Source organism: Actinomycetospora soli (genome assembly GCF_021026295.1).
Lineage (GTDB): Bacteria > Actinomycetota > Actinomycetes > Mycobacteriales > Pseudonocardiaceae > Actinomycetospora > Actinomycetospora soli.
This window is the reverse complement of record NZ_JAJNDA010000020.1, coordinates 56,197-103,380: the sequence shown is the minus strand read 5'-3', so window position 1 is coordinate 103,380 and position 47,184 is coordinate 56,197. Positions and strand designations below refer to the sequence as shown.

Sequence of the window (47,184 nt, the reverse complement as noted above, 5' to 3'; positions counted from 1 at the left end):
TTCCTGCCACGGGGGGAGAGGGGTCAGCCCGTCGCGTGCGCGATCGCCGCGGCGGCGTCGGTCAGCGCGGCGACCCACTCGGTCAGGCGGTCGCGCCGGTAGCGCGCGGTGGGCAGCGCGATCGACAGGGCGGCGGCGCCCGGCCCCGGCACGGCGACGCCGATCGCGGTCAGCCCGGTCTCGGTGCGTCCGTCGTTGATCGCGAACCCCTGCCGGCGGAAGCGCCGCAGGTCGCGCAGCAGGGCGTCGACGTCGGCCACGGGGGAGTCCGGGCGCTCGTAGCGGGCCCGGACCTCGTCCTCGGGCCGCCCCGCGAGCACGGCCCGTCCGCCGGACGCCAGGTGCGCGGGCAGCACCCGGCCCTCCCGCTCGCCGACCCGCAGCACCTGCGCGCACTCGACCGACGCCACGAAGCGCACGTCGTCGCCGTCCACGACCATCACGTTCGTCGTCTCGCCCACCCGCTCGGTGAGCGCGCGCAGGTGCGGGAGCGCGACCCGGCGCAGGTCGGCCACCGGCTCGCTCGCGCGGGCGCCGCGCAGCACCGGCCCCGCCCGGTAGCGGCGGTCCGGGTCCTGCTCGGCGAACCCGCGGTAGACCAGCATCGTCAGCAGCCGGTGCGCGGTCGAGCGTGCGACGCCGAGCCGCTGCGCCGCCTCCGAGAGTCGCAGCGGACCCTCCTGCGCGAGGATCGCGGCGAGGTGCAGCGCGTGGTCGACCGACCGGATGCGGTACACCGGTTCGTTCTGCACTCCAGAACGGTAGCGGCCACCCCGCGGAACCGCCGTAGCGTCGGGGCGACCGACGACGACGGGGAGGCAGGCGTGGCCCAGTTCCATCTCGCCGGGTACCGGCCCGGCGACCCCTTCCTCGCCGCGCCCCATCCCACGGTGGCCGGGCGCCCCGCCGGTCTGCCCGGGACCTGCGACGTGCTGATCGTGGGCGCCGGCCCGGCCGGCCAGGTGCTCGCGGCGCAGCTCGCGGCCTTCCCGGAGCTGCACACCGTGGTGGTCGACCGCCGCGACGGGCCGCTCGCGGTCGGGCAGGCCGACGGCGTCGCGTGCCGCTCCATGGAGATGCTCGAGGCGTTCGGGCTCGCCGGGCGCGTGCGCGAGGAGGCCTACCAGGTCAACGAGGTCACCTTCTGGCGCCCCGACCCCGCGCACCCGGCGCGGATCACCCGCACCGGACGTATCCCGGACGTCGAGGACGGGCTCTCCGAGATGCCCCACGTGATCGTCAACCAGGCCCGGGTCCTGACCTTCCTGCGCGAGCACGCGGCCCGCTCGGCCGCGCGGGTGGAGCCGGAGTACGGCCTGCGCGTCGAGGACGTCCGGGTCGAGGGCGCGGGGGACCACCCCGTCGTCGTGACGACGACCGACGACGCCGGGCGCGGGCGGACGGTCCGGGCCCGCTACGTCGTGGGCTGCGACGGCGCCCGCAGCCGGGTCCGGGCCGCGATCGGCCGGGAGCTGCGCGGCGACTCCGCGAACCAGGCGTGGGGTGTCATGGACGTGCTCGTCGACACCGACTTCCCCGACATCCGCCTCAAGAGCGCGATCACCTCGTCGTCGGGGAGCCTGTTGGTCATCCCGCGCGAGGGCGGGTACCTGGTGCGGCTCTACGTGGAGCTCGACGGCGTCCCGGAGCGCGGCACGGTCACGCCGGAGACGCTGGCCGCGGCGGTGCGCCGCATCCTCGCGCCGTACACGCTCGAGGTCCGCGACGTGGGGTGGTGGTCGGTCTACGAGGTCGGACAGCGGCTCTGCGACCGCTTCGACGACGGTCCCCACGACGGATCGGGCCGGTCGCCACGGGTGTTCATCGCCGGGGACGCCTGCCACACCCACAGCGCGAAGGCCGGCCAGGGCATGAACGTGTCGATGGCCGACGGGTGGAACCTCGGCTGGAAGCTGGGCGCCGTGCTGCGCGGCACGGCCCGGCCGGAGTTGCTGCACACATACTCCGCGGAGCGCCGGGCCGTCGCGCAGGAGCTGATCGACTTCGACCGCGAGTTCGCAGCGTTGTTCAGCGACCACTCCGAACAGGCCGACCCGGCCGTGTTCCAGCGGTACTTCCGCGACCACGGCCGCTACACCGCGGGCTTCGGCGTCCGCTACGCCCCGTCGATGATCACCGCCGCCGACCCGGAGCAGGACCGGGCGACCGGGTTCGAGGTCGGCACCCGCTTCCACTCGGCGCCCGTGGTCCGGTGCGCCGACGCGCAGCCGATGCACCTCGGGCACGTCGCGCGGGCGGACGGCGCGTGGCGGCTGTACGTCTTCGCCGACCGGGACCGCTCCCGGTTCGACGCGCTGGCCGGCCGGCTCGCGCCGCTCGTGCGCCGGTTCACGCCCGTCGGCGCCGACCCGGACGCCGTCGTCGACGTGCGCGCGGTGCTCCGGGCGCACCACGACGGGTCCGTCGACGTCCCGCCGGTCCTGCGCCCGCGGAAGGGGCCGCTCGGGCTGGTCGACCACGAGAAGGTGTTCCGCCCCGACCCCACCGCGGACGTGTTCGAGCAGCGCGGGATCGACCCCGACGGCGCGCTGGTGCTCGTGCGGCCCGACCAGTACGTGGCACACGTCCTGGGACTCGACGATCATGACCGGCTCGGGGAGTTCCTCGCCGGAGCACTGCAGGAGGTCACGGCATGACCCTGTTCGAAGGACTCGACGACCTGCTTCCGGACGCCCGGGAGCTGTACACCGACCTGCACGCCCACCCCGAGCTGTCGATGCAGGAGCACCGCACGGCGGGCCTCGCGGCGGAGCGGCTCGCCGGGGCCGGGTTCGAGGTGCTCACGGGGATCGGGACGACGGGCGTGGTCGGGGTCCTGCGCAACGGCGACGGACCGACGGTCGCGCTGCGCGCCGACATGGACGCACTGCCGGTGCGCGAGGCCTCCGGGGTGCCCTGGGCGAGCACCGCGACCGCCACCGACGACGAGGGGCGCGAGACGCCGGTCGCGCACGCCTGCGGGCACGACATGCACGTCGCGTGGCTCGCCGCGGGCGCCGCGCAGCTCGCCGCCCGGCGGGACGCCTGGTCGGGCACCGTCGTCGCGGTGTTCCAGCCCGGGGAGGAGATCGGCGCGGGCGCGCAGGCGATGGTCGACGACGGGCTCGTCGACCGGGTCCCGACCCCCGACGTCGTGCTCGGCCAGCACGTCATGCCCGTGCCCGCCGGCGTCGTCAGCACGCGGCCGGGCACCGTCACGTCCGCGTCCGACGTCTGGCGCATCCGGCTGTTCGGTCGCGGCGCGCACGGGTCGATGCCGGAGGCGTCGATCGACCCGGTGGTGCTCGCCGCGTGGACCGTGCTGCGGCTGCAGACCGTCGTCTCCCGCGAGCTCGGGATGAACGAACCCGCCGTCCTGACCGTGGGCATGCTGCAGGCCGGTGCGAAGGAGAACGTCATACCCGACGAGGCCGTGATCGGCCTGAACCTGCGCTGCTACGACGAGGGCGTCCGCGCCCGCGCGCAGGCGGCGATCCGTCGGATCGTGGCCGCCGAGGCGGAGGCGTCCGGGGCGCCGCGGCCGCCGGAGATCACGCCGGTGGAGACCTACCGGCCCACCGAGAACGACGAGGCCGCGACCGGGCGGGTGCTCGACGCGTTCCGGTCCCGGTTCGGCGACGACGTGGTGCCGATGGGACCGACGTCGGCCAGCGAGGACTTCGGCGTCCTCGGTGCGGCCTGGGGCGCGCCGTCGGTGTTCTGGTTCGTCGGCGGCACCGACCCCGACGCGTACGCCGCGGCCGAGCGCGACGGCCGGCTGACCGAGCTGCCCACCAACCACAGCCCGGCGTTCGCGCCGGTGCTCGACCCGACCGTCCGCACCGGGGTGGAGGCGCTGCTGACGGCGGCGGGTGCCTGGCTGGCGCCGTGACCACGGCGCTGGTCCTCGATCTCCTCGGGACGTTCGCCTTCGCCCTGAACGGGGCGCTCACCGCGGTGCGCGCGGCGCAGCTCGACATCGTGGGCGTCGTCGTGCTCGGCATGATCACCGCGCTGGGCGGCGGCATCCTGCGCGACGTCCTGCTCGGGGCGCTGCCGCCCGCGACGTTCAGTGACTGGCGCTACCTCGTGGTGGCCGCGGCGGGCGGCCTGGTCGCGTTCGGGCTGGCCCGGCAGCTCGAACGCCTCGCGCTGCCGATCACGGTGTTCGACGCGCTCGGGCTGAGCCTGTTCGCCGTCACCGGGGCGGGGCGGGCGCTCGACCTGGGCGCCGGGGTCGGCCAGGCCGTCCTGCTCGGGACGATCACCGCGGTGGGTGGCGGCACGATCCGCGACGTCCTCGTGCGCCGGGTCCCGAGCGTGCTGTCCAGCGAGCTCTACGCCATCCCCGCCCTGGTCGGCGCCGCGGTCGTCGTCGTGCCGGCGCGCCTCGGCGCGGGCGGACCGGTCTGGGTGTTCGTCGGCGCCGGCGTGTGCCTGACGATCCGGCTGCTCGGCATCGGGTTCCGCCTCGACGCGCCCCGGCCGCCCGGTGGCTCCGCCCTGTGAGCACCATCCGTGGTGCCCACCACGGACAGTGCTCACAGGCGCAGCACCCCGCGGCGCTCCATCAGGAGCACGCCGAGCAGGTTGAGACCGCGCCCGTCGCTGACGCCCCAGAGCTGGTCGCCCCAGTCGTTGCCCTCCACGAGGTTCGCCTCGCCGGTCGCGAGGAGGAAGCGGCCGGCCTCCGAGTCGGCGGTGAACTTCGCGGCGAGCGCCCGGCGCATCACCGCGACCCGCCGGTCCCGCCAGTCGGGGACCATCGCGACCGCCCGCCCGAGCTCCTTCGCCTCCGCCGGGGTGGCGGCGTCCCGGATGCGGTCGTGGTCCTCCGGCGCGACGGCCTTCATGGCCTGGAAGTAGTGCTCGACGGTCGCGTACCGGTGGCCGTCGATCTCCCTCGGGTGCTCGGAGAAGTTCGAGAGCGTCCAGTACGGGCCGCGGAAGTCGTCGACGGCACCGAGCAGCACGATCGGGGAGTCGGTCATGCGACGCAGCCTCCCGCGTCAGCCCGCCCGCGGCGACCGGCGGAACCCCGCGGACCCGCCGGCGGAACCTCTCCGACGGACCGCTCGCGACCGGGTCCGGGAGTCGGTCCGAGGGCCTAGCCTCGACGGGTCGAGGGAGGCACGCATGCCGAGGACGCAGGAACGCACCCGGTCGACACGGGACCGCATGGTCGACAGCGCCGCGACGCTGCTCCGCGAGTACGGGACGGCGGCCACCACCATCGACGCCGTCCTGGCCCACAGCAGTGCCCCGCGGGGCTCGGTGTACCACCACTTCCCGGGCGGGCGCCGGGAGCTGCTGACCGCCGCGGTGACCCGCGCGGGCGACCTCGTCTCGGACCTGCTCGCCGGCTACACGGCCGCCGCGGACTCCCCGTCGGCGATCCTGCGCCGGTTCGCCTCGCTCTGGCGCACCCGGCTCGTCGCCACCGACCACCGGGCCGGCTGCCCCCTGGTGGCGGTCGCCGTCGACCACCCGGCCGACGAGCCCGAGCTCGTCGACCTCGTCCGGACGATCGTCGAGCGCTGGACGGGGGAGCTGCGCGGTGGCCTCGTCGCGCAGGGGATCCCGCCCGGGCGGGCGGCGACGCTCGCCGCACTGGTCCTGTCGTCGATCGAGGGGGCCGTCGTCCTGTGCCGGGTCGAGGGCAGCGCGGCCCCGCTCGACGCGGTCGTCGCGGAACTGGAGCCGCTCCTGGACTCGGCCGCCCGACAGACATTCCCCTGAGCCCGGTCGGGTACTGCCGCGTCGGGGCACGGACCGGCCGTGCCGTCACCGAGGGAGAACCCATGGCAGGCATCGCGGACAAGGTGGACAAGGCCTGGGAGGGCAAGGACATCAACGAGATCGCCGACGCCCCGGTCGAGGCGCTGCAGGGCGTCTCCGAGGCCGACGCGCAGCACCTCAAGGACGCCTTCAACATCAAGACCGTGCGGGACCTGGGCACCAACAAGTACTTCCTGTGGGCCCAGGGGATCGCCAAGCTCGCGGAGTGAGTCCCGCGTGACCTCTTCCCGACGGCGGGTCGGTGGACCCGCCGTCGGGACCCTCAGTCCTCGAGCGGTGTGAGCGCCGGGAGGTTGACCACGATCGCCTCCTGCGTGGTCCGGGAGATCACGACGACCGCCGGGTGGTCCGGGTCGGGGTTCTCCTCGCGGTGCGGCACCCACGGCGGCACGTAGACGTAGTCGCCCGGCCCGGTCTGCAGCACGACCTCCCCCTCGCCGTCGTGGAACACGAACCGCGGGCGGCCCGAGACGACGTAGATCGAGGTCTCCGACTCGCCGTGGTGGTGGTCGGACGAGGAAGTGGCCGGCGCGACGTGCGTCTCGCCGGTCCACAGGGCCGACGACCCGACCGACTTCCCGCTGACCGCCTCCAGGCGCCGCATCCCGCCGGACTGCGCGGTGTCGCCGGTCAGGTCGGTCGACCGCACGAGGTGGACCCGGGTGTGGGCGGGGCGGTCGGGCAGGTCGGGGTGGAAGGGCCGGGACGGTTCGGACACGGGGTGGCTCCCTGCGCGGTGACGGGCGGGACGGCGTGAAGCTACCCGGCCGCGGGGCCGGGTGTGGATCATCGGACATCCGGCGGTGCGAACCCGGTCCGGCGGGCACTCTGGGGCCGTCGACGAGGACGGGAGGTCGCGGGGTGGCCGCGGGCAACAAGGACGACGCCGGGACGCTGCGGACCGCGGCGCGCCTGCTGGAGGAGCTGCGGGCCCGAACCCCGGGCGGGGAGTGGGAGGTCGGCGGGCTCCTCGCGACGCGGCCGGAGATCGTCGCGCGGCACTCGGACGGCAGCAGCGAGCACGTCGCGGAGACCCGCGCCCGGTCGTCGGCGTGGATCGCCGGGCTGGCCCCCTCGCTCGCGGCGCCCCTGGTGACGTGGTTGCGCACGACGGCGGACGCGGTCGAGGCGGGCCGGGCGTCCGCCGAGGTGACCGGGGCGGCGACCGCGTTCGCCGCGGCCGTCACCGACCGGCTGGACGGGCGGGCGTAGCCGCGCGACCCGTCGTCGGGAAAGGGTGGTTGTCGACGCGACCGGTGCGCGGCGCTCTCGTACCGTTCCGCGGGTGGCCCGAGGACCCGCCGACCTGTGGAACTCGCTCGTCGGACCCCCGATGCGGGCGTGGGAACGCATCCCGATCCGGGTGCAGGGGCGGATCACCGTGGCGCTGCCGCTGGTGGCCGTGGTGATCTCCGCGGCCCTGGCGCTCAACGGCAACCTGACCCGGGCCGCGATCGAGACCGACATCCAGCGCAAGTTCGAGATGACGGCGGCGCTCGGGAACCTGTCCTCCCTCATGGTGAACGCCGAGACGGGGATGCGCGGGTTCCTGCTGACCGGGCAACCGGAGTTCCTCGAGCCCTTCGGGCAGGCGACGCAGCAGCTGCCCGGCGCCCTCGCCGGGCTGAGCGCGCTCACCGACGACGAGCCGGGGGAGCGGCCGCGCGAGGAGATGTCCGGCCGGCTGCGGGAGCTCGAGACGCTCACGGGGCAGCAGATGGCCGACCTGTCGTTCCAGCAGCAGTTCGTCGCGCGCGGGGGCAGCCCGAACGATCCGGAGATCCGGCGGCACCTGGAGTACGGCAAGGGACTGATGGACCGCATCCGCGCCGAGGTGGGGGACTTCCAGGCCCAGGAACGCGCGCTGCTGGACGACCGGATCGACGAGATCAACGCGATCCGCGTGCGGGACTACGTCTCGGTGGCCCTCGCGCTCGTCGCCGCCCTGGCCACCCGGTTCCTCGCCTGGTTCCTCTTCCGGCGCGGCATCCTGCGCCGCGTCGACCGCCTGACGACGTGCCTGCGGGACCGCCGGGAGGGCACGCCGTCAGCGCTGGTCGCGCCGACCAAGCGGGACCAGATGGGCCAGCTCGAGCGGGAGGTCCACGAGGTGCTCCGCACCTGAGCCGGACGTGGGGGCCGCCCGCTCAGCCGGGGAGCACCTGGCGCAGGGCGTTGTCCACGACCTCGGTGAGCGCCGGGTGGATCCAGTACGGGCGCCCGGAGAGGGCGGCGGCGTCGATGTCGAACGTCATCGCGAGGGCGAGCGGCGCGATCAGCGTCGGCGCCTCCGGCCCCAGGACGTGTGCGCCGAGGATCCGGCCGGTGCCCCGCTCGACGAGCACCTTGCAGAAGCCGGTCTCGTCCTCCATGGCCCAGCCGTAGGCGACGTCGGAGAACGCGACCCGGCCGACCTCGTAGTCCAGGCCCTCGTCGCGGCACTGCGCCTCGGTCCGGCCGACGGTGCCGATCTGCGGGCTGGTGAACACGGCGGCGGGGACGAGGGAGTGGTCGACCTCGCGCAGGTCGTCGGGGTGGCGCAGGTTGTGCGTGACCACCTCGGCCTCGCGGTTCGCGACGTGCTTGAGCTGCACCGGGGAGCTGACGTCCCCCAGCGCCCAGACGCCCTCCACCGACGTCCGCCCGGCCGCGTCGACCGCCACCCGCCCGTCGTCGTGCGTCTCGATGCCCGCGGCGTCGAGGTCGAGCGAGTCCCCGTTCGGCGTGCGGCCGACGGCGACGAGGAGGGTGTCGGCCTCGATCGTCGTGTCGTCGTCGAGCCGGAGCCGCAGGGCGCCCGGTCCGCCCTCGACGGCGGTGACCTCGCGGCCCAGGTGCAGCTCGTAGCGCTCGCGGGCGATCGCGGTGAACGCCTCCGAGACGGACTCGTCCTGCGGCCCGAGGAGCTCGTCGGCCAGGTCGATCATGACGATCTCGGCGCCGGCGGTGTGGAAGACGTGCGCGAGCTCCGCCGCGATGTAGCCGCCGCCGAGCACGGCGAGCCGCCGGGGCAGGACGTCGACGCGCATGATCGTGTCGGAGGTGTGGAACGGCAGGCCGGACCGCTCCACCGGCGGCGGCACCACCGGACGCGCGCCCGCCGCGATGACGATCCGTCCGGCCTCGATCTCCGCGGACCCGCCGTCGTGCAGGGCGACGGCGAGCGTGCGCGGGCCGGTGAAGCGGGCCTCGCCGGCGTAGACCGTGACGAAGTCGCTGTCCTCGCGGCCCTTCCGGCTTTCGGCGGCGATCGGGTCGAGCCGGCCGAACACGCGGTCGCGCAGCCCCGGCCAGGCGATGCCGTCGAGCTGGGCGCCGACGTCGTACACCGCGGCGTCGCGCACCGTGTCGGCGACCTCGGCGCTGTAGGCGAACATCTTCGTCGGGATGCAGCCCCGGTTCAGACAGGTCCCGCCGAACTCGGTGGCCTCGACGATCGCGACGTCGAGGTCCGCGAACGCGTCGGAGAGGACCATGTTGCCCGAGCCGGAGCCGATCACCACGAGGTCGTGTCGCGGCACCGGCCCACCGTAAGTCCGGTTCGGTCCCCGGCGCGCGTCAGGGGACGAGGACCGGCTTGACCACCTCGCCCGCCAGTGCGGCCCGCTCGGCCTCGTTGATCTCGCTCAGCGGGTAGGTGCGGTCGAACGGGAACCGCCCGTCGCGCCACAGGGCGATGAGGCGGGGCAGGAAGGTCTGCGGCACGGCGTCGCCCTCGAGGATGCCCATGACGTTGCGGCCCACCGACAGGTCCATCGGCTCGAGCGAGATGGGTCCCTGCTGCACGCCGACCAGGCCGAGCGTGCCCGTCGGGCGCAGCGCCCGCAGCACCGCGGTGGCGACCGGCGGGAGGCCGGTGGTGTCGAGCCCGTACTGCGCGCCGCCGGTGGCCGCGAGCAGCGCGCCGGTGAGGTCCTCGGTGCGGCCGTCGACGGTGGCGGTGGCGCCGAGCTCGGTCGCCAGCTCGAGGCGGGCGGGGTTGATGTCGACCGCGACGATCGTGGCCGCCCCGGCGACCCGCGCGGCCATGACCGCGGAGAGCCCGACCGCGCCGACCCCCGAGACGATCACCGTGCTGCCGGAGCGCACCCGCAGGGCCTCGAGGACGGACGCGGCGCCGGTCTGCACGCCGCAGCCGAGCGGGCCGAGCAGCTCGATCGGCAGGTCGGCGGCGACCTTGACCGTGTTCCGCTCGGCCACGAGCGCGTGGCTCGCGAACGACGACTGGCCGAACCAGCGGGCGGCGACCGGCCCACCGACGGCGTCGCGGACGTCGTGCCCGGGCTCCACGAGGCCGGTGCCGAACAGGTTGCGCTCGAAGAACGTGGCGCAGTACGAGGGGTGTCCGTCGACGCAGTTGTCGCAGGCCCGGCAGGAGTCGAAGGAGAGCACGACGTGGTCGCCCACCGCGAGCGAGGTGCCCGGGCCGACCGCCTCGACGACGCCCGAACCCTCGTGACCGGCGATCACCGGCAGGGGGATCGGCAGGGCGTCGGTGCGGGGGAGCTCGTCGGTGTGACAGATCCCCGCGCCCGCGATCCGCACCCGCACCTCGCCGTGGCCCGGCTCGCGCTGGTCGACGGTCTCGAGGGCGAACGCGCCGGCACGGTCGCGCAGCACGGCGGCGGTGATCTGCATGAGGGCTCCCATCGGGGTCGGGGAGCGCCAGTCGATCACGCCGCGCCGTGCGCCGGAAGGCCTCAGGACTCGGCGGCCGAGCGTCGGGGGATGTCCGGGGCGGCCGCGCCCGCCACGGCCGGCATGTGCCGCGCGAAGGTGACCACGGCGTCCGCGAGGTCGTGCAGCCGCCCGCGCACCCCGTCGTCGGCCAGCTCGCCGTCGGCGAAGTGCGTGTTGTTGGCGTACACGGCGCCGGGGACGGCCCAGGCCCGGAAGAAGCCGACGAGCGGCTTGAGCTCGTGCTCGAGCGCCAGGAAGTGGTGGTCGGTCCCGCCGGTCGCGACGAGCCCCACCGGTTTGCCCGCGAGCGCGTCGTTGGGCAGCACGTCGAACAGGTTCTTGAGCCGCCCGGTGTAGCCCCCGCGGTACATCGGGGTGCCGACGAGCAGCGCGTCCGCGGCGACGACCCGGTCGATCGCGTCCCGGGTCGCGCCGGTGTAGTCCGCCGGGTCCCGCCCGTCGCCGAACACCAGCTCCTGCTCGCGCAGGTCGAGCAGGTCGGTGCGGACGTCGTCGTGCTCGCCGGCCCGGGCGAGCGCGACCGAGAGCGCGAGCACCGTCTTCGACGGCGAGGACGGGCTCCCCGAGATCGCGAGCAGTTCCACCTGGTCTCCTTCCGGACGGTCCCTGGTCCCGGGACTCCCCGGTGATCCACCGGGCCACTCATCCGACGGCCGCGAGCCCCCGGTCCTGCGCGGCGCGGGCGAAGGCGTCGACGGTCGCGCGCACGCTCGGACGTTCTACCGCGTGGGGGAGGTGCGCGAGCACGATCGTGCGCGGCAGGGGCCGCCGCAGGGGCACGACGTCGATCCCCGACGGCGGCAGGAACGCGCGGCCCAGGTCGCTGGCGAGGGTGACCCCGAGCCCCGCGGCCACCATGGCGAGCGCGGTCGCGAGGCCGTCCACCCGGTGCCGGACCTGCGGCTCGAAGCCGGCCCGACGGCACGCGGTGCGCACGGCCCGGCCGTAGTAGCTCTCGGCGCCCGAGATGATCCAGGTCTCCTCGGCGAGCTCCGCGAGGTCGACCCCCGGCCGGTACCGGGTGCCGGCCGGGGCCGCGAGGTGGATCCGGTCCTGGCCGAGCGGGACCATCGTGAGCCCGGGCGCCCACGGCTCGGGGGCGTCGGGGTAGTCGAGGATCAGGGCGAGGTCGAGGTGTCCGTGCCGGACGTCGAGCACGGCCTGGTCGGGGTCGGCCTCGAGGCTCTCCAGCGTGATCCCGGGGTGCTCCGCGGCGAGGTCGGCGATCACGGCGGGCAGCAGCGCGGCGGCCGCGGCGGGGAACATCCCCACCGAGAGCCGCGCCGACAGGTGCTGGCGTGCCGCCTCCACCGCCGCGACCGCCCGGTGCTCCGCGGCCAGCAGGACCTCCGCCTGCTCGACGAGGACGCGGCCGACCTCGGTGAGCCGCACGCCCCGCCCGACCCGCTCGATCACGGGCGCGCCGACGTCCACCCCCAGCGCCTCGACCTGCTGGGACACCGCCGAGGGCGAGTAGTGCAGGGTCGCCGCGGCAGCGTTGACCCCGCCGCGCCGGGCGACCTCCCGCAGCGTCCGCAGCCGGCGCAGGGACAGTTCCATGCAGCCCATCCCAACAGTTCCGTGCGCGGTTGTCCGCTGGTGCCGAACGGTCCGTGCGGGTAGAGCTGGTGATCATGACGGTGCGCGTGCCCCGCGGTCAGGTCCTCGTCCCCGGTGGGAGCTTCGCCATGGGTGACCACCACGGCGACGGCGACCCCGCCGACGGGGAGCGGCCGGTGCACCGCGTCACCGTGTCGCCGTTCCTGATCGACGCCACCACCGTCACCAACGCGGCGTTCGCCCGCTTCGTCAAGGAGACCGGCCACGTCACCGACGCCGAGCGCTGGGGCTCGTCGGCGGTCTTCCACCTGGCCTTCACCGGCGACCGGTCCGACGTCCTCGCGAGCGTCGACGGCGCCCCCTGGTGGCTCGCGGTCCGCGACGCGTGCTGGCGCCGGCCGGAGGGCCCGGGCTCCACGGTCGGCGACCGGGCGAACCATCCCGTCGTCCACGTCTCCTGGCAGGACGCCGAGGCCTACTGCGCCTGGGCGGGCCGGCGCCTGCCGACCGAGGCCGAGTGGGAGTACGCCGCGCGCGGCGGGCTCGAGGGGGCCCGCTTCCCCTGGGGCGACGACCGGGGGGACGGGTCCGGCCGCCGCTGGAACCTCAACATCTGGCAGGGCCGGTTCCCCACCGCGAACACCCGGGAGGACGGCTTCCTGACGACCGCCCCGGTCAAGACCTACCGCCCGAACGGCCACGGGCTCTGGCAGACCGTCGGCAACGTCTGGGAGTGGTGCGCCGACCGGTTCGCGGCCGACTGGTACGCCCGCTCCCCGCAGCACGACCCGACCGGACCGGCGGAGGGTGCGGCGCGGGTGATGCGCGGGGGCTCGTACCTCTGTCATGACTCCTACTGCAACCGGTACCGCGTCGCCGCGCGCACCTCGAACACCCCGGAGTCGAGCTCCGGGAACCTGGGTTTCCGGTGCGCGGGCGACGTCGTCGGTGACCTCAGTGGGACGCCATGACCCGCCGGTGCAGGGCCTCGGGCTCCGGGTCGGCCACGGTCGGCGCGAGGTCGACGCGGACCGTGCGCACGGTGCCGGTGAAGGCGTTGTCCCCGGCCGCGTAGTCCTCGGTGACCGGCGTGCCGAGGTCGACGCCGACGTCGAAGGTCTCGTCGAAGGAGAAGTAGTACGGGACGGTCGCGGGCACCCGCACCGACCCGACCTCGTGGGCGTCGACCGACAGCGTGACCGTGCCGCCCCGGCCGACGCCCCCGCCGTCGTAGGCGAAGTCCACCCGCAGCTCGTGCCGGCCCGGTGGCAGCGCGTGCGGCGCCCGCACGGTGTGCCGACGCCAGCCGAACCAGTTGTAGACGTAGCAGGCGCGTCCCCCGGAGACGTAGAGCGACCAGCCGCCGAAGCGCCCGCCCTGCGCGACGACGACCCCCTCCGCGCCCCCGGCCGGGATCTCGACGTCCGCGACGACGGCGTGGGACCGGTTCTTCACGTTGGGGACGGTCTCCTCGATGAGGCGGCGGACGGGCCCGCGGAAGGTCACCGAGGTCCGGTCGCCGACGAGGTCGAACCGGCCCGCGAGCTGCGGGTTCTCCCGTTCGGTGACGCGGTCGTCGAGCGGGAGCACCTGGTTCTGCACGGCCTCGACGAAGAACATCTCCTGCAGCCGCGCCAGGGTGGCGGGGTGCTCGGCGGCCACGTCGTGGGCCTGGCTCGGGTCGGTGGTCGTGTCGTAGAGCTCCCAGACGTCGTCGTGGAAGCTGCGCGGCCCCGACGGCACCATCTCCCAGGGCGTGCCGTGGCGGGTCACCGCGGTCCAGCCCTCGTGGTAGATGCCGCGGTTGCCGCACATCTCGAAGTACTGCGTCCGACGACGGTCGGGGGCGTCCGGCGCGGCGAAGGAGTACCGCATGCCGGTGCCGTCGATCGGCTGCTGGACGACGCCGTCGACGCTGGTCGGAGGGGTGATGCCCGCGCACTCGAGGATCGTCGGGAGCACGTCGACCACGTGGTGGAACTGGTGGCGCAGGCCGCCCGCGTCGGTGATGCCGCGGGGCCAGTGCACGACCAGGCCGTCGCGGGTGCCCCCGAAGTGCGAGGCCACCTGCTTGGTCCACTGGTACGGGGTGTTCATCGCGAGCGCCCAGCCGACCGGGGCGATCGGGTAGCTCTGCGGCCCCCCGATCTCGTCCAGGTGCGTGATCATCTCCGCGGGGTCGTCGACGAGCCCGTGGCCGAGCCGGTGCTCGACGTGCGTCCCCTCGATCCCGCCCTCGCCCGAGGCGCCGTTGTCGCCGAGCAGGTAGAGGAACAGCGTGTCGTCCAGCTCGCCGAGCGCCTCGAGTTCGTCGACGAAGCGGCCGAGCTGGGCGTCGGCGTGCTCGGTGAAGCCCGCGAACGTCTCCATGAAGCGGGCCCCGACCGTGCGGCGGGTGTCGTCGAGGTCGTCCCAGTGCGGCACGGAGTCCGGCCACGGCGCGAGCTCGGTGTGCTCCGGGACGACGCCGAGCTCCTTCTGCCGGGCGAGCGTGGTCTCGCGGAGCCGGTCCCACCCGTCGTCGAACTCGCCGCGGTACCGGTCGCGCCACTCCGGGGCGACGTGCAGCGGGGCGTGCGAGGCGCCGAAGGCGAGGTAGGTGAGGAAGGGACGGTCGGGCGTCAGCGCCCGCTGCGTGCGCACCCAGTCGACGGCGTGGTCGACGAGGTCCTCCGAGAGGTGGTAGCCGTCCTCGGGGCGGCGGTCGGGCTCGACCGGCGTGGTCCCGTCGAAGAGCAGCGGGTACCAGTGGTTCATCTCGCAGGCCATGAAGCCGTAGAAGTGGTCGAACCCCTCGCCGGTCGGCCACCGCTCGAACGGCCCGACCGGGCTGATCTCCGACGGCGGGGTCTGGTGCCACTTGCCGAAGGCCGCGGTGCTGTAGCCGTGGCCCTGCAGCGTGCGGGCGAGCGTCGCCGCGCTGCGCGGGCGGACGCCGGTGTAGCCGGGGGCGGACGTGGCCATCTCGGTCGTCGCGCCCATCCCGACGGCGTGGTGGTTGCGGCCGGTCATCAGCGCCTGGCGGGTGGGGGAGCACAGCGCGGTGACGTGGAAGCGCGTGTAGCGCAGACCGCCGTCGGCGAGGCGCTGTGCGGTGGGCATCCGGCACGGCCCGCCGAAGGCGCTGGAGCTGCCGAAGCCGAGGTCGTCGAGGACGACGAGGACGACGTTGGGGGCGTCGCGCGGCGGGGTCGTCGGACGGACCGGGTCGAACCCGCCGTCGTGCTCGTCGATCCCGAGGGCGGTGACCACCGGCCTCGCGGGCTCCGGCTCCGGCAGCTCCCGACGACCGCTCACGACACGACTCCTCGCTCCGGGCACGCGGGGGCTCCACGTGCGGCTGGTGGGACGCCGCGCGAGGTGGGGGAGCGACACTGCTCCGCCGCGCGGCGAGGCCCAGCCTCGTCGCGGACGACCGTTCGCGTCCAGCGGACGCTCGCGCACGATGTCGTTCAGCAGTGCTGTACGGTGCCCGGCTCAGGACGCGCGCGTGATCTCCCGGACGTCGCGGTCGGGGACGTGGACCGGGTTCTCCCAGGTGGAGTCGTCGACCGGCCCGTGGGGCGCCGCGTCGGTCACCACCGCCCAGCCGCCGTCGGCGGGGAGGACGGCCCGCACCGTCGCGGGGTCGGAGACGTCCCGCGTGGGCGCCGACCGGGTCGCCGGGGCCCGCCGGGGTGGGCGGCGGTCGGTGCGGGCGGCGAGCCGGCCCGTCAGCGGGCGCCCGACGGTCGCCGTCCACTCCTCGGCGCCGCGGGTGAACCGCAGCGACCGGACGCGGTCGGCCGGGGCGGGCGGGGTGGTCCCGACGAGGGCCGCCGCCTCGGCGTAGCGCTGCTCGTCCGACCCGGGTTCCGTCACGACGGGCGCCCCACGAGCACCTGACGGCGCGGCCACGGCCCCGGACAGGGCGGCTCGTCGTCCCGGATCTCCGCCGCGCGGGCGACCAGCCAGGGGGGTTCGAGGACCTCGCACGGCGACCACGGCGTCGCGCCCCAGACGAGCCCGCAGCGCTGGGTGGTGGTGGCGACCAGCCGGTCACGGGAGGCGGGCAGGACGTCGGTCTCGGCGGCCGTCGTCAGGGCGTCGACGTCGACCGGCAGCGTCCGCGCGCCGTCGCGGGCCGTGGTGCCCACGAAGAAGTGCACGTGCGGACGGAGGCCGTTGGTGCGCGGGACGCGCTCCTCGACGATGTGCGTGACCCGCAGCCGCGCCGTGTCGGGCACGTCCGCGCCGGCGACCGCCGCGATCCGGGACTGCAGCCCGCGGGCGGTCTCCCGCGCCTCGTCGACGTAGACCGCCCGCAGCACGGCGACGTCGGCCGCGTGCCCGGTCGACTCCAGCATCGTCATGTAGACGGCGAGCGAGAGCGGCATCGACATCGTCAGGTCGACCGCGTCGTCCGGCGGGAAGCCCGTCACCTGGTCGAAGAGCGGCATCGGGTGCGGCGTCACCACTGCGACCACCCCCACCGTGTCGTCGTCGACGGTACGGCGGGTGCCCGGCCCGTGCCCGACGATCGCGGTCCGGACGGTCGGTCAGCGCCGCGTCCGACGAGGGGTCGCCGACCGCGGGGGCGCGGCGCGCATGTGGTCGCGCACCGGCGTCAGCAGGTCGGTGAGGGTGCGCGCGTCGTCCTGCGAGAGCCGGTCGAGGAACATCCGCCCGACGACCGCCTCGTGGCCGGGCATGACCGCGTCCACCAGCGCGCGCCCGGCGTCGGTGATGGCGATCGTGACGCCCCGCTCGTCGTCGGGGGAGGGGGACCGGGCGACGAGCCCGGCCTTCTCGAGCAGGCCCGCCTGGTAGGTCAGCCCGCTGCGGCTGAAGACGATCGCGTCGGCGAGGTCGGTCATCCGGTGGCTGCCGCCGGGGGCGAGCTGCAGCCGCCGCAGGATCTGGAACCGCACGAACGTCAGGCCGCCGTCGGCCTGCAGCTGCTGCTCGATCGCGTGCCGCAGCAGGCCGGACACCTCGACGAGGGCGAAGTACGCGCCGAGCTGCACCGGATCGACGTCGTGGGCGGGGTCGGACACCCGCCGAGTCTCCCCTTGCTTCGAGTTCGAAGCAAACCTAGTCTCTCGTGTCGTGCTTCGACTTCGAAGCACACCGGCACGGCGAGGAGCGAGGCGCGCGATGAAGGCAGTGCGGTTCCACGAGTACGGCGGCCCCGAGGTGCTGCGCTACGAGGACGTGGAGCAGCCGGAGCCCGAGCCCGGTCAGGTCCGGGTGCGGGTGGCGGCCACGTCGTTCAACCCGGTGGACGGCGGCATCCGCGGCGGCTATCTGCAGGGCCCGTTCCCGGTGACGCTGCCGCACGTGCCGGGGATCGACGTCGCCGGCACGGTGGACGCACTCGGCGCGGACGTCGACGCGTGGCAGGTGGGCGACGAGATCGTCGGCTTCCTGCCGATGGTCGAGGACGGGGCGTCCGCGGAGTACGTCCTCGCCCCGGCCGGGGTGCTCACCGCGGCGCCCCGCGCCGTCGCGCTGGCCGACGCCGCCGCGCTGCCGGAGGTCGGTCTGACCGCGCGGCAGGCCGTGGTCGAGGACGCCGGCGTCCGCGCCGGTCAGCGGGTCCTGGTGAACGGTGCGGGCGGTGCCGTCGGGGGCTACGCGGTGCAGCTCGCCCGGCGGGCCGGGGCGGTCGTCGTGGCCACCGGGAGCCCGCGCAGTGCCGACCGACTCCGCACGCTGGGCGCCGACGAGGTCGTCGACCACACGGCGGGCGACGTGGCGGACGCGGTGACCGAGCCGGTCGACGTCCTGATCAACCTGGCCCGACTCACGCCGGAGCGGTTCACCGCCCTCGTGGGCCGGGTGCGCGACGGGGGCGTCGTGGTGAACACGGTGCCCGCATCGCCGGCCCCCGTCGACGCGGCCCGGGACGTCCGGGTCGTGGAGCTGTTCGTGCGCAACGACGCCGCGGCGCTCGCCGAGCTGGTCGCCCTGGTCGACCGCGGCGAGCTGCGCGTCGACGTCGACCGGCGGGTGGCGCTGCCCGAGCTCGCGACGGTCCACGCCGAGGCCGACGCGGGCACGCTGCGGGGGAAGGTCGTGGTGGTCCCGGCCTGAGCGGGAGGACGGCACACGACCTCGTTCGCTGTACAGGTCTTCGCTTCGTGAGTAGCGTTTTCGTCCTCTGCCGCTCCCGGGCGGTCGGTCCCGGGGCGGAGGACGACGAGGCTTGACCCCCCAGGTCCCGACGTCGAGCGGTGCCCGGTCCCGGGCTCCGACGAGCCGGAGACGGGGGACCCCTTGTCCGAACGTGGCGACCTGTCGTGGCTGCAGGACGTGCTGGCCGCGACCGCGGAGGAACTGGTCCGGCGCCGGAGCGGCACGACGCCGGACGGATCCGAGGCGGAGCAGACCCTGCACCGTCTCACCGGCGCCGCGGCCCAGCACGTACCCGGCGCCTCCTACGCCGGTCTCACCGTGCGGACCCCCGAGGGCGGGTTGAGCTCGCGGGCCCCGAGCGACCGGGCGATCGTCGACCTGGACCGTGCCCAGGCGGAGCTGGGGGAGGGGCCCTGCGTGGATGCGCTGGGGGCGGGGTCGGGGTCGGTCACCGTCGTCGACGACTTCGCGGCCGAGGACCGCTGGCCACGCTTCGCGCGCCTGGCCCAGGAGGCCGGGATCGGCGCCCTCATCTCGTTCGCCCTGGCGCCGCAGGACGCCGAGCCGGGCGCGCTGAACCTCTACGCCCGGACCGGCACCGCCTTCGACGCCACCGCACGCACCGTGGCCGCCGCCTTCGCGACGCAGGCGTCGGTGGCGATGTACGGCGCGCGTCGCGTGGAGCAGCTGACCCACGCGATCACCACCCGCGACGTGATCGGGCAGGCCAAGGGCATCCTCATGGAGCGTTTCTCGCTCGACGAGCACCAGGCCTTCGACCTGCTCGTGCGGTCGAGCCAGGACACCAACATCAAGCTGCTCGACGTGTCGCGCTGGCTCACCGACGAGGTCGCCCGGCGCGCCGGCCGTCACGAGGAGGTCGGGGGCGAGGCCCGGCCCCCGACCGCGAGCGATTCGTTCGCCGGGTAACGTCTTCGTTCCACGGTCGATCGAACGGCCGACCGTCGGGGTCGGTCCCGCTCGGGACGACGACCACCGGCGACGTACCCGGCGACGCCGGGCGCCTCTGCCGGCGCCCGCCGCGTCGGGCGAGGAGGGAGCGGTGGTGCGCGTGCGCAGCATCCCGCTCGGCCTCGACGACGCCCTGCGGCTGGCCGCGCTGTACCTGCGCCACCCCGCACCGTCCACCTACGACGGCCTCGACGCCCTGCTCAGCGTCTGTACCGGCACCGTCCCCGGCGCGACGGCCGCCGCGATCTCCACCGCCGGGCACGGCCGGGTGCACTCCACGCACGCGACCGACGGGGCCGTGCGCGACGTCGACGCCTGGCACAACCGCCTCGGGCAGGGGCCGCTGCTCGACCAGGCGCGCGTGGGGTCGCCGGACCTGGCGGTGCTCCTCGTCGACGACCTCGCCTTCGAGATCGACGACGGCGCCGTGCGCGTGCGCGTGACACCGCCGTTCCGGGCCCTGCACTCGACGACCCTGCGCTGCCGGGACGGCCGGCGGACCGCGCTGGACCTGTACGCCGCCGAGCCCGACGTCCTGGGCCTCGACACCACGGTGCTGGCCGACATGTTCGCGCGGCGCGCCACCTCGCTGCTCTACGGCTCGGGCGAGTCGCCCGACGTGCGCCTGCGCCTCGCGCTGCGGCTCCTGGAACGGGCGCTGGACCTGACCCGCCCCGAGGCCGAGCTGCTGCTGCGGCCGCACCTGCGCCGTCGGGGGGCCGACCCCGTGCTCGTCGCGGAGGACCTGGTCGATCACCTCGTCCGACCGCGGGAACACCCGTGACCGGACTCGCGTGTCGCGCGTGTGACGAACCGGTCACCCGGTGCACGGCGCCCGAACGGCAGGCGTCCCGACGACGTCCGACAGGGTAGGAAAGATCCGTGGTGGTGAACGACGGCGCAGCGGCGGTCCGCGAGGCCCTCGACGCGCTGCAGGGACTGGGCGCGCTCCGTGACGCCCGACCCGGCGGCTTCGACCGCTTCTTCTGGTCGGCCGACGTCCTCGACGACCTCGCCCGCCTGGCCGACCGCCTGGGGCGCGCCGTCGAGGAGGTGTCGGGCGAGGAGGGCCCGGAGGTGCGGCGGGCCGCCGAGGCCCTCGGGACCTTGATCGTCGCGCACCGCAACTCGCTGCTGCGCCACGGGCTCGGCCGGATGGACGTCGCCACCCCGCGGACCGGCGCCGCCGTGAACTGACCCGCCCGGGTCAGCGCCGCCCGCGCTCCTCGAGCAGCCAGGCGGCGACGTCGCGGAGCTTGAGGTTGGCGTGCTGCGAGGCCTCGACCAGCATCCGGAAGGCCCGCTGGTCGTCCACGCCGTGGCGCTCCATGAGGATGCCCTTGGCCTGCCCGATCTCGTCCCGGCTGTCGAGGGCGATGCCCAGGCCCTCCGCGCGGGACGCGCCGTAGAGGGCGATGGCCGCCTGCAGCGCGAACACCTCCGCGATGACCCGACCGGCCGGGTCGAAGGCGTCCGCCCGGAGGGCGTAGAGGTTGAGCGCACCCACCGGGGCGTCCGGCGGGCCCATCGTGTGCGACAGCATCGACCGCACCCCGTGGGCCCGGGCCCGCGGCGTCCACCGCGACCAGCGGGTCTCCCGCGCCAGGTCGATGACCTCGATGTGGCTCGGCTCCTCGCGGTGCCCGGCGTCCACGCAGGGGCCCTCCCCGAGCTCGGCCTGCGCGGCGTCGAGCTCGGCCACCCACCACGACGACGGGGCGCGGCTGCGCACCGCCTGGTCGGTCTGCGTGATCCCGGCACCGTCGGCGCCCGGGACGTGGGCGACGGCGACCTGCACGATCCGGGTCAGGACGTCCTCGGTGTCGCCGAGCCCGCGGTCGGCGGACGGGCCCTCGAGGACGGCCTCGGCGGCGTGTCGCAGCGCGTCGGTGAGCGCCTCCGCCGGCAACGGTTCCACGGTCTCCTCCCGGGGCTCGAAGGCGTGGGTCCGCCCCGGGCGTGGAGCCCCGGACGAGCCGCGGCCGACCGTAGGAGGACTGTCCACCGAACGCCAATCCGGCCCGACCCGACGTCGCTCCGTGGACAGCTGCGACGCGTCCGGGGGTGGACGGCGTCGCGCGTCCCGTCGTTCGCGATGATCTTTCGTCAATGCTTTGACGAGATCTCCGCCCGACTCGTCAGCGGCGGTTGGACCACGGCTCGGCCGTGCCCGCCGCGAGCCGCCGCAGGGCGGCGTCGAGGGCCGCGCGGTCGTCGTCGGGCAGGAGACCCACCCATCGCGCCGCGCGGTCACCGTGGCGGCGGAGGGTCCGGTCCAGGGCCTCCCGGCCGGCGGGGGTGAGGGAGAGGACCACGCCGCGACGGTCGGACGGGTCCGGGGAGCGTTCGAGCAGGTCCGCGCCGGCGAGCGTGGTGGCGAGGCTGGACACGGCGGCCCGGCTCATCCCCGTGCGCTCCGCGGCGCGATGGGTCTCGAGCGGCCCGTCGACCCGCAGGACGACCGCCAGCTGGAAGCCCGACCAGCTCCACCCGTCCGGCCGGTGCACCGTCGACTCCAGGTCGTAGGCGACCGCGTCGGCCGCCCGGTAGAGCAGCAGGACGGTGCGCACGGCGTCGGCGTCGGCACCGCCGCCCGGTGTCCGTTCCCCGACGACCCGTGCCACCGCGTCCGCGACGTCCTCCCGCGCCGGGTCGGGGTGGGTCACCGCTCCCGGCGGGGCCGCGCTCGTCGGGCGCTCGCGCAGCGAGTCGAGGTAGTCGTCGACCATGCGCCGCTGACGGGCCGGGTCGCCCATCCCGTGCGCGAGCTGCGACACCGCCTGCACGCCGTTGAGCAGGGTGAGGAGGTGGTCGACCACCACGTCGTCGTCCACGCCCGCCGCCAGCTCGCCGTCGGTCCGGGCCTCGGCGAGGTGGCGGCGGATGCGCCCACCCCAGTGCTCCATCAGGCGGGCGAAGGTTTCGGCCAGCTCCGCGTCGTTGAGCGCCCGGCTCCAGAAGGGGAGGACGACCCGGGCCTCGAGCCGGGTCGTCTCGGTCAGCGGCATGACCTCCTCGCAGAGGATCCGCATCGCGGCGATCCCGCGGACGTCGGCCTGCCGCTCGTCGATCCGGCCGTCGGTGGCGGAGACGACGTGGTCGAAGGCGGCCTTGACGATCTCGTTCTTGCCGGGGAAGTAGCGGGCGAGGGCACCGTTGGCGACGCCGAGGGCCGCGGCGATCTCCCGCATCGTGGTGCCCTCGAGGCCGCGGTCGGCGATGAGCCGCCACGTCGCCCCGACGATCTCCGCCCGACGTCGGGCGTGGTCGACCACCTTGGGCATCAGCGACCTCTCCGTCCGTCCACGACCCGAGCCTAGGGCGTGCCGCCGTTACCAAAACGTCACACGCGACCCTCCTCGACTGTGGTTTCGTCTACGACTGTTGACGATAGGAGGGTGATGACCGCCACTACCGAATTCCGCCTCGACGCCGGGGTGGACCATCCGCTCGAGCGCCTCACCGCCGGCGAGATCGCCCGCGCCCGGGCGGTCCTCGTCGCGGCGGGCGCCCTCACCGACACCGTCCGCGTCGTCTACCTCGGGCTGGAGGAGCCGGACAAGCACCGGCTCGCCGCGGACGGGCCGCGCCCGCCCCGGGAGGTCCGCGCGCTGCTGCACGACGTCGCGCACCCCGGCGGCCTGGACGTGCGCGTCGACCTCGACGCGGGCGAGGTCGTCCGCAGCACCCGCCTCGACCCCGCGGCCGACGGCCAGCTGCCGGTCCTCGACGAGGAGTTCGGGCTCGTCGAGGAGATCCTCTCCACCGACCCCGGCTGGCTCGCCGCGCTCGAGGCGCGCGGGCTCGACGTCGCGACGGTGCGGGTCGCGCCGCTGTCCGCCGGGTCGTACGCGGAGTACCCGGAGGAGTCCGGCCGGCGGGTGCTGCGCGGGCTGGCGTTCGTGCAGGAGAGTCCGACCGGGCACGCCTGGGCGCACCCGGTCGACGGGCTCGTCGGCTACGTGGACGTCGTCGACCGCACGGTCACCCGCATCGTCGACCTCGGGCCGGTGCCGATCCCCACCGAGTCCGGCGACTTCGACGACCCGGCCGTGGTCGGGCCGCACCGCACCACGCAGCGTCCGATCGAGATCACGCAGCCCGAGGGCCCCAGCTTCTCCCTCGAGGGCAACCTCCTGCGCTGGGAGAACTGGTCGCTGCGCATCGGCTTCGACATGCGCGAGGGCCTCGTCCTGCACCAGATCGGCTTCGACGACCGCGACCGGGGCCGGTACCGCCCGATCGTCCACCGCGCCTCGATCTCCGAGATGGTCGTGCCCTACGCCGACCCGTCCCCGGTGCGCTCCTGGCAGAACTACTTCGACACCGGCGAGTACCTCATCGGCCGTTACGCCAACGCCCTCGAGCTCGGCTGCGACTGCGTCGGCGACATCACCTACCTCGACGCGGTCATCGCCGACGAGTTCGGCCACCCCCGGACGCTGCGCAACGCGATCTGCCTGCACGAGGAGGACGCGGGCATCCTCTGGAAGCACACCGACCTCTGGGCCGGCTCCTCCGAGACCCGCCGCCAGCGCCGCATGGTCATCTCGTTCTTCACGACGATCGGCAACTACGACTACGGCTTCTACTGGTACCTCTACCTCGACGGCACCCTCGAGTGCGAGGTCAAGGCCACCGGGGTCGTCTTCACCTCCGCCTTCCCCGACGACGGGTACGCGTACGCCACCCAGCTCGCGCCCGGACTCGGCGCGCCCTACCACCAGCACCTGTTCTCCGCGCGGCTCGACATGACCGTCGACGGCGTGCACAACACCGTCACCGAGGTGGAGACCGCCCGCGTCCCGATCGGCCCGGAGAACCCGCGCGGCAACGCCTTCACCCACCGCGTCACGCCGCTGACCAGCGAGGCCACCGCGCAGCGGCTCGCGGACAACCGCGTCGGTCGGGTCTGGCACGTCACCAACCCCGGGTCGCGCAACCGCCTCGGCAACCCGGTCGCCTACGCGCTGATGCCCGAGGGGCTGCCCGAGCTGCTGGCCGACGAGGAGTCCTCGATCCACCGCCGCGCCACCTTCGCGACGAAGCACCTGTGGGTCACCGCCTTCGACCCCGACGAGCGCTACGCGGCCGGCGACTTCGTCAACCAGCACGTCGGCGGGGCCGGGCTCCCGGCGTACACCGCCGACGACCGCAGCGTGGACGACACCGACCTCGTCGTCTGGCACACCTTCGGCCTGACCCACTTCCCGCGCCCGGAGGACTGGCCGATCATGCCGGTCGACCACACCGGCTTCCGCCTGCGTCCGGTCGGCTTCTTCGACCGGAACCCCACCCTCGACGTCCCGCCCTCGCGCAGCGCGCACTGCTCGGCGTCGGCGGCCACCGCCCGCGAGACCCTGCCCGGAGCCGACCGTGACTGAGACCGCCCCGCCGTCGTCCCCGACCACCACCGGCGCCCCGCGCACCGGCCTGCGGGGGCACATCGGCGTCCCCGGCATCGTGTTCATGGTGGTGGCCGCGGCCGCCCCGCTGACCGCGATCGCCGGCGCCCTGCCGGTCATGCTCGCCACCAGCAACGGCCCCGGCGTGCCGCTCGCGTTCGTCGTCGTCGCCGTGGTGCTCCTCGTGTTCAGCGTCGGCTACGCCGCGATGAGCCACCACGTCGTCGACGCCGGGGCCTTCTACGCCTACGTGACGCAGGGACTCGGGACACGGCCCGGCGTCGGGGCGGGTGCCCTGGCGCTGCTGACCTACACCGCGATCCAGGCCGCCGTGTACGGGCTCGCTGCCAGCACGCTGAGCGGCCTCGTCGCCGCGTGGGGTGGGCCCGACCTGCCCTGGTGGGTCTGGGCGGCGGTCCTGGCCGCCGTCGTCGGGACCCTCGGGTTCCGCAGCATCGACGTCGGCGCGAAGGTCCTCGGCACGCTGATCGTGCTCGAGGTCGCCGCGGTCGTCGCGCTGATCGTCGGGGTGGTCGCCCGCGGCGGTCCCGAGGGCTGGTCGGCCGGTTCGTTCGCCCCGTCGACGTTCTTCTCCGGGGCGCCCGGCATCGCGGTGATGTTCGCGGTGGCGTCGTTCGTCGGCTTCGAGGCCACCGCGATCTACGGCGAGGAGGCCCGCGAGCCGCGGCGGTCCGTGCCGCGCGCGACCTACATCGCGGTCGCCCTGATCGGCCTGTTCTACGCGGTGGCGAGCTGGGCCGTGGTCGTCGCGTACGGCCCGTCGCAGGTCGCGGCGGCGGCCGGGAACGACACGTCGGGCCTGGTCTTCCGGGCGGCGGCCACCTACCTCGACCCCGCCGTCGCCGACGTCATGCAGGTCCTGCTGCTGACCAGCCTGTTCGCGGCGCTGCTGGCGTTCCACAACGCCATCGCCCGGTACCTGTACTCGCTCGGCCGCCAGGGTGTCCTGCCGCGCGGGCTCGCCCGGACCCACCCGCGCCACGGGTCGCCCTTCATCGGATCGCTGACCCAGACCGCGGCCGCCGTGGTGCTGCTCGCCGTGTTCGCGCTGGTCGGGGCCGACCCGATCGCCGTGCTGTTCACGTGGATGTCGGGCGTCGCCACGGTGAGCGTGCTGCTGCTCATGGTGCTCACCGCCGTCGCGATCATCGCCTTCTTCGCCCGTCGGCAGGTCGACACACAGACGTGGAACACGCGCGTCGCGCCCGTGCTCGGCCTGCTGGGGCTGCTCGGCATCCTCGCCCTCGTCGTCGCGAACTTCACGACGCTGATCAGCGGGTCCGCGGTCCTCGCCGCGGTGCTGCTCGCCGTCGTCGTCGTCACCTTCCTCGCCGGGCTGCTCCTCGCCGTGGTGCGCCCGCCCGCCCACCCGGAGGACCGATCGTGACCCGCACCGTCCACCGGCACGCCCGCATCCACACCCTGGACCCGGCGCACCCCGGCGCCACCACGCTCGTCGTCGAGAACGGCCGGATCGTCGCGCTCGGGGGCGAGGAGCTCGTGCGCGAGGGCGACCGGGTCGTCGACCACGGCGGCGCCGCGCTGCTGCCCGGGTTCGCCGACGTGCACACCCACCACCTGCTCGCCGGCCGGGCGGACCTCTTCGAGCTCGTCCTCGACGGCGGGGCCGACCTCGACGGACTGCTCGCCGCCGTGCGGGCCTGGTGCGCGGAGCTGGAGCCCGACGCGTGGGTCGTCGGGGGCGGGTGGGGGAGCACCCTCATCCCGGAGCTGTCCCGTGCGGGTGTGCTGGCCGCCCTCGACGAGGCGGCGGGCGGGCGCCCGGTGCTGCTGCGCGACGACAGCTGCCACAACCGCTGGGTGTCGTCGGCCGCCCTGGCCCTCGCGGGGATCGACGCGGACACCCCGGACCCCGCCGACGGCCGGATCGTGCGCGACGCGGGCGTCCCGACCGGGCTGCTGATCGAGTCGGCGCTGATCCCGGTGGAGCGGGCGTTCGCGGCGTCATCGGGGGCCGGTCTCGAGCGGGACGCGGCGGCGAGCCGCCGCGGGATCGAGGTGCTGCACTCGTTCGGCATCACCGCGTTCCAGGACGCCGCGGCGTCCGAGCCGATGCTCGGCGCCCTGCGCCGGCTCGACGACGAGGGCCGGCTGCACGCGTGGGTGGTGACCTCGCTGCAGGTCAACGACAAGATCTTCGGCACGCACCCGCTCGGGCAGGACCTCATCGACGTGCGCGAGCGGTACCGCTCGCCCCACCACCGCCCGGACTTCGTCAAGATCTTCCTCGACGGGGTGCCGACCTCGAGGACCGCGGCGTTCCTCGAGCCCTACCTGCCCGACGCCGAGTTCGGGTCCGGCTGGCGGGGCACCACGACGATGACCGCCGAGGAACTCACCGGGTGGCTGCTGCGGGTCGCCGAGCGGGGGATGTCGGCGAAGGTGCACTGCACCGGCGACGGGTCGACGCGGATGCTGCTCGACGCGGTCGAGGCGGTCCGCGCGGCCGGTCACTCCTCGGCGCGCTTCCACCTCGCCCACGGCCAGTACGTCTCGGACTCCGACCTGCCCCGCCTGGCCGCGCTCGGGGTCGTCGCGGACATCTCGCCGCCCCTGTGGTTCCCGAGCCTGATCATCGACGCCATCTGTGCGTGCGTCCCGCGTGACCGGGCGGAGCGCATCCACCCGAACCGGGCGCTGCTCGACAGCGGTGCGCTGCTCGCAGGCGGGTCCGACTGGCCGGTGATGCCCTCGCCCAACCCGTGGTTCGGCATCCAGGGTCTCGTGTCGCGCGAGGACCCGACCGGGTCGTGCCCGGGCCGGCTGTGGCCCGAGCAGGCCGTGTCGGTGCGCGAGGCGATCCACGCGTACACGCTCGGCAGTGCCCGCGCGATGGGCCTGGACGACGTGGCCGGGTCGCTCTCGGTGGGCAAGTCCGCCGACTTCGTCGTGCTCGACCGGGACCCGTTCACCTGTGCCGTCGACGACCTCTCCGGGACGACGGCGCTCGAGACGTGGTTCGCGGGGGAGTGCGTCTACCGGCGGGAGTCGGTGCTGCAGGGGGCGTGAGGGGCGACTGGCCCAAGATCCTGTCGTGCGGAGCGAAGTGGTCGCGTGGCGATCACTTCGCTCCGCGCGTTCGGATCTCGGCTCTGGATCGGTGGTCGCGGCTGGACGGGGTGCCGGTACGGGCTGCGTGCAGGCTCGTCGCGAGCAAGATCTCGTTCTGCAGAGCGATGTGGTCGCTGAGCGATCACTTCGCTCCGCGCGTTCGGATCTTGGCCGGAAATCGGCCGGAACCGCATCCCACTCGCGACACTCCAAGCGGATGTGAGCACCCATGAGCAGGAACTCGCCCTCAACATCCTGATCAGCAAGCAGGATGGTGTCGTCCACCTCGACCAGGCCCGGGACCACGGCATGAGCCACGAGGCGGTCCGCCGGCGGGTCGCCGCGAAGCAGTGGTTCCCGATCGCCCCGCGCGTCTACCAGGTCGCGTCCTACCAACCCACCCCGCAAGCCATCATCCGGGCGGCCGTGATGTCGCTCGGCCCGGACGCCGTGCTGGTGGGCGAGGGCGCCGCCTGGTGGTGGGGTCTGCTGGAAACACGTCCGCGCCGGATGACGGTCGCCGTCGGGCGGACCAGCCGGCGTCGTCGTCGCAAGGAGGTCGATCTCGCCTACCGCGACGTTCCGGCGAGGGACCGGACCACGCACAAGCGGCTCCCGGTCACCACCCCGGTCGCGTCGGTCCTGGATGCGGCTGTGAGTCTCGGACTCGTCGAGGGCGCGAAGCTCGTCGACACCGCCCTGCAGCGCCGGAAGGTCACCGTGGCCGCGCTCCGCGCCGCGCGCACCCGCCGATCCGGACGACCGGGTGCCGAGCTGCTCGCCGCGCTGATCGCGCTGGCCGAGGGCGGCGCGGTCTCGGAGGCCGAACGACGAACGCACGCCCGACTCCGCGACGCCGCCATCGTCGGGTGGGTGGCCAACCTGCCGATCGACCTGCCGGGGTTCGGGCGGGCGGTCCTGGACGTCGCGTTCCCCGGGCTCAAGGTGGTCGTCGAGATCGACGGCTGGGCCTGTCACCGCGACCTCAAGGCGTTCCTCCGCGACGCCGACCGGCAGAACGCCCTCGCCGCGGCCGGCTGGATCGTGGTCCGGACGAACTGGCACGAGATCACCGGCAGCCCGGAGACGTTCCTGGCGAACCTCCGCCGGGTGCTTGCCGCTCGTGGGTGAGCAGCAAGATCTCGACGAGCCGCGCGATGTGATCGCTCAGCGAGCACGTCGCTCCGCAGAACAGGATCTTGCCGTCGGTCGGGTGCCCGCCGAGACCCGGCGAGGCGTCGAAGCCACGGCGAGAACCCCCGCACGGGTCCGAGCAGCAAGATCCCGACGAGCTGCGCGATGTGATCGCTCAGCGAGCACATCGCTCCGCAGAACAGGATCTTGCCGCCGGTCGGGTGCACGCCGAGACCCGGCGAGGCGTCGAAGCCACGGCGAGATCCCCGGCACGGGTCCGAGCAGCAAGATCTCGGCGAGCCGCGCGATGTGATCGCTCAGCGACCACATCGCTCCGCAGGACAGGATCTTGCCGCCGGTCGGGTGCACGCCGAGACCCCGGCGAGGCGTCGAAGCCACGGCGAGAACCCCGCGCGATGGTCCGAGCAGCAAGATCCCGACGAGCCGCGCGATGTGATCGCTCGGCGAGCACATCGCTCCGCGGAACAGGATCTTGCGCGGGAAGGCGGCCTGGCGCGGGTCACCCTCAGGACAGCTCGATCACCAGACGATCCGAGCGCGCCCGGGAGACGCAGAGCGCGATCCGTTCACCGCGCTCCGAGGCCGGGATGCAGCTGTCACGGTGGTCGGCCTCGCCGGCGAGCAGCCCCGACACGCACGAGCCGCACACGCCCTCGGTGCACGAGGTGAACACCTCGACGTCGTTCTCCTCCAGCACCGACAGGATCGTCCGGTCGGCCGGGATCTCGAACTCCTCCCCGGTGTCCAGCTCGACGGTGAAGGACCGGTCGGCGGAGGAGTCGACCGCCGCCGCCACGAACGCCTCGACGTGCACGTGCCCGGCCCCGACCACCGGCGCGGCCGCAGCACGGACCGCGTCCATGAACCCCTGCGGCCCGCACGTGTACACGTGGCTCGACGCGGAGAGCTCCGCCACGGCCGCCGACAACGCGCCGGCCCGTTCGGCCCGCGGTGTCCCCAGGTGCAGGTGCACCCGCGCGGCGAACGGGACGCGGTGCTCGAGCAGTTCGACGAACGCCGCCTCGGCCCGGGACCGCGCGACGTAGTGCAGCGCGAAGTCCGCGCCGCGGCGGTGCAGCTCGTAGGCCATCGACAGCAACGGCGTGATGCCGATCCCGCCCGCGACGAGCAGGTGCCGATCGGCGTCGTCGGCGACCGACAGCAGGTTGCGCGGCGCGCCGATCGTCAACGACGACCCGACCGCCACCTCGTGCAGCGCCGCCGACCCGCCCCGCGACGAGGCCTCGCGCTTCACCGCGATCGTCAGCGAGTCCGCCTCCTCGGGCGGGTTGCACAGCGAGTACTGGCGCAGCACGCCGGTCGGGCCCACGACGTCGATGTGCGCCCCGGCCCGGTACGGACCGAGCGGCCCGCCGTCCTCGCGGATCAACCGCAGGCTGCGGACGACGTCGGACTCCCGCACGACCTCGACCACCCGCACTCGGGTCTCTGTCATGGCGGTCATCGCAGGTACAGGCCCCCGTTCGTGTCCCAGCAGGCCCCGGTGCACGTCGCGGCGGCGGGGGAGGCGAGCAGCGCCACCATCTGCGCGACGAAGTCCGGGTCACCGAGGCGGCCGACGGGAATCTGCTCCAGGTACGACTCCAGGCGGTCCCCGACGATCGACCGCACCATCTCGCTGTCCTGCGGCCCGGGCGACACGGCGTTCACCGTCACGCCGCGACCGGCGAGCTCCCGCGCGAACACCTTCGTCGTCGACAGGATCGCGCCCTTCGACGCCGCGTAGTGCCCACCGGTGGCGGTCCCGCCGTTCTGCCCGGCGAGCGAGGCCATGTTCACGATCCGGCCGTAGCCCTGCGCCGCGAGGTGCGCGCCGAACACCTGGCAGGTCGCGAAGGTGCCGCCCAGGTTCACGCGCATCACCTCGTCCAGCGCCTCGGGGCTGATGTCCATCAGCGGCACGGCCTGCGTGCGCGCGGCGTTGTTCACCAGCACGTGCACCGCGCCGAACCGGTCCAGCACCCCGGCGAGCAGCCCCTCGATCGCGGCCCGCTCCGCCACGTCCGCGGCGAACCCCACGGCCGTTCCCGACGACGGGTCGAGCTCCTTCGCGAGGGCCGCGGCGGCTCCGCCGTCGAGGTCGGCGACCGCGACGCGGTACCCGTCGCCGTGCAACCGCCGCACGATCGACGCGCCCAGTCCGCGCGCGCCGCCGGTCACCACCGCGACCTGGGACCCGCTCACAGCAGGAACCCCGCGGCCGGCACGGCGGCCTCGCTGTCGACGAGCCGGATCACCTTCCGCACGATCCGATCGCCATCGGCCCCCAGACGCACGACGTGCTCGACGTCCGCCGCCCAGAGGTCGTGGTGGTCGCGCTTGTAGGCGACGAGGATCTGCGCCGAGCGCACCGTCACCTCGTCGTCGGACACGGCCAGCGGCACGAACCGCGACACCGTGCGCACCGTCCGAGCAGCGTCGACGGCCGCGATCGCGTAGCCCTCGGTGAGCCGGTTGATGCGCATCCGCCGCATCCGGGTGTCGTCGTAGACCATGTTCAGCACCGACGCGAAGTCGTCGGTCTCCCGGTCGATCGGGATGACGTAGAGCGCGTCGTCGGCGTACAGCTCGTCCCAGGCGCGGTACTCGCGCCGGTCGAGCAGGTCGGCCTCACGCCAGATCAGGTCGATCGCGCGGGCGACCCGCGCGTCGGTGGTGGGGACGAGAGACAGCGCCTCAGTCATCGCCCATCATCTCCTTCCACTGCGCGTAGGCCGCGCGCATGCCGGTCTCGTCGGTGACGTGCGAGGTGGGCCAGCCCTCGGCGGACGGCTTCTCCCGGGCGAGCCCGCGGTTGACCATGATCGGCATCCCGGGGGCGGCCTGGGCGCCGCGCTGGACGCGGTCCCAGCCCTCGGCGTCGTCGGGCGTGCCGAAGCCGAACGGGCCCTGGAAGTGCTCGTGGACCCGCATGCGCTCGCGGTTGACCACGTCGAGCGCGGCCGGCCCGTCGGGGCCGATCGCGATGTGCTCGATCTCGGTGCGGTCGACGGCGATCGGGCGCAGGACCCGGAAGAACGCCGCGGACATCGACACGTTGGGGAACAGGTTCAGGTTGAACCCGGTGCCGTGCATCGCGCGGACGACCCGGCGCACGGCGGCGTCGTCGAGCTCGGTGGAGAGCTCCGCGACGACGTGGTCGAAGCGCGCCTGCAGCGGTTCGGTGCCGTCGTCGGCGGCGAGGTCGGAGTGCTCGGGGACCATCTGCATGACGCTGTGGCCGTGCCCGAGGTCGTGGGTGACCGCCGTCGGGTCGGTCATGAACGACATCATGTCCGCGGTCTCGGCGTCGACCGAGGCCATCCAGGACCGGTGGACGATCGGGAAGTGGTAGCCGTCGGTCGTGTTCTCGAGCTGTATCTTCCAGTTGCCGCGGAACGTGAAGCGGTGCCGCCCGAGTACCTTGATCGGGAACCCGCCGCCCTGCGCCATGAAGCGGTCGATCCACCCGCGCACGTCGCCGAGGAAGTCCTCGAGGGGCTCGGCGGCCTCGTCGAACGTCGCGAACACCATCCCGCCGTAGGACTCGGTGCGCAGCCGGCCGAGCGAGATGTCCTTGCGCTCGAGCACGCCCTCGTAGCCGTCCGGGTAGGGCACCCCGCGCAGCGCGCCGTCGAGGCCGTAGGACCAGGCGTGGTACGGGCACGTGAAGCCGTTGGCCTTGCCGAACGGCTTCTCACAGACGCTGGCGCCACGGTGGCGGCAGCGGTTGAGCAGGGTGCGCAGCACGCCCTTGCGGTCGCGGGTGACGATCACCGGCTGGCGGCCGACGTAGGTGGACTTGAAGGTGCCCGGCCCAGGCAGCTCGCTCTCGTGCGCGACCCACACCCAGGTGCGCTCGAAGATGCGCGTCATCTCGAGCTCGAACAGCTCGGGGTCGGTGTAGAGCCGTCCCGCGACGCGGTCGGCCGCGACCAGGTCCGCGGGGGTCTCGTCGATGGTCATGATCGCTCCCGGGTCAGACGTCGTCGCGGACGGTCAGGGCGCGCCCGATGCGGGCCTCGATGCGCACGAAGCGCCAGAACTTCACGTCGCCGGAGCCGACCGGGGTGGTCCGGACGAGGTTGCAGGCGGCCTTGACGGTCTCCTGCGAGTCGGCGTCGGCGAGGACGTAGAAGGTCCAGGGCCAGCCCTCGGACGGCCCGACCATGTGGGCGTCGTCGTCGATGTCGGCGATGTAGGTGAGGCCGGGGAGCGCCTTCAGCCCGTCGACGAAGGCCATCGTGGCCTTCCAGACGTCGCCGGCGGTGATCCCGTCGGTGGGCAGGTCGAAGAAGTTCTGGTTGATGCCGAGGCAGAACAGGACGCGCAGGGGGGCGGTGCTCACGGAGGACTCCTGGTGGGTCAGCGGAAGCCGGGCGTGGTGGGGGGCAGACCCATGAGGACGGCGCCGGCGGCGTCGTAGATCTGCGGGCCGAGGAAGGCGTGCTGCTTCGGGACGAGGGCGTCGCCCGCGAGGTCGGCCAGCGGGTGGCCCGTGTAGATGGGGGCGGTCCCGGAGATCTCGATGAGGTCGGAGACGACGTCCGAGGCGGTCTTCGCGAGGTGCGCGGCGGACAGGCGGAGTTCGGCGTTCTGCTCGTCGGTGGCCTCGTCGCCGCGCAGGACGTGCTCCCAGACCTGCTCGGAGAGCTCGTAGAACCAGGCGCGCGCCGAGCGCAGCGACGCCTCGGCCTTCGCGACGTCCGTCCGGTAGTAGGGCCGGTCCGCGAGCTTCGGCGCCCCGGTGATGCCGGCGTAGCCGCCGCCGACGTGGCGGGCGTGGTCCAGCGCGGCCCGCGCGACCCCGGCGCCGACGACGGCGAGCACCTGGGCGGCGTAGGCGATCGTCGGGTAGCGGTAGAGCGGCTCGTCGATGGTCGGTGCACCGCCGCGGACGAAGGTCCACTCGCGGGGCACCTCGACGCCGCGCACCACGAGGTCGAACGACCCGGTGCCCCGCATCCCGACGACGTCCCAGTCCTGGACGATCTCGACCTGCTCGGGGCGCAGCACCGCCGAGCGGGGCTTGCCGCCGGTCGACGCGTCCCCGGGCAGCCCGACGCCGAGCAGGTCGGCGCCCAGGCAGCCGCTGGCGAAGCGCCACCGGCCGTCGACGAGGAAGCCGCGCTCGGTCGGCTCGGCCGGCTGCGGTGGGAAGAGCCCGCCCGCGAACGCGACGTCGGGCCCGTCGGTGAAGATCTCGGCCTGCGTGTCCACGGGCAGCGCGGCGAGGTAGATCTGCGCGGAGCCGAAGCTCGCGACCCACCCGGTCGACCCGTCGACCGCGGAGATCCGCTCGATCTTCTCCAGGAACCGGGCGGGCGGGAGCGGTTCGCCGCCGAACTTCGACGGCGTCGCGGCGCGGTAGAGGCCGAGCTCCTTGAGCCGGGCCACGAAATCGCGCGGGACGTAGCGCTGCGCACGGAACTCGTCGCGGCGCGTCGACAGTTCGGCGAGAACGGCCGAGAACTGCGGGTCGTCGTCCATCACGGTGCCTCCTCGCGGTGATGGGACCGACGGTAGGGAGGAGGCGGGCGAGATCGGAATGGGAAGTGCACCCGCGCGACGTAGGGGAATCCTTCACGGGTCGATCTCCCGACGAGGCCCCTACGCTGACGCGGTGACGGCCGACCCGAGCGCCCCCGAACTGGTCACGACGGACTTCGTGGCGATGATGAACGCCAGCCGGACCTGCGTGCTGGTGCACGACGCGGCGACCAAGAACATCCTCTGGGCGAACCCGGCCGCGTGCGACCTGCTCGAGTGGTCGGTCACCGAGCTGCGCCCGCTCAAGGCCCACCACATGTCGAGCTCGGCGGCCCAGTACGACCGCGTGATCGGACGGGCCTGGCTGCAGGAGGCGGTGGAGCGCGGTAGCAACCGGATCGAGTGGCACTACCGCTCGCGCACGGGCCGGGTCATCCCCACCGACGCCGTGGCGACCCGCGTCGAGCTCGCGCAGGGCCCCGTCGTCATGGTCCAGTTCCGGGACATCGAGCGGGAACAGGAGGTCGAGCAGCTCCTGCGACGCACCACCTCCTACGTGGACGCACTGTCGCGGCACACCTCGACGATCGCGCTCATGCTCGACCCCGACGGCACGGTGCGGTTCGCGACCGACACCGCGATCGCGGTGCTCCGCGCCGATCCCGACGAGGCCCTGGGCCGTCTCACGCGCTTCGGCACCCTGCGCTCCGAGGGGCGGCGCACGAGCTGGAGCGAACTCGCCCGCCGGGCCGCGCCGGTGGCGCCCGTGCAGCTCGAGGTGCCCGCCGCGGGGCAGACCGGTCCGGTCTGGCTGGAGGGCAGCCTCGAACGGCTCGACGACGCCCTGCTCATGCTGCTCCACGACGTGTCGGAGCGGGTGAGCACCGAGGCCCGCCGGGAGCGGGAACTGGCCCGCGAGAACCACCTCGCGCGCTACACCGCGATGGGTGACATGGCGATGGCGATCGCCCACGAGCTCGGCCAGCCGCTCGCCGCCGCCGGCAACTTCCTCGCCGGGGTCACCCGCCGCGCCGCGGCATTGGTGGCCTCCGGGACGCTGCCGGCCGAGGCGGCGGACCACCTCGACGTCGGGATCTCCTCGGCCGGGCGGCAGATCGACCGGGCGGCGCGCATCGTCTCCTCGGTACGCGCGTACGTCGGGCACCTCGAGCACACCGAGCAGGTGGTCGACCTGCGCGACGTCCTCGAGGAGTGCCTCTACTTCGTGCGGCTGCGCGCCGATCCGCCGGGCGTGCGGGTCGGTGTGCACGTTCCGGACGACGGGCTCGGCGTGCGCTGCGAGCGCGTGCTCACCGGGCAGGTCGTGCTCAACCTCTGCTTCAACGCCGTCGACGAGCTCGCCGCCTGCCCGTCGGAGGACCGCGACCTCACGATCACGCTCGCCCGCGAGGGCGCCGACGCGGTGCTCACCGTCGACGACCGCGGACGCGGCTTCACCGGCGACCCCTTCACGGAGTTCACCACCAAGGAGCACGGCAGCGGGATCGGCCTCGCACTGAGCTACCGCATCATCACGCGCCAGCACGGACGCATCTGGGCCGAGCACCGTCCCGACGGCGGATCGCGCTTCGGATTCGCCCTGCCGCTCGCGTAAGGAATTCCCCGACGGCCGCGCGGGGATTCCCGACCTGGCCGCACCGTGCGTGAATTCCTTAGCCTGGGCGGGAGAAGTCTCGATGTCGGACACGGAGGCCCCGGTTCTACCGTCGATCCACCGCCGGAATCCCAGGAGGAATCGATGTCGGAGCTCACCGGGACGCAGCAGTCCTTCCGCGCCGCGATGGCGAACCTGTCCGCGGCCGTCAACGTCGTGTCCACCGACGGGCCCTGCGGCCGCGCGGGCATGACGGTCAGCGCCGCGTGCTCGGTGACCGACGCGCCGCCGACGATGCTCGTCTGCCTCAACCGGGCGAGCCGCTCACACGGGATCGTCACCGGCAACGGACGGCTCGCGGTCAACGTGCTCGCCGACGGCCAGGAGGACCTCGCGATGCACTTCGCCGGGGCGACGCAGGTGCCCACCGCCGAGCGGTTCGACGACGCCTGGGACCTCGACACCCACGGCGTCCCCGTGCTGCGCCACGCCGCGGCCGTGGTGGTCGGCCGGATCGAGGCCGAGCAGGACCTCGGCTCGCACACCGTGCTGTTCGTCGCCGTCGAGCACGTCCGGGCCCACGACGACGGCGGGGCCCTCGTGTACTTCCGGCGCCGCTTCCACCGGGTCGGCGCCGACGCGCTGATCGCCTGAGCACCTCTGGAGGACCCGTGAGCGGAGCCGAGCGCATGACGCTGACCTGCTACAACGACACCCACGGCTACGGCTGGCGCCACGTCGACCTCTTCGTGCACGATGACGGCGGCCACGAGCTCAGCTGGGTGCACTGGCAGGTGCCGCAGGACGGGCCGGCCGCCGCCGACGCGGTCACCGCCCGCGTGGAGCCGCTGCTGCGCCGCACCTCGGAGTGGCGCCACGGCGTCAGCGAGTCGGGCATGGACTTCTGGACCGCCGACGTCGTCTGGACCGAGGCGTGACGGCCCCCTGGTCGCTCCGCGCCCTCGTCGGCGAGCTGGCCGACGGCACGACGACGCCCGCGGCGGCGCTCGCCCGGGCCGACGCGGCGATCGCCGCGACCGAGCCGGAGGTGCAGGCCTGGGTCGCGCGGAGCGACCCGGCGTCGGGAACCGCGGGACCCCTCGGCGGCGTGCCGCTCGGGGTCAAGGACATCATCGACCTCGCGGGCCTGCCCACCCGCTGCGGCTCCGTGCTGCGCGCCGACGCCCCGCCCGCGGCGGCGGACGCCGCGATCGTCGCGCGGTGGCGGGCGCTCGGCGCGGTGCCGATCGGGAAGACCGTCACCACCGAGTTCGCGTTCTTCGCGCCCGGCCCCACCAACAACCCGGCCGCCCCGGGCCACACCCCCGGCGGCTCGTCGAGCGGATCGGCGGCCGCGGTCGCGGCCGGGCACGTCCCGCTCGCCCTCGGGTCCCAGACGGCGGGGTCGGTCACCCGCCCGGCCGCCTTCTGCGGGGTCGCGGCGCTCGTGCTCACCCACGGCCGGTTGCCGGTCGACGGCGTCACCGGGCTCGCGGAGAGCCTCGACAGCCACGGCGTGTTCGCCGCGACCGTCTCCGACCTGTCCCTCGCGGTCGCGGCGCTGCTCGACGGCGACGACCCCGCCCCCGTCGGCCCGCCGCGCCTCGCCGTGTGGCGGGCGAGCCCGCTCGAGGTGGTCGAACCGGTCATGGCCGCGGCCCTCGACGGCGCCGTCGCGCGGCTGCGGGCGGCGGGTGCCGAGGTCGTCGAGTTCGACGCGGAGGACCTGGTCGCGGCGGTCGCCGCCGACCACCCCGTCGTGATGGCCTACGAGGCGGCCCGCGAGCGCGCGGTCGAGCACCGGCACCCGGAGGCGCTCTCGGAGCCGCTGCGGTCGCTGCTCGACACGGGCGCGGCGACCCCGCGCGCGGACCACGAGGCCGCTCGGGAGCGGGTGGCCGCGGCGCGCGCGACCCTCCTGGCGCACCTGGACGTGGACGCGATCCTCGGACCGGGCGCACCCGGTCCCGCGCCGGCCGGTCTGGGTGCCACCGGCAACCCGGTGCTCAGCCGTCCCTGGCAGGCACTCGGCCTGCCGCAGCTGTCGGTCCCGGGCCTGCGCGACGACGACGGGCGGCCGCTGGGGCTGCAGCTGATCGGCCGGCCCGACGCCGAGCTCGCCCTGCTCGGGGCCGGGCGGTGGGTCGAGGCGGGGCTCTCCTAGACCTCGACGCGGTGCAGCAGCAGGTCCCGCACGAGCGCGCCGAGGCTGTCGGCCCCGGTCTTGGCGCGGATGCGGGCGCGGTGCACGTCGATCGTCTTGACGCTCGTGCCGAGACGGCGGGCCACGACCTGGCTGGGCAGCCCGTCGATGACGAGTCGGAGCACCTCCCGCTCGCGGGCGGTGAGGGTCTCGACGCGGCGCTCGACGTCGCGGCGGGCGGCCCGCCGCGTGAACGCCTCCACCGCGGCGGCCTGGTGGCGCTGGACGATCTCCAGCAGCCGCTGCGGCTCGTAGGGCTTCTCGAGGAAGTCCACCGCGCCGCGCTGCAGGGCCCGCACCGACATGGGGATGTCGCCGTGGGCCGAGCAGAACACGAGGGGCGCGGGGTAGTCGCGGGCGACGAGCTCCTCCTGGAGCCCGAAGCCGCTCATGCCGGGCATGCGCACGTCGACCACCACCACCGCGGGCGCCTCCGGGTCGAACTCCGCGAGGAAGGTCCGGGCGTCGGGGTAGGTCAGCGGGGTGACCCCGACGCTCTCCAGCAGGAACACCAGGGAGCGTCGGAGGTCCTCGTCGTCGTCGACGATGTGCACGACCGGCTCGTCGCTCATGGCCGCGTCAGCACCGAGGTGGACGGGAAGTCGCTCGCGAAGTTCGTCGGCAGGGGTGCGACGAACACGTTCTCGGTGCGGGTGCGGGTGATCCGCCAGGTCCCGTCGTCCCGCCGGAACGCGTTGTTCAGGCGGCTGGACCGGAGCAGGGCCCGGCCGTCGGAGAACAGCCACGGCTGGCAGTGGATCCACTGCCCGGTCGCCTCGTCGCCGTCGACGTGGATCTGCTCGGAGGTCAGGTAGTGGGCGTTGAGCAGCAGCGCCGGGTCCTGCTTCTCGCCCCAGAACCCCTGGAAGTGTCGACGGATCGCGGCCTTGCCCTCGGCGCGGCCGAACTGGCCGGTGTAGTACTCGCCGACGCCCTCCCACACGGCGTCGTCGGTGTAGAGCTCGAGGATCAGCTCGATGCGCGCGGCGTCGTCGGTGACGCCGTACTCCGGGTTCGGGGTGTCGCACAGCCACATGTACCGGGCCTGCAGGCGGCGGATGTCGGCCTCGGACTCGAGGACGTCGACCCGGCGGGCGAGGGCCTCGAGCGTGGTCGCTTCGACGGTCGTCATCGCGGTGCTCCTTCCGGTGCGCAGGGTAGGGGTCAGGTCCCGACGACGGGTGCGGGCGCGGCGGCGTCGACCTTCCGCGGGGCGGTCTCGGGCAGCAGCGCCAGGCAGCCCAGCGTGAGCAGCAGGGCGCCGGCGAGGTAGAAGCCGATGTTCGCGGCGTCGCCGGTGAGGGCGAGGATGCGGTTCGCGACCAGCGGGGAGATGCCGCCGCCCAGGACCGCACCGACGTGGTAGGCGATGCCCATGCCGGTCTGGCGCTGCTCGCGGGGGAAGAGCTCGCCGAAGTAGACGTACATCGGCCCGAAGAGCACACCCGTCGTCAGGAACCCGAGGGAGACCGCGAGGACGAAGGCGGTGACGGTGCCGCCCTCCGCGATCGGGAAGAGCACGAGCGCGGCGCCCATCGACGCGACGGCTCCGGTGATCATCACCGGGCGGCGGCCGAAGCGGTCGGAGGCCACCGCGCCGCCGACGTTGGCGAGGGCGTGGAGCAGCAGCGCGACGATGCTGCCGGCGACGACCGGGCCGCGCGGCAGGCCGAGGCCCTGCGGCGCCGCGGCCGTGGCGTAGGACAGCATGAAGATCGCGAGCACGAAGGTCATCGAGTTGAGGCCGATGTTCGCCCCGGCGGCGAGCAGCACGCGGCGCCAGCCGGTGCGGAACACCTCGGCGGCGGGGGCGCGCCGGACCTCGCCCGCGTGGCGGACCATGTCCTGGAACACCGGGCTCTCGTGGACGCTGCGGCGGACCCACAGCCCGAGCACCAGCACCACGCCGCCGAACAGGAACGGCAGGCGCCAGCCCCAGCTCGCGACCGCCTCGCGGGGCAGCAGCAGCACGAGCGCGAACGCGACGTTGGCGAGGATCGTGCCGAGCGGCGAGCCCAGGGCGGTGAAGACGCCCCAGAGCGCGCGGTGCCGCGGGGGTGCGTGCTCCATCGCGAGCGTCGCGGCGCCGCCGGTCTCGCCGCCGCGGGCGAGGCCGTGGACCATGCGCAGCAGGACGAGCAGGAGCGGGGCGGCGACACCGATCACCGCGTAGGGCGGCAGCAGGCCCATCAGCACGGTCGCGAGGCCCATGCCGATGAAGGTCATCATCAGGGCCGTGCGGCGCCCCTTCCGGTCCCCGACCCAGCCGAACAGCAGGGCGCCGAGCGGGGCCATGAGGAACCCGATGCCGAAGGTCGCGAGCCCCATGAAGGTGGCGAACCAGGCGTCGTCGGACCGGAAGAACGTGTCGGTGAAGACCAGCGCGGTCGCGGTGCCGTAGATCGCGAAGTCGTAGAACTCCAGCGACGTCCCGATCCCGGTGGCGGCCGCGACCTTCAGCAGTCCGGTGCGTGGCTGGTCGTCGGCGGTGCGGACGCTCGCCTGGGTCTCGTGCTCGGTGGACAAGAGCAGCTCCCGAGGGGTGGTGGGGGACCGGTGGGGCGGTTCACAGAGAACCCCAGGCCGCGGATCGGGAGCCATCGGGAAGTACGGGCACCGGTGTAGGGGAATCCCTCACTCCACCCGGCCCGCGCGACCGTTGTTCACACGACGGGAACCGCGCGGTGATGGGGTCGGGGATCCCGGAGCGGACGTGCGGAACCGGGTCGGGCCGACCCGGTCCGACGAGGGCGCTCCGGCCCGCGGACCCGTCGACCCGGGGTTTCCGCCCGCCCTCGGGCCTGGGAGGCTCGGAGGGGTGACCCAGCACGTGACGAAGTTGGAGCTCGACGACCTCGGCCTCGCCGCGGGACTTCCCCGGCCGTCCGGGGCCCAGGACCGCGTCGAGGACGTGCCCTACCGCGCGGTCGAGTTCTGCGACGACGAACTCCCGGCCGCCCTGGAGCGGTGCGCCGGGTGGCTGCGCGAGACGGAGACCTGGCTCGGCGAGGCCGTCGACGTCATCGCCATCCACCTCGACTACGACGACGCCCAGGGCTCGCCCTACTTCAAGGTCAAGGTCCTGTGCAACGAGGAGGACCTGGCCGGGGCGCCGCTCGCGGCCCGGGAGGACACCGCCCGGCGCCAGGTCGGCTGACCCCCGCGCGGCTCACTCGTGGTCGGCGGCGAGCCCGTCGACCACGAGGCGCTGCGCGGTGGCGATGATGCCCTCGAGGGACCCGCGGCCCGGGTCCCACCACTCGGCGGTCCAGTTCAGGGCCCCGAGCACCACCATGAGCGCCACCCCGGGGTCGAGGTCCCGGTCGATCTCGCCGGCCGCCCGGGCCTCGGCGACCAGGCCCCGCCAGATCTCCACGTAGTCCCGCTCGGCCTGGCGGTGGCGGGCCCGCATCGACTCGGGCAGCTGCGGCACGGTGCGGATCGCCGCCGCCGCGTGGTCGGAGTGGGTCAGCAGCGTGCTCAGGTGCGCGGCCACCGCGACCCGGAGCCGGTCCAGCGGCGAGCCGTCGGCCTCCGCGAGCGCCTCCTCCACCAGCGTGCGGGCCCGGGCCAGCCCGACGGCGACCGCCTCCTCGATGAGCTCGTCGCGCGAGGAGAAGTAGTAGTAGATCGCCGGCGCCTGCACCTGGGCGACCGCCGCGACGTCCGAGAGCCGCGTCCCGGCGTACCCGCGGCGCACCAGCACGTGCGCCGCGGCGTCCACCACCCGACGGCGGGTCCGCGCCGACTTCGTGCCGCGACCGGTCCCCTCGCTCGACGGGGCGGGGGACGCGGGCACGGCGTCAGCGTAGTCAGTACGACGCGGGCAGTCCGAGCGAGCGCTGGGCGACGAAGTTGAGCACCATCTCCCGGCTGACCGGCGCGGTCTTGAGCATGCGGGCCAGGAACCACAGGTCGGCGAGCCCGTACTCCAGCGACATGCCGTTGCCGCCGTGGGTCTGCATCGCCTGGTCGAGCGTGCGCAGCGAGGAGTCGGCGGCCGCGAACTTGGCGATGTTCGACGCCTCGGCGGCGTCGGCGCCCTCGTCGAACAGGTCGGCGGCGCGCTGCGCCATGAGCCGCGCCTGCGCGACCGCGATGTAGCACTCGGCCAGCGGGTGGGCCACGCCCTGGTGCGCCCCGATCTTCACGCCCTTCCACACCGCCCGCTCGTTCGCGTACGCCGTCGCCTTCTCCAGCGAGTACAGCGAGATGCCGTTGCTGATCGCCGCCGCGGTGATGCGCTCGGGGTTGAGCCCGGCGAAGACCTGCCGCAGCCCGTTGCCGTCGTCGCCGATGAGCGCCTCGGGACCGAGCGGGACGTCGTCGAAGAACACCGTGAACTGCTGCTCGGGCTGGGTGAGGGCGGCCGGGATCGGCTGCCAGGTCAGGCCCGCGGAGTCGGTGGGGACGACGTAGAGCGACAGCGGCTTGCGGTCACCCGTGGCGGGGGCGCTGCCGCTGCGGGCGACGACGAGCACGGCGTCGGCCTCGTCGATCCCGGAGGTCCAGTACTTCGTGCCCGAGAGCCGCCAGCCCCCGTCGCCGTCGGGGTGGGCGGTGGTGGTGACCTCGTGGCTGTTGGACCCGGCGTCGGGCTCGGTGATCGCGAAGGCCATCTTGAGCGAGCCGTCGGCGATGCCGGTCAGCCAGCGCTGCTTCATCTCGTGCGACGCGTGCCGCGCGAGGATCGTCCCGCAGATCGCGGGGGAGATGACCGTCATGAGCAGCGGGCACCCGGCCGCCGACGCCGCCTCCACGACGACCAGCAGGTCGCCGAGGGTGCCGCCGCCCCCGCCGTACTCCTCGGGCAGGTGCACGCCGAGGAACCCGGCGGCGCCGAGCTCCTTCCACAACTCGGTGGGCTCGGCGTGCGCGTGCGCCTTCTCCACGAAGTAGTCGTGCCCGTAGCGGCTCACGAGCGCGGTGACGGCGTCGCGCAGCGCGGCGCGCTCGTCGGTCTCGGGGACGATCGAGGACGTGTTCACGGGGCTCTCCCTGCGACAGAATTTCATCGAGAGTAAAAACCGGCGGGCGGCCGGGTCAAGCTCACGGCATCGACGATCCGCCGCCGACCGCGACGACCTGGCCGGTGACCTGGCGGGCGGCGACGTCGGAGGCGAGCCAGACGACGGCGGCGGCCACGTCCTCCGGGGTGGTCAGCCGCCGCAGCGGGGTCTGCTTCGTGACGTGGGCGATCTGGTCGTCATCGAAGATCGCGTCGCGCCCCGCGGCCCAGAGGCTGTCGGCGCCGACCCCGCCCTCGTCGGGCAGGACGAGCCCCGGGCAGACGACGTTGGCGCGGATGCCGTGCCGGCCCTGCTCGCGCGCCGTGGTGCGGGCGAGGGCGATGAGGCCGGCCTTCGTCGTGCCGTAGACGCCCTGGCGGACCGCCCCGAAGGCGGCGTCGCTGGAGATGAAGACGACCGCGCCGGCGCGCTGCTCGGTCATGGTCGCGAGCACGGCCTGCGTCGCGTCGATCGCGGTGTAGAGGTTGGTCTCGATCGTGCGCTGCCAGAGCGCCCGGTCGGTCTGCTCGGTGAGGAACCCCGGCACGCTCCAGCCGCAGTTGTTCACCAGCACGTCCACGCCGCCCCACGCCCCGACGGCGTCGGCGACGACGCGGTCCCCGGCGCCCTCGGCGGTCAGGTCGCCGATCACCTCGCGCACCTCGGCCGCGCCGAGGTCGAGCGCCTCGGTCCGCACGCGGGCCGACTGCTCGGCGTCCCGGTCCGCGAGCAGCACGCGGGCGCCCTCGCGGGCGAAGCCGTGCACGATGCCACGCCCGATGTTCGAGGCGCCACCGGTCACGATCACCCGGGCGCCGCCCAGTCCGAGGTCCACGGCCGTCCTTCCGTCCCGGGGGCACTTCTTCTAATCTAGATTAGACCACCGCTGCGAGGGAGTGTGCGATGACGACCGCGACCACCGACCGGCCCCCCAACGACGAGGTCTCGCTCGCGCCGCTGTCGTTCTGGGCGAAGTCCCCGGAGGACCGGGAGGCCGACTTCGCGGTCCTGCGCCGGGAACGCCCGATCAGCTGGCACCCGCCCGCGGAGGGCTCGATGATGCCGCCGGAGGACGGCGCCGGCTTCTGGGCGGTGACCCGCCACGCCGACATCGTCGCCGTCAGCAAGGACCCCGGGACCTTCTGCTCCGGCGAGGGCATCCAGATGGAGGACGTCCCGGTCGCGATCCTGGAGTCGGCCAGCTCGTTCCTCGCGACCGACGCCCCGCGGCACACCCAGCTGCGCCGCCTCGTCTCGGCGGCCTTCACCCCGAAGCGGGTGCGGACGATCGAGGCGCAGATCCGCGACCAGGCCCGCCGGCTCGTCGACGAGCTCCTGGAGACGGAGAGCGGCGACTTCGTCGCGCAGGTCTCCCGCCGCCTCCCGCAGTGGACGATCTTCGAGATGATGGGGCTCGAGGACCAGGAGACGCGGGAGCTCGCGACCGCCGCGGCGGACGGCATGGTGAGCTGGGGCGACGAGGACGTCCGGCAGGGCCGGGAGCCCGCCGAGCTGCTCTGGGAGTCCCTGCTCGGGCTGATGCGGATCGCGCTCGAGCACGCCGAGGACCGCCGCGCGCACCCGGCCGACGACCTCATGACGAACCTCGTCCAGGCCGAGGTCGACGGCGAGCGTCTCAACGACGACGAGATCGCGGCCTTCTTCGTGCTGCTCTCGGTGGCCGGCAACGACACGACGCGGAACACGATCTCGAGCACGGTCCGGCAGTTCACGCTGCACCCCGACCAGCGGGACCTGCTGGCGGCCGACCTCGACGGGCGGATCGGCCCCGCCGTGGACGAGTTCGTCCGCTGGGCCACCCCCGTCATGACCTTCCGACGCACCGCGACCCGCGACGTCGAGCTGCACGGCCGGCGCATCCGGCAGGGCGACTGGGTGGTGCTGTTCTACGCCTCGGGCAACCGCGACCCCGAGGTGTTCGCCGACCCGATGCGCTTCGACATCACCCGCGACCCCAACCCGCACGTCGGCTTCGGCGGCGGCGGGCCGCACTACTGCCTCGGGAACCAGCTCGCGAAGACCCAGCTCCGCGCCCTGTTCGGCGAGCTCCTGACGCGCGCTCCGGGGCTCGAGGCCGGAGAGCCGACCTACCTCGCCGGCAACTTCATGCAGGCGATCACGTCCATGCCATACACCTTGCGGAGGCCCTGAGTGAGCTCCTCGCCCGTCCTGCTCGACGTCGACGACCGCGGCGTCGCGCGCCTGCGGCTGAATCGTCCGGAGGCGAGCAACGGGCTCGACGTACCGCTCCTGCGCGCCTTCCACGACGCCGTCATGACCTGCCACGGCCGGCCGGGCCTGCGTGTCCTCGTGCTGTCGGGGGAGGGGCGGCACTTCTGCGCCGGCGGCGACGTCAAGACGTTCGCGAGCAAGGGCGAGGGGCTGCCCGACTACCTGCGCGAGGCCACGTCGTGGCTGCAGATCGTGGTGCAGGGACTGCTGAACCTGCCCGCACCCGTCGTCACGAAGGTGCAGGGATTCGCCGCCGGGGGCGGCGGCTTCGGGCTGGTCTGCGCCTCCGACCTCGTCGTGGCGGCGGAGTCGGCGTCCTTCCTCGGCGGGGCGACGCGGGTGGGCATGGCGCCCGACGCCGGGACCACGGTGACGCTCCCGGCGCTGGTCGGGCTGCGCAAGGCGCTGGAGATCTCGCTGACCAACCCGGTGCTCACGGCCGCGGAGGCGCTCGAGCTGGGGCTGCTCACGCGGGTCGTTCCCGACGACGGGCTCGACGCGGCGGTCGACGAGCTGGTCGCCCGCCTCGTCGACGGCGCCCCGCTGGCGCTGGCCGCGACGAAGCGGCTGATGTGGTCGGGGCTCGGCTCGCGGGTGGAGGCGCAGCTGCCGGAGGAGGCCCGGACCGTGTCCGAGCTGTCCGGTACCGCCGACTCCCTCGAGGGGCTCGCCGCCGTCATCGAGCGGCGGCCCCCGAGGTTCGTCGGTCGGTAGCTACAGCCGCTCGATGATCGTGACGTTGGCCTGGCCGCCGCCCTCGCACATCGTCTGCAGCCCGTAGCGGCCGCCGGTGCGCTCCAGTTCGTGGAGCATCGTCGTCATGAGCCGCGCGCCGGTGGCGCCGAGCGGGTGCCCGAGGGCGATGGCCCCGCCGTTCGGGTTGACGCGCGCCGGGTCGGCGCCGGTCTCGATCAGCCACGCCTGCACGACGCTGGCGAAGGCCTCGTTGATCTCGACGACGTCGATGTCGCCGATGTCGAGCCCGGTCTTCTTCAAGGCGTGCGCGGTGGCCGGGATCGGGGCGGTCAGCATGATCACCGGGTCGGTGCCGCGGGCCGAGACGTGGTGGACGCGGGCCCGGGGGGTGAGACCGTGGTCGGCCACGGCCTGCTCCGAGGCGATCGCGAGGCACGCCGCGCCGTCGGAGATCTGGCTGGCCACACCGGCGGTGATCTTCCCGCCGGGCGCGAGCGTCTTCAGGCCGGCCATCTTCTCGGGGGTGGTGTCGGCGCGCGGGCCCTCGTCGGCGGAGAGCCCGGCGATCGGCACGATCTCGCGGTCGAACCGGCCCTCGTCGATCGCCCGCAGCGCCCGGTGGTGGCTCTCGTAGGCGAAGCGCTCCATGGCCTCGCGGGAGATGTCCCAGCGGTCGGCGATCATCTCGGCCGCCCGGAACTGGGAGATCTCCTGGTTGCCGTAGCGCGCCTCCCAGCCCTCGCAGCCGGTCCAGGGGTCGACCGCGCCGAAGGGCTCGCCGGCGGCGAACGACGACAGGATCGGGTACTGGCTCATGACCTGCACCCCGCCCGCGAGGACGAGGTCGGCGGTCCCGGACATCACCGCCTGCGCGGCGAAGCCGACGGCCTGTTGCGACGAGCCGCACTGCCGGTCCACGGTGACGCAGGGGACCGATTCGGGGAGCCCGGCCGCCAGGGCCGCGGTGCGTGCGATGTCGCCGGCCTGGGCGCCGATCGTGTCGAGGCAGCCGAGGATGACGTCGTCGATCGCCTCCGGGTCGACCCCGGTGCGCTCGACGAGCTGCCGGATCGGGTGCGCCGCCAGGTCGGCCGGGTGGACCTTCGCCAGCCCCCC

At 74.2% G+C, this 47,184-nt stretch carries 49 protein-coding genes (1 of these 49 only partly in view); 23 read left to right on the top strand and 26 right to left on the bottom strand.

The genetic code is table 11. The features are described from left to right. Window positions 1-23: 23 nt before the first annotated feature. Window positions 24-752 (bottom strand): IclR family transcriptional regulator, encoded by a 729-nt coding sequence (locus LN037_RS25900; protein ID WP_230758961.1) that lies wholly within the window; start codon window positions 750-752, stop codon window positions 24-26. Window positions 753-824: 72 nt separating this feature from the next. Here LN037_RS25900 and LN037_RS25895 point away from each other — a divergent pair, with 72 nt between their 5' ends. Genes LN037_RS25895 through LN037_RS25885 form a run of 3 tightly spaced genes read left to right on the top strand, consistent with a single transcriptional unit; the run spans window position 825 to window position 4,509 of the window. Beyond that, entirely contained in the window at window positions 825-2,657 is a 1,833-nt protein-coding gene (locus LN037_RS25895) for an FAD-dependent monooxygenase (RefSeq protein WP_230758959.1), read from the top strand. Further along, entirely contained in the window at window positions 2,654-3,892 is a 1,239-nt protein-coding gene (locus LN037_RS25890; protein ID WP_230758957.1) for an amidohydrolase, read from the top strand. The genes LN037_RS25895 and LN037_RS25890 overlap by 4 nt, the downstream gene beginning before the upstream one ends. Beyond that, window positions 3,889-4,509, top strand: coding sequence for a trimeric intracellular cation channel family protein (locus LN037_RS25885; RefSeq protein WP_230758955.1), 621 nt, complete (start codon window positions 3,889-3,891; stop codon window positions 4,507-4,509). The genes LN037_RS25890 and LN037_RS25885 overlap by 4 nt, the downstream gene beginning before the upstream one ends. Before the next feature lie 32 nt (window positions 4,510-4,541). Here LN037_RS25885 and ybiA read toward each other — a convergent pair whose 3' ends face one another. Continuing rightward, complete coding sequence (gene ybiA / locus LN037_RS25880) at window positions 4,542-4,991, bottom strand: riboflavin biosynthesis intermediates N-glycosidase (RefSeq protein ID WP_230758952.1); 450 nt, start codon at window positions 4,989-4,991, stop codon at window positions 4,542-4,544. Window positions 4,992-5,136: 145 nt separating this feature from the next. Here ybiA and LN037_RS25875 point away from each other — a divergent pair, with 145 nt between their 5' ends. Beyond that, entirely contained in the window at window positions 5,137-5,739 is a 603-nt protein-coding gene (locus LN037_RS25875; RefSeq protein ID WP_230758949.1) for a TetR/AcrR family transcriptional regulator, read from the top strand. Window positions 5,740-5,801: 62 nt separating this feature from the next. Continuing rightward, window positions 5,802-6,008, top strand: coding sequence for a hypothetical protein (locus LN037_RS25870; RefSeq protein WP_230758946.1), 207 nt, complete (start codon window positions 5,802-5,804; stop codon window positions 6,006-6,008). A 53-nt stretch (window positions 6,009-6,061) separates the two neighbouring features. Here the strand turns inward: LN037_RS25870 and LN037_RS25865 are convergent, their stop codons facing one another. Beyond that, a complete protein-coding gene (locus LN037_RS25865) occupies window positions 6,062-6,484 on the bottom strand; it encodes a cupin domain-containing protein (protein WP_230758962.1) in 423 nt (140 codons plus the stop codon). A gap of 176 nt (window positions 6,485-6,660) precedes the next feature. On the opposite strand from LN037_RS25865, the gene LN037_RS25860 reads away from it, so the two are divergent. After that, window positions 6,661-7,011 (top strand): hypothetical protein, encoded by a 351-nt coding sequence (locus tag LN037_RS25860; RefSeq protein ID WP_230758943.1) that lies wholly within the window; start codon window positions 6,661-6,663, stop codon window positions 7,009-7,011. A gap of 73 nt (window positions 7,012-7,084) precedes the next feature. Next, complete coding sequence (locus tag LN037_RS25855) at window positions 7,085-7,924, top strand: CHASE3 domain-containing protein (protein ID WP_230758941.1); 840 nt, start codon at window positions 7,085-7,087, stop codon at window positions 7,922-7,924. 22 nt (window positions 7,925-7,946) lie between these two features. On the opposite strand, the gene LN037_RS25850 is transcribed toward LN037_RS25855, so the two are convergent. The 4 genes from LN037_RS25850 to LN037_RS25835 form a co-directional block, all read right to left on the bottom strand. After that, window positions 7,947-9,320 carry a mycothione reductase gene (locus tag LN037_RS25850; protein WP_230758939.1) on the bottom strand — a complete coding sequence of 458 codons (1,374 nt, stop codon included), beginning with the start codon at window positions 9,318-9,320 and terminating at the stop codon, window positions 7,947-7,949. 37 nt (window positions 9,321-9,357) lie between these two features. Then, window positions 9,358-10,437, bottom strand: a complete 1,080-nt coding sequence (locus tag LN037_RS25845; RefSeq protein ID WP_230758938.1) for an NAD(P)-dependent alcohol dehydrogenase — start codon at window positions 10,435-10,437, stop codon at window positions 9,358-9,360. A gap of 62 nt (window positions 10,438-10,499) precedes the next feature. Further along, the gene (locus LN037_RS25840; protein ID WP_230758935.1) at window positions 10,500-11,084 is read right to left on the bottom strand and encodes an NADPH-dependent FMN reductase; all 585 of its coding nucleotides are present in this window, start codon (window positions 11,082-11,084) and stop codon (window positions 10,500-10,502) included. 58 nt (window positions 11,085-11,142) lie between these two features. Further along, on the bottom strand, window positions 11,143-12,060 hold the full coding sequence (locus tag LN037_RS25835; RefSeq protein WP_230758933.1) for a LysR family transcriptional regulator: 918 nt from the start codon (window positions 12,058-12,060) through the stop codon (window positions 11,143-11,145). Between the two features lie 74 nt (window positions 12,061-12,134). Here LN037_RS25835 and LN037_RS25830 point away from each other — a divergent pair, with 74 nt between their 5' ends. Beyond that, window positions 12,135-13,031: a formylglycine-generating enzyme family protein gene (locus LN037_RS25830; protein ID WP_230758931.1), complete on the top strand. Its 897-nt coding sequence runs from the start codon at window positions 12,135-12,137 to the stop codon at window positions 13,029-13,031. Here the strand turns inward: LN037_RS25830 and LN037_RS25825 are convergent. From LN037_RS25825 to LN037_RS25810, 4 genes are all read right to left on the bottom strand, one after another. Continuing rightward, window positions 13,015-15,357, bottom strand: coding sequence for an arylsulfatase (locus LN037_RS25825; protein WP_230758929.1), 2,343 nt, complete (start codon window positions 15,355-15,357; stop codon window positions 13,015-13,017). The genes LN037_RS25830 and LN037_RS25825 overlap by 17 nt on opposite strands. Window positions 15,358-15,537: 180 nt before the next feature. Further along, complete coding sequence (locus LN037_RS25820; RefSeq protein ID WP_230758927.1) at window positions 15,538-15,921, bottom strand: hypothetical protein; 384 nt, start codon at window positions 15,919-15,921, stop codon at window positions 15,538-15,540. After that, a complete protein-coding gene (locus LN037_RS25815) occupies window positions 15,918-16,532 on the bottom strand; it encodes a hypothetical protein (RefSeq protein ID WP_230758925.1) in 615 nt (204 codons plus the stop codon). Before LN037_RS25815 ends, LN037_RS25820 begins: the two co-directional genes overlap by 4 nt. 66 nt (window positions 16,533-16,598) lie before the next feature. Beyond that, window positions 16,599-17,096 (bottom strand): MarR family winged helix-turn-helix transcriptional regulator, encoded by a 498-nt coding sequence (locus LN037_RS25810; protein WP_230758923.1) that lies wholly within the window; start codon window positions 17,094-17,096, stop codon window positions 16,599-16,601. A 100-nt stretch (window positions 17,097-17,196) separates the two neighbouring features. Between LN037_RS25810 and LN037_RS25805 the strand changes: the two genes are divergently transcribed. The 4 genes from LN037_RS25805 (at window position 17,197) to LN037_RS25790 (ending at window position 20,346) form a co-directional block, all read left to right on the top strand. Further along, on the top strand, window positions 17,197-18,135 hold the full coding sequence (locus LN037_RS25805) for an NADP-dependent oxidoreductase (RefSeq protein WP_230758920.1): 939 nt from the start codon (window positions 17,197-17,199) through the stop codon (window positions 18,133-18,135). Between the two features lie 183 nt (window positions 18,136-18,318). Continuing rightward, a complete protein-coding gene (locus tag LN037_RS25800) occupies window positions 18,319-19,107 on the top strand; it encodes a GAF and ANTAR domain-containing protein (RefSeq protein ID WP_230758917.1) in 789 nt (262 codons plus the stop codon). A gap of 142 nt (window positions 19,108-19,249) precedes the next feature. Continuing rightward, window positions 19,250-19,933, top strand: coding sequence for a hypothetical protein (locus LN037_RS25795; protein ID WP_230758915.1), 684 nt, complete (start codon window positions 19,250-19,252; stop codon window positions 19,931-19,933). Between the two features lie 104 nt (window positions 19,934-20,037). Continuing rightward, window positions 20,038-20,346 carry a hypothetical protein gene (locus LN037_RS25790; RefSeq protein WP_230758913.1) on the top strand — a complete coding sequence of 103 codons (309 nt, stop codon included), beginning with the start codon at window positions 20,038-20,040 and terminating at the stop codon, window positions 20,344-20,346. Between the two features lie 10 nt (window positions 20,347-20,356). Here LN037_RS25790 and LN037_RS25785 read toward each other — a convergent pair whose 3' ends face one another. Next, window positions 20,357-21,067 carry a GAF and ANTAR domain-containing protein gene (locus LN037_RS25785; protein WP_230758910.1) on the bottom strand — a complete coding sequence of 237 codons (711 nt, stop codon included), beginning with the start codon at window positions 21,065-21,067 and terminating at the stop codon, window positions 20,357-20,359. A gap of 220 nt (window positions 21,068-21,287) precedes the next feature. After that, window positions 21,288-22,433 (bottom strand): TetR family transcriptional regulator, encoded by a 1,146-nt coding sequence (locus LN037_RS25780; RefSeq protein ID WP_230758907.1) that lies wholly within the window; start codon window positions 22,431-22,433, stop codon window positions 21,288-21,290. Between the two features lie 117 nt (window positions 22,434-22,550). Between LN037_RS25780 and LN037_RS25775 the strand changes: the two genes are divergently transcribed. From LN037_RS25775 to LN037_RS25760, 4 genes are all read left to right on the top strand, one after another. Further along, entirely contained in the window at window positions 22,551-24,533 is a 1,983-nt protein-coding gene (locus tag LN037_RS25775; protein ID WP_230758903.1) for a primary-amine oxidase, read from the top strand. Continuing rightward, window positions 24,526-25,962, top strand: coding sequence for an APC family permease (locus LN037_RS25770; RefSeq protein ID WP_230758900.1), 1,437 nt, complete (start codon window positions 24,526-24,528; stop codon window positions 25,960-25,962). The genes LN037_RS25775 and LN037_RS25770 overlap by 8 nt, the downstream gene beginning before the upstream one ends. Continuing rightward, on the top strand, window positions 25,959-27,605 hold the full coding sequence (locus LN037_RS25765; RefSeq protein ID WP_230758898.1) for an amidohydrolase: 1,647 nt from the start codon (window positions 25,959-25,961) through the stop codon (window positions 27,603-27,605). Before LN037_RS25770 ends, LN037_RS25765 begins: the two co-directional genes overlap by 4 nt. 261 nt (window positions 27,606-27,866) lie before the next feature. Further along, window positions 27,867-28,778 carry a DUF559 domain-containing protein gene (locus LN037_RS25760; RefSeq protein WP_230758896.1) on the top strand — a complete coding sequence of 304 codons (912 nt, stop codon included), beginning with the start codon at window positions 27,867-27,869 and terminating at the stop codon, window positions 28,776-28,778. 529 nt (window positions 28,779-29,307) lie between these two features. Here the strand turns inward: LN037_RS25760 and LN037_RS25755 are convergent. From LN037_RS25755 to LN037_RS25730, 6 genes are read right to left on the bottom strand one after another with little or no spacing between them, the layout of a single operon-like run. Continuing rightward, window positions 29,308-30,258 carry a PDR/VanB family oxidoreductase gene (locus tag LN037_RS25755; RefSeq protein WP_230758894.1) on the bottom strand — a complete coding sequence of 317 codons (951 nt, stop codon included), beginning with the start codon at window positions 30,256-30,258 and terminating at the stop codon, window positions 29,308-29,310. 5 nt (window positions 30,259-30,263) lie between these two features. Next, complete coding sequence (locus LN037_RS25750; RefSeq protein WP_230758892.1) at window positions 30,264-31,007, bottom strand: SDR family NAD(P)-dependent oxidoreductase; 744 nt, start codon at window positions 31,005-31,007, stop codon at window positions 30,264-30,266. Continuing rightward, complete coding sequence (locus LN037_RS25745; RefSeq protein ID WP_230758890.1) at window positions 31,004-31,507, bottom strand: aromatic-ring-hydroxylating dioxygenase subunit beta; 504 nt, start codon at window positions 31,505-31,507, stop codon at window positions 31,004-31,006. Before LN037_RS25745 ends, LN037_RS25750 begins: the two co-directional genes overlap by 4 nt. Next, complete coding sequence (locus tag LN037_RS25740) at window positions 31,500-32,768, bottom strand: aromatic ring-hydroxylating oxygenase subunit alpha (RefSeq protein WP_230758888.1); 1,269 nt, start codon at window positions 32,766-32,768, stop codon at window positions 31,500-31,502. Before LN037_RS25740 ends, LN037_RS25745 begins: the two co-directional genes overlap by 8 nt. Before the next feature lie 13 nt (window positions 32,769-32,781). Then, a complete protein-coding gene (locus tag LN037_RS25735; protein WP_230758885.1) occupies window positions 32,782-33,150 on the bottom strand; it encodes a hypothetical protein in 369 nt (122 codons plus the stop codon). Window positions 33,151-33,167: 17 nt separating this feature from the next. Further along, a complete protein-coding gene (locus LN037_RS25730) occupies window positions 33,168-34,292 on the bottom strand; it encodes an acyl-CoA dehydrogenase family protein (RefSeq protein WP_230758883.1) in 1,125 nt (374 codons plus the stop codon). A gap of 133 nt (window positions 34,293-34,425) precedes the next feature. Between LN037_RS25730 and LN037_RS25725 the strand changes: the two genes are divergently transcribed. The 4 genes from LN037_RS25725 (at window position 34,426) to LN037_RS25710 (ending at window position 38,071) form a co-directional block, all read left to right on the top strand. Beyond that, complete coding sequence (locus LN037_RS25725) at window positions 34,426-35,907, top strand: ATP-binding protein (protein WP_230758879.1); 1,482 nt, start codon at window positions 34,426-34,428, stop codon at window positions 35,905-35,907. 144 nt (window positions 35,908-36,051) lie between these two features. Beyond that, a complete protein-coding gene (locus LN037_RS25720) occupies window positions 36,052-36,561 on the top strand; it encodes a flavin reductase (RefSeq protein WP_230758876.1) in 510 nt (169 codons plus the stop codon). Window positions 36,562-36,578: 17 nt separating this feature from the next. Further along, the gene (locus tag LN037_RS25715; protein ID WP_230758873.1) at window positions 36,579-36,845 is read left to right on the top strand and encodes a hypothetical protein; all 267 of its coding nucleotides are present in this window, start codon (window positions 36,579-36,581) and stop codon (window positions 36,843-36,845) included. After that, window positions 36,842-38,071, top strand: coding sequence for an amidase family protein (locus tag LN037_RS25710; RefSeq protein WP_230758870.1), 1,230 nt, complete (start codon window positions 36,842-36,844; stop codon window positions 38,069-38,071). The genes LN037_RS25715 and LN037_RS25710 overlap by 4 nt, the downstream gene beginning before the upstream one ends. Here LN037_RS25710 and LN037_RS25705 read toward each other — a convergent pair. Genes LN037_RS25705 through LN037_RS25695 form a run of 3 tightly spaced genes read right to left on the bottom strand, consistent with a single transcriptional unit; the run spans window position 38,068 to window position 40,636 of the window. Continuing rightward, window positions 38,068-38,682, bottom strand: a complete 615-nt coding sequence (locus tag LN037_RS25705; protein WP_230758867.1) for a response regulator transcription factor — start codon at window positions 38,680-38,682, stop codon at window positions 38,068-38,070. The genes LN037_RS25710 and LN037_RS25705 overlap by 4 nt on opposite strands. Continuing rightward, window positions 38,679-39,242, bottom strand: coding sequence for a nuclear transport factor 2 family protein (locus LN037_RS25700; protein WP_230758864.1), 564 nt, complete (start codon window positions 39,240-39,242; stop codon window positions 38,679-38,681). The genes LN037_RS25705 and LN037_RS25700 overlap by 4 nt, the downstream gene beginning before the upstream one ends. Window positions 39,243-39,274: 32 nt before the next feature. Further along, entirely contained in the window at window positions 39,275-40,636 is a 1,362-nt protein-coding gene (locus LN037_RS25695; protein WP_230758861.1) for an MFS transporter, read from the bottom strand. A 304-nt stretch (window positions 40,637-40,940) separates the two neighbouring features. On the opposite strand from LN037_RS25695, the gene LN037_RS25690 reads away from it, so the two are divergent. After that, the gene (locus LN037_RS25690; protein ID WP_372460537.1) at window positions 40,941-41,267 is read left to right on the top strand and encodes a hypothetical protein; all 327 of its coding nucleotides are present in this window, start codon (window positions 40,941-40,943) and stop codon (window positions 41,265-41,267) included. A gap of 12 nt (window positions 41,268-41,279) precedes the next feature. Here the strand turns inward: LN037_RS25690 and LN037_RS33885 are convergent, their stop codons facing one another. The 3 genes from LN037_RS33885 to LN037_RS25675 all read right to left on the bottom strand — a co-directional run bounded on the left by LN037_RS33885 (window position 41,280) and on the right by LN037_RS25675 (window position 43,954). Continuing rightward, window positions 41,280-41,909, bottom strand: coding sequence for a TetR/AcrR family transcriptional regulator (locus LN037_RS33885; RefSeq protein ID WP_230758856.1), 630 nt, complete (start codon window positions 41,907-41,909; stop codon window positions 41,280-41,282). 13 nt (window positions 41,910-41,922) lie between these two features. Then, entirely contained in the window at window positions 41,923-43,098 is a 1,176-nt protein-coding gene (locus LN037_RS25680) for an acyl-CoA dehydrogenase family protein (protein WP_230758854.1), read from the bottom strand. 61 nt (window positions 43,099-43,159) lie between these two features. Further along, a complete protein-coding gene (locus LN037_RS25675) occupies window positions 43,160-43,954 on the bottom strand; it encodes an SDR family NAD(P)-dependent oxidoreductase (protein ID WP_230758852.1) in 795 nt (264 codons plus the stop codon). A gap of 68 nt (window positions 43,955-44,022) precedes the next feature. Here LN037_RS25675 and LN037_RS25670 point away from each other — a divergent pair, with 68 nt between their 5' ends. Together LN037_RS25670 and LN037_RS25665 are read left to right on the top strand one after the other, a co-directional pair. Beyond that, window positions 44,023-45,291, top strand: a complete 1,269-nt coding sequence (locus tag LN037_RS25670; protein WP_230758850.1) for a cytochrome P450 — start codon at window positions 44,023-44,025, stop codon at window positions 45,289-45,291. Continuing rightward, complete coding sequence (locus tag LN037_RS25665; RefSeq protein WP_230758848.1) at window positions 45,292-46,086, top strand: enoyl-CoA hydratase/isomerase family protein; 795 nt, start codon at window positions 45,292-45,294, stop codon at window positions 46,084-46,086. Here the strand turns inward: LN037_RS25665 and LN037_RS25660 are convergent, their stop codons facing one another. Further along, window positions 46,087-47,184, bottom strand: the 3' portion of a protein-coding gene (locus LN037_RS25660; RefSeq protein WP_230758845.1) for an acetyl-CoA C-acetyltransferase. 54 nt of this gene lie beyond the right edge of the window; the window shows 1,098 of its 1,152 coding nt (coding positions 55-1,152); its start codon lies off the right edge, out of view — the gene reads right to left on this strand; the stop codon is at window positions 46,087-46,089.

What these genes read in the sequence shown, in the direction of transcription:
- LN037_RS25890 (WP_230758957.1), top strand. Translation starts at nt 2,654, where the DNA reads ATGACCCTGTTCGAAGGACTCGACGACCTGCTTCCGGACGCCCGGGAG.
- LN037_RS25670 (WP_230758850.1), top strand. Translation starts at nt 44,023, where the DNA reads ATGACGACCGCGACCACCGACCGGCCCCCCAACGACGAGGTCTCGCTC.
- LN037_RS25830 (WP_230758931.1), top strand. Translation starts at nt 12,135, where the DNA reads ATGACGGTGCGCGTGCCCCGCGGTCAGGTCCTCGTCCCCGGTGGGAGC.
- LN037_RS25720 (WP_230758876.1), top strand. Translation starts at nt 36,052, where the DNA reads ATGTCGGAGCTCACCGGGACGCAGCAGTCCTTCCGCGCCGCGATGGCG.
- LN037_RS25835 (WP_230758933.1), bottom strand. Translation starts at nt 12,060, where the DNA reads ATGGAACTGTCCCTGCGCCGGCTGCGGACGCTGCGGGAGGTCGCCCGG.
- LN037_RS25705 (WP_230758867.1), bottom strand. Translation starts at nt 38,682, where the DNA reads ATGAGCGACGAGCCGGTCGTGCACATCGTCGACGACGACGAGGACCTC.
- LN037_RS25875 (WP_230758949.1), top strand. Translation starts at nt 5,137, where the DNA reads ATGCCGAGGACGCAGGAACGCACCCGGTCGACACGGGACCGCATGGTC.
- LN037_RS25845 (WP_230758938.1), bottom strand. Translation starts at nt 10,437, where the DNA reads ATGCAGATCACCGCCGCCGTGCTGCGCGACCGTGCCGGCGCGTTCGCC.
- LN037_RS25740 (WP_230758888.1), bottom strand. Translation starts at nt 32,768, where the DNA reads ATGACCATCGACGAGACCCCCGCGGACCTGGTCGCGGCCGACCGCGTC.
- LN037_RS25755 (WP_230758894.1), bottom strand. Translation starts at nt 30,258, where the DNA reads ATGACAGAGACCCGAGTGCGGGTGGTCGAGGTCGTGCGGGAGTCCGAC.
- LN037_RS25870 (WP_230758946.1), top strand. Translation starts at nt 5,802, where the DNA reads ATGGCAGGCATCGCGGACAAGGTGGACAAGGCCTGGGAGGGCAAGGAC.
- LN037_RS25745 (WP_230758890.1), bottom strand. Translation starts at nt 31,507, where the DNA reads ATGACTGAGGCGCTGTCTCTCGTCCCCACCACCGACGCGCGGGTCGCC.
- LN037_RS25700 (WP_230758864.1), bottom strand. Translation starts at nt 39,242, where the DNA reads ATGACGACCGTCGAAGCGACCACGCTCGAGGCCCTCGCCCGCCGGGTC.
- LN037_RS25775 (WP_230758903.1), top strand. Translation starts at nt 22,551, where the DNA reads ATGACCGCCACTACCGAATTCCGCCTCGACGCCGGGGTGGACCATCCG.
- LN037_RS25730 (WP_230758883.1), bottom strand. Translation starts at nt 34,292, where the DNA reads ATGGACGACGACCCGCAGTTCTCGGCCGTTCTCGCCGAACTGTCGACG.
- LN037_RS25805 (WP_230758920.1), top strand. Translation starts at nt 17,197, where the DNA reads ATGAAGGCAGTGCGGTTCCACGAGTACGGCGGCCCCGAGGTGCTGCGC.
- ybiA (WP_230758952.1), bottom strand. Translation starts at nt 4,991, where the DNA reads ATGACCGACTCCCCGATCGTGCTGCTCGGTGCCGTCGACGACTTCCGC.
- LN037_RS25780 (WP_230758907.1), bottom strand. Translation starts at nt 22,433, where the DNA reads ATGCCCAAGGTGGTCGACCACGCCCGACGTCGGGCGGAGATCGTCGGG.